At 72.9% G+C, this 56,128-nt stretch carries 52 protein-coding genes (1 of these 52 cut by a window edge); 29 read left to right on the top strand and 23 right to left on the bottom strand.

Annotated elements, in window-relative coordinates; all coding sequences use genetic code 11:
• Positions 1–1,290: the 3' portion of an MFS transporter gene (locus tag AB0I79_RS49115; RefSeq protein WP_357889280.1), read on the top strand. The gene continues 9 nt to the left of window position 1, outside the view; only the last 1,290 of its 1,299 coding nucleotides appear in the window; its start codon lies beyond the left edge, outside the window; its stop codon occupies positions 1,288–1,290.
• Here AB0I79_RS49115 and AB0I79_RS49110 read toward each other — a convergent pair.
• The 3 genes from AB0I79_RS49110 to AB0I79_RS49100 form a co-directional block, all read right to left on the bottom strand.
• A complete protein-coding gene (locus AB0I79_RS49110) occupies positions 1,280–2,908 on the bottom strand; it encodes a hydantoinase B/oxoprolinase family protein (RefSeq protein ID WP_357889277.1) in 1,629 nt (542 codons plus the stop codon). The two genes, AB0I79_RS49115 and AB0I79_RS49110, sit on opposite strands and share 11 nt — an antisense overlap.
• Complete coding sequence (locus AB0I79_RS49105; protein WP_357889274.1) at positions 2,905–4,956, bottom strand: hydantoinase/oxoprolinase family protein; 2,052 nt, start codon at positions 4,954–4,956, stop codon at positions 2,905–2,907. Before AB0I79_RS49105 ends, AB0I79_RS49110 begins: the two co-directional genes overlap by 4 nt.
• 83 nt (positions 4,957–5,039) lie before the next feature.
• A complete protein-coding gene (locus AB0I79_RS49100) occupies positions 5,040–5,426 on the bottom strand; it encodes a hypothetical protein (RefSeq protein WP_357889271.1) in 387 nt (128 codons plus the stop codon).
• 80 nt (positions 5,427–5,506) lie between these two features.
• On the opposite strand from AB0I79_RS49100, the gene AB0I79_RS49095 reads away from it, so the two are divergent.
• A complete protein-coding gene (locus AB0I79_RS49095) occupies positions 5,507–6,127 on the top strand; it encodes a YigZ family protein (protein WP_253742636.1) in 621 nt (206 codons plus the stop codon).
• An 11-nt stretch (positions 6,128–6,138) separates the two neighbouring features.
• Here AB0I79_RS49095 and AB0I79_RS49090 read toward each other — a convergent pair whose 3' ends face one another.
• Positions 6,139–7,368, bottom strand: a complete 1,230-nt coding sequence (locus tag AB0I79_RS49090; protein WP_357889268.1) for an isochorismate synthase — start codon at positions 7,366–7,368, stop codon at positions 6,139–6,141.
• A gap of 218 nt (positions 7,369–7,586) precedes the next feature.
• Between AB0I79_RS49090 and AB0I79_RS49085 the strand changes: the two genes are divergently transcribed.
• Positions 7,587–8,426, top strand: coding sequence for a GDSL-type esterase/lipase family protein (locus AB0I79_RS49085; protein WP_357889265.1), 840 nt, complete (start codon positions 7,587–7,589; stop codon positions 8,424–8,426).
• Here AB0I79_RS49085 and AB0I79_RS49080 read toward each other — a convergent pair.
• Positions 8,423–9,136: an HNH endonuclease family protein gene (locus tag AB0I79_RS49080; RefSeq protein WP_357889262.1), complete on the bottom strand. Its 714-nt coding sequence runs from the start codon at positions 9,134–9,136 to the stop codon at positions 8,423–8,425. The genes AB0I79_RS49085 and AB0I79_RS49080 overlap by 4 nt on opposite strands.
• Positions 9,137–9,208: 72 nt before the next feature.
• Between AB0I79_RS49080 and AB0I79_RS49075 the strand changes: the two genes are divergently transcribed.
• From AB0I79_RS49075 to AB0I79_RS49050, 6 genes are all read left to right on the top strand, one after another.
• Complete coding sequence (locus tag AB0I79_RS49075; protein ID WP_357889260.1) at positions 9,209–9,673, top strand: CrcB family protein; 465 nt, start codon at positions 9,209–9,211, stop codon at positions 9,671–9,673.
• The gene (gene crcB, locus AB0I79_RS49070; protein ID WP_357889258.1) at positions 9,670–10,026 is read left to right on the top strand and encodes a fluoride efflux transporter CrcB; all 357 of its coding nucleotides are present in this window, start codon (positions 9,670–9,672) and stop codon (positions 10,024–10,026) included. The genes AB0I79_RS49075 and crcB overlap by 4 nt, the downstream gene beginning before the upstream one ends.
• Positions 10,027–10,046: 20 nt before the next feature.
• Complete coding sequence (locus AB0I79_RS49065; RefSeq protein WP_357889255.1) at positions 10,047–10,685, top strand: hypothetical protein; 639 nt, start codon at positions 10,047–10,049, stop codon at positions 10,683–10,685.
• 249 nt (positions 10,686–10,934) lie between these two features.
• Positions 10,935–11,765: a class I SAM-dependent methyltransferase gene (locus AB0I79_RS49060; RefSeq protein WP_357889252.1), complete on the top strand. Its 831-nt coding sequence runs from the start codon at positions 10,935–10,937 to the stop codon at positions 11,763–11,765.
• Positions 11,762–12,805, top strand: coding sequence for a class I SAM-dependent methyltransferase (locus AB0I79_RS49055; RefSeq protein WP_357889249.1), 1,044 nt, complete (start codon positions 11,762–11,764; stop codon positions 12,803–12,805). The genes AB0I79_RS49060 and AB0I79_RS49055 overlap by 4 nt, the downstream gene beginning before the upstream one ends.
• 39 nt (positions 12,806–12,844) lie before the next feature.
• Positions 12,845–13,765 carry a trypsin-like peptidase domain-containing protein gene (locus tag AB0I79_RS49050; RefSeq protein WP_357889246.1) on the top strand — a complete coding sequence of 307 codons (921 nt, stop codon included), beginning with the start codon at positions 12,845–12,847 and terminating at the stop codon, positions 13,763–13,765.
• 142 nt (positions 13,766–13,907) lie between these two features.
• Here AB0I79_RS49050 and AB0I79_RS49045 read toward each other — a convergent pair whose 3' ends face one another.
• The 5 genes from AB0I79_RS49045 to AB0I79_RS49025 form a co-directional block, all read right to left on the bottom strand.
• On the bottom strand, positions 13,908–15,098 hold the full coding sequence (locus AB0I79_RS49045) for a glycosyltransferase family 4 protein (protein ID WP_357889243.1): 1,191 nt from the start codon (positions 15,096–15,098) through the stop codon (positions 13,908–13,910).
• A 264-nt stretch (positions 15,099–15,362) separates the two neighbouring features.
• The gene (locus AB0I79_RS49040) at positions 15,363–18,485 is read right to left on the bottom strand and encodes a PDZ domain-containing protein (protein WP_357889240.1); all 3,123 of its coding nucleotides are present in this window, start codon (positions 18,483–18,485) and stop codon (positions 15,363–15,365) included.
• Between the two features lie 84 nt (positions 18,486–18,569).
• On the bottom strand, positions 18,570–18,692 hold the full coding sequence (locus AB0I79_RS49035) for a hypothetical protein (protein ID WP_357889237.1): 123 nt from the start codon (positions 18,690–18,692) through the stop codon (positions 18,570–18,572).
• 128 nt (positions 18,693–18,820) lie between these two features.
• Positions 18,821–20,821: a GTP-binding protein gene (locus tag AB0I79_RS49030; protein WP_357889234.1), complete on the bottom strand. Its 2,001-nt coding sequence runs from the start codon at positions 20,819–20,821 to the stop codon at positions 18,821–18,823.
• A gap of 400 nt (positions 20,822–21,221) precedes the next feature.
• Complete coding sequence (locus tag AB0I79_RS49025; RefSeq protein ID WP_357889231.1) at positions 21,222–22,253, bottom strand: Rv2578c family radical SAM protein; 1,032 nt, start codon at positions 22,251–22,253, stop codon at positions 21,222–21,224.
• 132 nt (positions 22,254–22,385) lie between these two features.
• Here AB0I79_RS49025 and AB0I79_RS49020 point away from each other — a divergent pair, with 132 nt between their 5' ends.
• Entirely contained in the window at positions 22,386–22,667 is a 282-nt protein-coding gene (locus AB0I79_RS49020; RefSeq protein ID WP_357889229.1) for a DUF3040 domain-containing protein, read from the top strand.
• A gap of 117 nt (positions 22,668–22,784) precedes the next feature.
• On the opposite strand, the gene AB0I79_RS49015 is transcribed toward AB0I79_RS49020, so the two are convergent.
• Complete coding sequence (locus AB0I79_RS49015; protein ID WP_357889226.1) at positions 22,785–23,705, bottom strand: RNA polymerase sigma-70 factor; 921 nt, start codon at positions 23,703–23,705, stop codon at positions 22,785–22,787.
• Positions 23,706–23,916: 211 nt separating this feature from the next.
• Here AB0I79_RS49015 and AB0I79_RS49010 point away from each other — a divergent pair, with 211 nt between their 5' ends.
• A complete protein-coding gene (locus tag AB0I79_RS49010; protein ID WP_357889224.1) occupies positions 23,917–25,257 on the top strand; it encodes an FAD-binding oxidoreductase in 1,341 nt (446 codons plus the stop codon).
• Positions 25,258–25,260: 3 nt separating this feature from the next.
• Here AB0I79_RS49010 and AB0I79_RS49005 read toward each other — a convergent pair whose 3' ends face one another.
• The 3 genes from AB0I79_RS49005 to AB0I79_RS48995 form a co-directional block, all read right to left on the bottom strand.
• Positions 25,261–25,860, bottom strand: a complete 600-nt coding sequence (locus tag AB0I79_RS49005; RefSeq protein WP_357889222.1) for a dihydrofolate reductase family protein — start codon at positions 25,858–25,860, stop codon at positions 25,261–25,263.
• Positions 25,857–26,702, bottom strand: coding sequence for a metalloregulator ArsR/SmtB family transcription factor (locus AB0I79_RS49000; protein ID WP_357889220.1), 846 nt, complete (start codon positions 26,700–26,702; stop codon positions 25,857–25,859). Before AB0I79_RS49000 ends, AB0I79_RS49005 begins: the two co-directional genes overlap by 4 nt.
• Before the next feature lie 64 nt (positions 26,703–26,766).
• Entirely contained in the window at positions 26,767–27,513 is a 747-nt protein-coding gene (locus AB0I79_RS48995; protein ID WP_357889217.1) for a siderophore-interacting protein, read from the bottom strand.
• 90 nt (positions 27,514–27,603) lie between these two features.
• On the opposite strand from AB0I79_RS48995, the gene AB0I79_RS48990 reads away from it, so the two are divergent.
• On the top strand, positions 27,604–28,347 hold the full coding sequence (locus AB0I79_RS48990; RefSeq protein ID WP_357889215.1) for a TetR/AcrR family transcriptional regulator: 744 nt from the start codon (positions 27,604–27,606) through the stop codon (positions 28,345–28,347).
• A gap of 173 nt (positions 28,348–28,520) precedes the next feature.
• Here AB0I79_RS48990 and AB0I79_RS48985 read toward each other — a convergent pair whose 3' ends face one another.
• On the bottom strand, positions 28,521–28,991 hold the full coding sequence (locus tag AB0I79_RS48985; RefSeq protein ID WP_357889212.1) for an OsmC family protein: 471 nt from the start codon (positions 28,989–28,991) through the stop codon (positions 28,521–28,523).
• 192 nt (positions 28,992–29,183) lie between these two features.
• Here AB0I79_RS48985 and AB0I79_RS48980 point away from each other — a divergent pair, with 192 nt between their 5' ends.
• On the top strand, positions 29,184–29,831 hold the full coding sequence (locus AB0I79_RS48980) for a PadR family transcriptional regulator (protein ID WP_357889444.1): 648 nt from the start codon (positions 29,184–29,186) through the stop codon (positions 29,829–29,831).
• A gap of 21 nt (positions 29,832–29,852) precedes the next feature.
• Entirely contained in the window at positions 29,853–30,713 is an 861-nt protein-coding gene (locus AB0I79_RS48975; RefSeq protein ID WP_357889209.1) for an alpha/beta hydrolase, read from the top strand.
• On the opposite strand, the gene AB0I79_RS48970 is transcribed toward AB0I79_RS48975, so the two are convergent.
• The 5 genes from AB0I79_RS48970 to AB0I79_RS48950 form a co-directional block, all read right to left on the bottom strand.
• Entirely contained in the window at positions 30,710–32,284 is a 1,575-nt protein-coding gene (locus AB0I79_RS48970; RefSeq protein ID WP_357889206.1) for a penicillin-binding transpeptidase domain-containing protein, read from the bottom strand. The two genes, AB0I79_RS48975 and AB0I79_RS48970, sit on opposite strands and share 4 nt — an antisense overlap.
• Positions 32,285–32,361: 77 nt before the next feature.
• Complete coding sequence (locus AB0I79_RS48965; protein ID WP_357889203.1) at positions 32,362–33,021, bottom strand: lysophospholipid acyltransferase family protein; 660 nt, start codon at positions 33,019–33,021, stop codon at positions 32,362–32,364.
• 267 nt (positions 33,022–33,288) lie between these two features.
• Positions 33,289–33,885 (bottom strand): CoA pyrophosphatase, encoded by a 597-nt coding sequence (locus AB0I79_RS48960; protein ID WP_357889200.1) that lies wholly within the window; start codon positions 33,883–33,885, stop codon positions 33,289–33,291.
• Between the two features lie 89 nt (positions 33,886–33,974).
• On the bottom strand, positions 33,975–34,520 hold the full coding sequence (locus AB0I79_RS48955; protein ID WP_357889197.1) for a hypothetical protein: 546 nt from the start codon (positions 34,518–34,520) through the stop codon (positions 33,975–33,977).
• A gap of 72 nt (positions 34,521–34,592) precedes the next feature.
• Positions 34,593–36,575 (bottom strand): ATP-binding domain-containing protein, encoded by a 1,983-nt coding sequence (locus tag AB0I79_RS48950; RefSeq protein ID WP_357889194.1) that lies wholly within the window; start codon positions 36,573–36,575, stop codon positions 34,593–34,595.
• Between the two features lie 67 nt (positions 36,576–36,642).
• On the opposite strand from AB0I79_RS48950, the gene AB0I79_RS48945 reads away from it, so the two are divergent.
• Positions 36,643–37,245, top strand: a complete 603-nt coding sequence (locus tag AB0I79_RS48945) for a TetR family transcriptional regulator (RefSeq protein ID WP_357889191.1) — start codon at positions 36,643–36,645, stop codon at positions 37,243–37,245.
• Positions 37,246–37,482: 237 nt separating this feature from the next.
• Positions 37,483–39,174 carry a SulP family inorganic anion transporter gene (locus tag AB0I79_RS48940; RefSeq protein ID WP_357889441.1) on the top strand — a complete coding sequence of 564 codons (1,692 nt, stop codon included), beginning with the start codon at positions 37,483–37,485 and terminating at the stop codon, positions 39,172–39,174.
• Between the two features lie 301 nt (positions 39,175–39,475).
• Here the strand turns inward: AB0I79_RS48940 and AB0I79_RS48935 are convergent, their stop codons facing one another.
• Together AB0I79_RS48935 and AB0I79_RS48930 are read right to left on the bottom strand one after the other, a co-directional pair.
• Positions 39,476–40,447: a tyrosine-type recombinase/integrase gene (locus tag AB0I79_RS48935; RefSeq protein WP_357889189.1), complete on the bottom strand. Its 972-nt coding sequence runs from the start codon at positions 40,445–40,447 to the stop codon at positions 39,476–39,478.
• A gap of 70 nt (positions 40,448–40,517) precedes the next feature.
• Positions 40,518–42,173, bottom strand: a complete 1,656-nt coding sequence (locus AB0I79_RS48930; protein WP_357889186.1) for an acetolactate synthase large subunit — start codon at positions 42,171–42,173, stop codon at positions 40,518–40,520.
• A gap of 151 nt (positions 42,174–42,324) precedes the next feature.
• Between AB0I79_RS48930 and AB0I79_RS48925 the strand changes: the two genes are divergently transcribed.
• The 7 genes from AB0I79_RS48925 (at position 42,325) to AB0I79_RS48895 (ending at position 49,269) form a co-directional block, all read left to right on the top strand.
• Positions 42,325–44,055 (top strand): FAD-binding protein, encoded by a 1,731-nt coding sequence (locus AB0I79_RS48925; RefSeq protein WP_357889183.1) that lies wholly within the window; start codon positions 42,325–42,327, stop codon positions 44,053–44,055.
• A 39-nt stretch (positions 44,056–44,094) separates the two neighbouring features.
• Positions 44,095–44,949, top strand: coding sequence for a universal stress protein (locus AB0I79_RS48920; protein ID WP_357889180.1), 855 nt, complete (start codon positions 44,095–44,097; stop codon positions 44,947–44,949).
• A 105-nt stretch (positions 44,950–45,054) separates the two neighbouring features.
• A complete protein-coding gene (locus AB0I79_RS48915; RefSeq protein ID WP_357889177.1) occupies positions 45,055–45,813 on the top strand; it encodes an SDR family oxidoreductase in 759 nt (252 codons plus the stop codon).
• A 4-nt stretch (positions 45,814–45,817) separates the two neighbouring features.
• The gene (locus AB0I79_RS48910; RefSeq protein ID WP_357889174.1) at positions 45,818–46,600 is read left to right on the top strand and encodes a methyltransferase domain-containing protein; all 783 of its coding nucleotides are present in this window, start codon (positions 45,818–45,820) and stop codon (positions 46,598–46,600) included.
• A complete protein-coding gene (locus AB0I79_RS48905; protein ID WP_357889171.1) occupies positions 46,597–46,821 on the top strand; it encodes a hypothetical protein in 225 nt (74 codons plus the stop codon). Before AB0I79_RS48910 ends, AB0I79_RS48905 begins: the two co-directional genes overlap by 4 nt.
• Positions 46,811–48,556, top strand: coding sequence for a ferritin-like domain-containing protein (locus tag AB0I79_RS48900; RefSeq protein ID WP_357889168.1), 1,746 nt, complete (start codon positions 46,811–46,813; stop codon positions 48,554–48,556). The genes AB0I79_RS48905 and AB0I79_RS48900 overlap by 11 nt, the downstream gene beginning before the upstream one ends.
• Entirely contained in the window at positions 48,553–49,269 is a 717-nt protein-coding gene (locus AB0I79_RS48895; RefSeq protein WP_357889165.1) for an alpha/beta hydrolase, read from the top strand. The genes AB0I79_RS48900 and AB0I79_RS48895 overlap by 4 nt, the downstream gene beginning before the upstream one ends.
• 534 nt (positions 49,270–49,803) lie before the next feature.
• On the opposite strand, the gene AB0I79_RS48890 is transcribed toward AB0I79_RS48895, so the two are convergent.
• The gene (locus AB0I79_RS48890) at positions 49,804–50,463 is read right to left on the bottom strand and encodes a sigma-70 family RNA polymerase sigma factor (protein WP_357889439.1); all 660 of its coding nucleotides are present in this window, start codon (positions 50,461–50,463) and stop codon (positions 49,804–49,806) included.
• Positions 50,464–50,939: 476 nt separating this feature from the next.
• Here AB0I79_RS48890 and AB0I79_RS48885 point away from each other — a divergent pair, with 476 nt between their 5' ends.
• The 6 genes from AB0I79_RS48885 to AB0I79_RS48860 are packed head-to-tail and all read left to right on the top strand — an operon-like array spanning position 50,940 to position 55,995.
• On the top strand, positions 50,940–51,923 hold the full coding sequence (locus AB0I79_RS48885) for an alpha/beta hydrolase (protein WP_357889163.1): 984 nt from the start codon (positions 50,940–50,942) through the stop codon (positions 51,921–51,923).
• Positions 51,924–51,930: 7 nt separating this feature from the next.
• On the top strand, positions 51,931–52,701 hold the full coding sequence (locus AB0I79_RS48880; RefSeq protein WP_357889160.1) for an alpha/beta hydrolase: 771 nt from the start codon (positions 51,931–51,933) through the stop codon (positions 52,699–52,701).
• Positions 52,679–52,957 (top strand): WhiB family transcriptional regulator, encoded by a 279-nt coding sequence (locus AB0I79_RS48875; protein WP_357889157.1) that lies wholly within the window; start codon positions 52,679–52,681, stop codon positions 52,955–52,957. Before AB0I79_RS48880 ends, AB0I79_RS48875 begins: the two co-directional genes overlap by 23 nt.
• Positions 52,958–52,987: 30 nt before the next feature.
• A complete protein-coding gene (locus AB0I79_RS48870) occupies positions 52,988–54,043 on the top strand; it encodes a ferritin-like protein (protein ID WP_357889153.1) in 1,056 nt (351 codons plus the stop codon).
• A 24-nt stretch (positions 54,044–54,067) separates the two neighbouring features.
• The gene (locus AB0I79_RS48865; protein ID WP_357889150.1) at positions 54,068–55,741 is read left to right on the top strand and encodes a sodium:solute symporter family protein; all 1,674 of its coding nucleotides are present in this window, start codon (positions 54,068–54,070) and stop codon (positions 55,739–55,741) included.
• Positions 55,742–55,755: 14 nt separating this feature from the next.
• Positions 55,756–55,995: a hypothetical protein gene (locus tag AB0I79_RS48860; RefSeq protein WP_357889147.1), complete on the top strand. Its 240-nt coding sequence runs from the start codon at positions 55,756–55,758 to the stop codon at positions 55,993–55,995.
• The last annotated feature ends 133 nt before the right edge of the window (positions 55,996–56,128 follow it).

Raw genomic sequence — 56,128 nt, 5'->3', positions numbered from 1 at the left:
CGCTCCCTGGCCGGGGTGCTGGCGGCCATCACGGTGGCGCTGACCGGGACGCGGGTGTCGGCCATCGCGCTGCCCTGGTTCGTGTACGTGAGCACCGGGAGCGCGGTGCACACGGGGATGGTGGCGTTCGCCGAGATGGCGCCGTACGTGCTGGTCAAGGCGCTGGCCGGGCCGATGCTCGACCGGGTGGGGCCGCGGCGCGTCTCCTGGATCGCCGACGTGGTGAGCGCGGCGGCGGCCGGCACGGTCGTCCTGCTGCACGTGCTCGGCGTGCTGCCGCTGGGCGCGCTCGTCCCGCTCGTCGCGATGATCGGCGCGGCCCGCGGGCCGGGCGACCTGGCCAAGGAGATCATGATCCCGGAGGCGGCCGAGCGCGGGCGGGTGCCGCTGGAGCGGGCCACCGGTCTCATGGGCGTCACCGAACGGCTGGCCCAGACGGTGGGGCCCGCGGCCGGGGGCGTGATCGTCGTGGCGCTCGGGCCGATGACGAGCCTGGGGGTGAGCGCCGGATGCTTCGCGCTGGGCTCGCTGATCGTGGCCTGGGCGCTGCCGCGCGGCATGGGGCAGGGGGCGCCGGCGCGGGCGGAGGGGGAGCGGGAGGGGTACTGGCGGCGGTTCGGGAAGGGGGCGGCGTTCCTGCGCGGCCAGCCGCTGCTGCTCGCCCTGATCGTCGTGGTCGGCGTCACGAACCTGCTCGACGCGGCCTTCTCCCAGGTGCTCGCGCCCGTGTGGGCCAAGGAGTCCGGCCACGGGCCCGCCGTGGCCGGACTGAACAGCGGCGTGATGGGCCTGACGGCGGTCGGCGGGAGCCTGGTCGCGGCGGCGGTGGCGCACCGGATGCGGCGGCGGCCGGTGTTCTTCGTGGCGTTCCTGCTGGCCGGGCCGCCGCGGTTCCTGATTCTGGCCGCCGACCTGCCGGTGTGGGGGATCGTGGCCGTGTTCGCGGTGAGCGGGTTCGCCGGGGGGTTCTTGAACCCGATCCTGGGGGCGATCACGTACGAGCGGGTGCCGCGCGGGCTGCTGGGCCGGGTGGGCGCGCTGCAGACCTCGCTGGCCTGGGCCGGCATCCCCGTCGGTGGCCTGCTGGCCGGGGCGGCGGTGTCGCTGGCGGGCCTGGCGCCGGTCCTGCTGGCCTGCGGCGTCGCCTACGCCCTGGCCACGGGCGTGACCGGCCTGCGCCCGGAATGGCGGGAGATGGACCGGCGCCGCGGCCGCTCCGCCACCCCGGCGCCGGCGGAGAGCACCGGGGCGGCGCTCGGCCCGCAGCCGAGGGGCGGGGTCAGCGGGTGATCATGCCCTGGGCCAGGTCGGCCGCGGCCGCCTCCGGCGTGCGCAGCTCGGGCGGCCCGTAGCCGCCGCCACCGCCCGACTCGCACCGCAGCACGTCCCCCGCCCGCACCGGCAGCGCGTTGGCCTTGAGCATCTCCCGCTCCCCGTCGGTCCCCGGGTTGAGCGTGACGCGCGGGGGAGCGCCCGCCAGGCCGCCCGCCAGCCCCCACGCGGGGGTGACCGACCGCTCGAACCACAGCGACAACGACGTGTCCCCGCAGAACTCGTACTCCCGCACCACCCCGTTCCCGCCCCGCCACCGCCCGGCCCCGCCGGTGTCCGGCCGGACCTCGTAGCGGGTGACGCGGACCGGGAACAGCGTCTCCAGCACCTCGATCGGCATGTCCCGCAGCGACCCGTTGACGTTGTTGATCAGGCAGCTCTCGCCGTCGCCGCCCTCCCAGGCGCCCCAGCCGCCGACCGTGGCCTCCTGCGAGACGTACAGCTTGCCGGTGCGCGGGTCCGTCCCGGTGAACTGCACGATCATCGAGTCCCCGTACGAGGCCGCCGCCGCCTTGTCCGGCATCGCCCGCGCCAGGGCCTTGACCACGAGGTCGATGAGCAGCCCCAGGTGCGAGTAGTAGTACTGGCAGGCGGCCGGCGACTCGGCGGCCAGCATCGAGCCCGGCCTGGTCTCCACCGACAGCGGCCGGAACGAGCCCCCGTTCAGCGGCACGTCGCCGGAGACCAGCAGCTTGTAGCCGACCCGCACGGCCGCCACCGCCTGCGCCGCGCCGCAGTTGACCGGGCCGAGCGCCTGGTCGGCGCAGTCGGTGAGGTCCACGTGCATGCTCTCGCCGGACACCGTGACCGTCACGTTCACCGGCAGCGGCGTGGCCAGGTCGATGCCGTCGTTGTCGAGGAACCCCGACGCCTCGTACACCCCGTCGGGGACGGCCGCGATGGCCGCCCGCTCCATGCGCTCGGTCTGGGCGAAGATCTCGTCGCGGGCCGCCAGCACCGTCCGCAGCCCCCACCGGCCGACGATCTCCTTCAGCCGCCGCTGCCCGGTCATCGCGCAGCTCACCTGGGCCCGCAGGTCGCCGAGCGTGGCGGCCGGGAACCGTACGTTGCGGGAGATGACCTCGTGCAGGTCGCGGCAGGGCTCGCCGCCCGCGTACACCTTCACCGGGCCCAGCCGCAGGCCCTCCTGGAAGATCGAGGTGGAGTCCATGGAGCCGCCCGGGTCCTTGGAGCCGACGTCCAGCCAGTGCGCCCGCGACGCGGCGAACCCGGCCAGTTCCCCGTCGGCGAAGATCGGCCCGTAGACGGTGACGTCGTTGAGGTGGGTGCCGCCGATGTAGGAGTCGTTAAGCACCCACACGTCGCCCTCCTGCCAGACCTCCCGCCCGTACAGGCGCTCGGTCTCGCGGGTGCACACCTCCAGGTTGCCCAGGAAGATCGGCAGCCCGGACGACTGGCCGAGCACGTTGTGGTCGCGGTCGAGCAGCGCGACCGCGCAGTCCTTGGCCTCGTAGATGACGGGGGTGTAGGAGCTGCGGATGAGGGTGGTGTTCATGTCCTCCGCCGCCTGCAGCAGCGCGCAGCGGATGATCTCGGTGGTGACGGGGTCGATCACGTGTTCACTTTCAGGATGAGGAAGCCGTTGTCGTCCACGGTGGCCAGGCAGCCGGGCGGGATGACCGTGGTCGCGGTCTCCTCCACCACGATCGCGGGCCCGGCCAGCTCGCCGTCCAGGCAGGCGCGGCGCAGCACGGGGGTGCGGTGCACCTCGCCGTCGAAGATCACGTCCCGGACGTCCGGAGCGTGCTGCTCAGGGACGCCGGCGGCCGGGGCGGCGGTGCGCGGGAACGAGCCGAACCCGGTGCTGCGCAGCATGACGAACTCCACCGGCGCCTCCGGCGTGGCGTGCCCGTACCGCGCGGTGTGCGCCTCGGCGTAGCGGGCCGCGATCTCCGCCAGGAAGTCGGGCTCGGCCGGCTCGGCCGCGTCGCGCAGCGGGATGGTGAGCGTGTAGTCCTGGCCCTCGTACCGCATGTCCACGGCGTGCTCCACCCGCCGCCGCTCCTCCGGGACGCCCTGCCCGGCGAGCGCGTCGAGCGCATCCCGCTCCAAAGTCACAAGATTTCCGGACATGTCGGAGCCGTCGAGCGTGTCCTGCGGCCGGAAGTACGGATGCGTCAGATCCCTGCGCACCTCCGCCTCCAGCATCCCCCACGCCGAGAACGCCCCCGGGAAGCGCGGCACCACCACCTCGGAGATCCCCAGCTCGCGCGCGATGAACGCCGCGTGCATCGCCCCCGCGCCCCCGAACGCCACCAGCGCGAACTCCCGCGGCTCCACCCCGTGCTCCACGGTCAGCGTGCGGATCGCCTGCGCCATCTTGGCGTTGGCCACGTCGCAGATGCCCTCGGCCAGCGCCAGCGGATCGAGCCGCAGCTCCCCGGCCAGCTCCGCGACCGCGACCCCGGCGGCCTCCACGTCCAGCGTCATCAGCCCGCCGGCGAACCACGCCGGATCCACCCGCCCGAGCACCACGTTCGCGTCGGTGACGGTCGGCCGCGTGCCGCCCCTGCCGTAGCAGGCGGGCCCCGGCACCGCGCCGGCCGACTCCGGGCCGACCCGCAGCGCGCCCGCCTCGGCGTAGGCGAGGGAGCCGCCGCCCGCGCCGATCGTGTGCAGGTTCACGATGGGCATCAGCACCGGGTACCCCTCGATGCGCGCCTCGCTGTTGACGTCCGGACGCCCGTCCACGACCAGCGACACGTCGAACGACGTGCCGCCCATGTCCACGCAGATCACATTGCCCCGGCTCGCCCCGCCGACGCCGGGCCCGCGTCCGAGGAGCCGGGAGGCGGCCACGCCGCCCATCGTCCCGCCGACCGGCCCCGACAGCAGCGTCTGCAGCGGGCGGCGCATCGCGTACGAGGCGTTGACCAGCCCGCCCGACGACTGCATCACGTGCACCGGCACGGCCAGCCCGCGCTCGGAGAAGCGCCGCTCGATCCCGGCCAGGTACCGGCGCACCACCGGCCCGGTGTACGCCTCCAGCACCGCCGACGACGTGCGCTCGTACTCCCGCCACTCCCGCGCCACCTCGTGCGAGAGCACCACCAGCACGTCCTCGCCCAGCTCGGCCCGCAGGATCTCGCCAGCCCTGACCTCGTGCGCCGGGTTGACGTAGGAGAACAGCAGGCACACCGCCACCGCGTCGAACCCCTCGGCCCGCGCCCGCCGCGCCGCCGCCCGCACCGACTCCTCGTCCAGCGGCGCCAGCTCCCGCCCCCGGTAGTCGAGCCGGCCGCCCGCCTCCATGACGTCCTGGCGCGGCACCAGCGGCGCCGGCTTGCGGTAACGCAGGTCGAACATGCGGTCCCGGTTGCCCCTGGCGATCTGGTAGACGTCCCGGCCACCCCGGCTCGCCAGCAGCAGCACGCGGGCGCCCTTGCGCTCCAGCAGCGCGTTGAGCCCCTGGGTGGTGCCGTGCACGAAGAACGAGATGCCCGCCGGATCGTCGACGACCCGGCCGAGCGCGGCGAACACACCCTCGGCCAGATCCCCCGGCGTGGTGGGCGCCTTCGAGGCCGTGACGGCACCGGACAGCTCGTCGTAGCAGACGACGTCCGTGAAGGTGCCGCCGATGTCCATGGCGACGCGATAGCTCATGCGGTGAACCGTACGAGGCGGCGGCGCCCGCCCCGATGTGCGGGGCGCACATCCCGCGGCGAGCGGCAGTGCATCCCGCAGGGTCAGCCGATCCGGTTGCCGTCCCCGGTGACGATCACGCCGCTGGTGCGGCCCCTCATCGCCACCGGCCGGTCCCCGGAGGCGGTGACCGCCACCCGGGAGAGCATCGCGGCCACCTCCCGCCGCAACAGCGGGTCCGCCCGGAACTCCTCGATGATCGCGCTCCGCAACGCGGCCCGGCCTGACTCGTCGTCGGGCTTGGCGCCGGCCACGCGGCCGATCACCTGGTGGGCCTGCGCGTCTCCCCGTCCGAAGACCCGTTGCAGGATGCGCGAGCCGCGGGCCACCTCGGTGTCCGCGGCCAGCTCGCTGGTCTTGGCCAGCACGCCGGTGCCGTAGGCGTCGATCGCCGCCGTGACGAAGGGCATGATGTCGTCCGCAGTGTCCATGAGACCCTCCCATAGGTCCTTATGGAATGACGAGATCGTAGCTCCCATAGTTCCGGCGGCGAGGGCATACCCTTGCGACTGTGCCTGCCTCGTACCTGACATTGAAGACCGTCGTCGAGCACGAGACGGAGGCGCGGCGCTCGCGCTTCATCTGCGCCCTGGCCCCGGCGCGCACCGTCGAGGAGGCCGCGGCGTTCATCGCCGGGCGCCGCCGCGAGCATCCCGCGGCCACCCACAACTGCACCGCGTACGTGATCGGCGAGCGCATCCAGAAGGGCGACGACGACGGCGAGCCCGGCGGCACCGCGGGCACGCCCATGGTGCAGGCGCTGGTGGGCAGGGGGTTCAGCGACGTGGTGGCGGTGGTGACGCGGTACTTCGGCGGCACCCTGCTGGGGGCGGGCGGGCTGGTGCGCGCCTACGGCTCGGCGGTCACCGAGACGCTCGACCGGGCCGAGCCCGTGCGCATGGTCCCGGCCAAGCTGGTGCGCGTGGCGGTCGCGCACGACCAGGCCGGGCGGGTGGAGAACGACCTGCGGGCCTCCCGCCACGCGGTGCGGGAGGTGACGTACGCGGGCGAGGTCACGTTCGACGTCGCGGTGGGCGACGACGAGGTGCCCGCGTTCGCCGACTGGGTGGCCACGCTGACGGCCGGCCGGGCCCGCGTGGAGCTCGGCGACGACCTCCACGTGCCCGCCTGACCCGTTCGCGGTCAGCCCTCCAGGGCGTACTGCATGACGCGGAACTTCGCCTGCGCCTCGGCCAGCTCGGCCGCCGGGTCGGAGTCGCCCATGATCCCGCCGCCCGCGAACAGCCGCGCCCGCCGCCCCTGCACCAGCCCGGAACGCAGCGCGATGCCCCACTCGCCGTCGCCGTTGGCGTCGATCCAGCCCACGGGGCCGGCGTAGCCGGCGCGGTCCATGCCCTCCAGCTCGCGGATGACCTGGATCGCCGTCTTCGTCGGGGTGCCGCCGACGGCCGCCGTCGGATGCATGGCCGCCACCACGTCCAGCACCGACGCCCCGTCGGCCAGCCGCCCGGTGACGTGGCTGGCCAGGTGCTGCACGTTCGGCAGCACGAGCAGCTCAGGCTCGTCGGGCGTGGTCAGCGAGGAGCACAGCGGCGACAGCGTCTGGCGCACGGAGGCGATCGCGCACTCGTGCTCGTGCCGGTCCTTCGCCGAGGCGAACAGCGCCGCCCCGCGCGCCAGGTCGTCGGCCGGGCCCGTGCCCCGCGCGGTCGTGCCGGCCAGCACCAGCGACTCGATCTCCTGCCCCGTGCGCCGGATCAGCAGCTCCGGCGTCGCGCCGACCAGCCCCGCCACCGAGAACGTGTAGCACTCGGGGTAGCGGGCGGCCAGCCTGGACAGCAGCAGCCGCACGTCGATCGGCCGCTCCGCGGTGGCGACCAGGTCGCGCGCCAGCACCACCTTCTCCAGCTCGCCCTCGCGGATGCGCCGCGCCGCGCGCGCCACGACGTGCTCCCACTCGGGCGCGGTCAGGCTGCCGTCGCCGTAGCTGATCCGGCCCGGGTCGCGGACCGGGGTGAACGTCTCCAGCGGCGCGTCGCCGATCGTGGTCAGCCAGGCGTGGCCGTCGCGGCGGGCGAGCACGGCCCGCGGGACCACGAGGACGGAGCCGTGGGCGTCCTCGTCGAAGGTGAAGCTGCCGAAGGCGACCGCGCCGGAGCCGGGGGTGCGCACGTCGTCGTGCACCTGCGCGTCCCCGAGCACGGTGGCCAGCCACCGGCGGGCCCAGGCGAACCTGCCGGGCCCCGGCGGTACGGCCACACGGGCGGCCTCTCCCCAGCCGACTAGGCCCTCTCCGTTCCTGATCCACGCGTAAGGGGCCGTCCGGGGGAGGGAAGCCAGCAGGTCACCGGGGTCGCCGACAGGGGTGGTGCGAACCGGCAGCGGGCGGGTTGTTCCGAGCGCGACACTCACCCAAGACACTCTATGCGGGAACTGAACACGTTCGACTCGGACCCCCGTGAATGCGCGGTTACGGGCAAAGAACCCAGAAAAAACCGGATGCCAAGGAGTATTGGGACGGACCCTATCCGGTCCGGTCTGTCAAGCGGCGATATGAAGTCGGTCCTGAACTGGCAGACCTCGCCCCGAGGTCATGGTGGGCCGCTGATCGGCTCCCTAACTTGGAGCCCATGATCGCTCGCCTGGGGCCCGTCCTGGCCACCGCCGTCGTGCTCACCGCTTCGGGCACTCTCCCCGCCGCCGCCTCCTCCGCCCAGCCCGTCCCCAGCGTCATGGCCGCGCTCGGAGACTCCATCTCCACCGGCTTCAACGCCTGCGGCTGGTACGTCTCCTGCGCCGCCCGCTCCTGGTCCACCGGCGACAGCGGCGAGGTGAGCAGCCACTACGCCCGCCTCACCGAGCTGTCTGGAACGCTCCAGAAGCACAACCTCAACTTCGCCGTCCCCGGCGCCACCAGCGCCGACCTGCTCGGCCAGATGAGGAAGGCCGTCGCGGCCAAGGCCGACTACGTGACGATTCTCATAGGCGCCCAGGACGCCTGCACCCGTACCGAGCAGTCGATGACCCCCGTCGGCACCTACCGGCGGCGCCTGGACGCGGCGCTGGCCGAGCTGCGCTCCGGCGTGCCGGGGGCCAGGGTGCTCATCGCCAGCGTCCCCGACGTGCGGCGGTTGTGGCAGGTCGGCAAGGACAACGCGCTGGCCCGCACGTTCTGGGCGACCGGCCGCATCTGCCAGTCCATGCTGGCCGCCCCCACCTCGACCCGGCGCGCCGACGACCAGCGCCGGGCCAGGGTGCGGGCCCGCGTGATCGCCTACAACCGCGCCGCCGCCGGGGCCTGCGCCGCGTACGGCCGCAACTGCCGCACCGACGGGGGAGCGGTGTTCTCCTACCCGTTCACCCTCGACCACGTCAGCAAGTGGGACTACTTCCACCCCAACACGGCCGGGCAGCGGGTGCTGGCCGAGCGCACCTACGCGCGCGGCTTCACCTGGCTCGACCCGCGCTAGCGGCACTGCGCGAGCATGGTCCTCTTGTCGGCCGAGGTGACGGGGATGTCGTACTTGAGCGACACCTGGGCCCACCGGGTGACGTAGGCGCACCGCACGGCCCGCCGGGGCGGCAGCCAGCTCGCCGGCCCCGAGGCGTCCTTCTGCTCGTTGGCCTCGCCGTCCACGGGCAGGAGGTTCAGCGGGTCGTTGGCGAAGTCCAGCCGCTTGGACATCGGCCACCGCGGCGCGCCCATCCGCCACCCGTAGTTCAGCGGCACCACGTGGTCGACCTGCACCTCGTCGGCGTTGTCCTTGTGCCAGTGGATCAGCCGCCCGGTGTAGGGGTCGGTCAGCTCCATCGACACGACCTCGCAGCTCGACCCGGCCCTGAACTTCACGTTCTGCCCGTCGCGGGCCAGCAGGTCGTCACGGGTGCGGCAGCCGTTGCGCGCGTACGGCACCCCGGTCGCGCTGTCGGCCCAGTTCTCCCCGTACCGGGTGCGCGCGTAACCGGTGTTGGGGCCGAACCCCTTCACCCGCAGCCGCTTGATGAGCCCCCGCGCCTCGGACCTGTCGGCGTCGGAGATGATGGGTGCCAGACCCGGCAGGGTGCCGCTGATGTTGCCCAGAGGGCTGGCCGCCGTCGCAGGCGGGGTCTTGGCGCTGCCGATGAGGGAAACGACGATGATGGCTCCAGCGAGGACCGCGACCGCGTCCTTGGTGCTCAAGCACGCCTCCATGAGCTCCAGGTTGTCTAGAGAAATTCCCGGCATCGCCAGTTTTGACACGGGGAGGGTTGTGTGACTGATCGTCCCATCGATCCGGACGTCGATCTGCACGTGCCGGCGCAGCGGGCCGAGCTGCACTGGCCGGTGCTCGCCGCGATCGCGGCAGGCGGCGCGCTCGGCGCCCTGGCCCGGTACGGCGCGCAGACCGCGCTGCCGAGCGGCCCCGTCGACTTCCCGTGGGCGACGTTCCTGGTCAACGTGTCGGGCTGCCTGCTCATCGGGGTGCTCATGGTGGTGATCACCGAGGTGCGGACCGCCCACCGGCTGGTGCGGCCGTTCCTGGGGGTGGGGGTGCTGGGCGGGTACACGACGTTCTCTACGTACGTGGTGGACGTGCAGCGGGCGGTCGCCGCGGGCGCGCCGGTGACGGGGCTGGTCTACCTGGCCGCCACGATGCTCACGGCGCTCGCTGCGGTGGTGGCGGGCATGTGGCTGACCCGGCGTGCCGCCGCCGTGGCGGGGGCGGGCGCGCGGTGACGGTGCTGCTCATCGTGCTGGGGGCGGCGGTGGGGGCGCCGCTGCGCTACCTGGCGGACCGGGCCGTGCAGGCGCGCCACGACACCGTGTTCCCCTGGGGGACGCTGACGGTCAACGTCGCCGGGTCGGCGCTGCTGGGCTTCCTGGCCGCGCTGCCGGCCGGGAGCGCGGTGTGGGCGCTGGCGGGCACGGGGTTCTGCGGGGCGCTGACGACGTACTCGACGCTGGGGTACGAGACGGTGCGGCTGGTGGAGGAGGGCGCCCGCTTCCACGCGGCCGCCAACGCGGTGGCCAGCGTGGTGGCGGGCCTGGGAGCGGCCTACTGCGGGGCGGCGCTGGCCCAGGCAGTATGATCGCCGGGGAGGGACGACACGTGAGCCATGTGTTAGCGCGGCTGGCGGGGCACGGAGTGACCCTGGTGCCCTGGTGGCCCTACGGCTTCGAGCGCTCTCCCGACACCCCTGGCGTCGTCACCGTCATTCACGGGGCGGGCGAAGCGACGCGCACGGCGGCGGTCGACGTGACCGACGCCCGCACGGTCGAGCACGTCGTCGAGGTGCTCCCCGGCCCCGGCGAGAAGGTCTGGCGGATCGAGACGTCGCAGTACTCGGTGATCTGGCCGGACGCCTTCGCCATCGAGTCCCCGCCGACCGGCGACTCCACCCCGTTCTACCTGTGGGGCCCGGACGAGTCCCTCATCTATCCGCAGGGCCCGCTGGCCCGCGACCGCATCCCGCCGCTCGTCGAGCTGGCCGGCCCCGGCCAGACCATGGTGTCCCAGCAGCGGGACCCCGGGCTGGAGTCGGTGCACCTCGCCTACCGGCACGAGGGCGAGAGCTGGCGTCAATCCCACCATCTGGTGCCCTTCGGTGGGGGCCGCGCGCTCGTCATCACCGCCCAGGCGCTCGCCGCCCACGCCGACCTGACCTGGCAGGCCGCCCAGGCCGTCGCCCGCAGCGTGACGGCGCGCCCGCCCGGCTCCAGCGCGACGGCCGGCCCGCCCCGGCTCTAGAGGGACGGGGGCAACGGGTGGCCCGCCCCGCCTCTAGCGCGATGGCCTCGACGGTCGGCCCGCCCCGGCTCTAGCGCGACGGGCGCGACAGCTGCCCGCGGGCGTCCAGGGCGGCGGACCGCACTGAGCACCGCCGTGCAACACCCGACGGCCGGCCCCAGGGCGGCGTTCGTCGTGACGCTGTCACGGAATCAGGCGCCGAAACCCGCGATGGAACGGAATGTCACGCCTCCAGGGAAGGGAGGCGTGATGGTCGCTGAGGTCTGGTCCGCCGGGGACGCCTACGAGGCGTACGTCGGCCGGTGGAGCCGCCGTGTCGCGGAGGCCTTCGTGCGCTGGCTGGGAGTGCCCGGCGGCGCGCGCTGGCTGGACGCGGGGTGCGGCACGGGAGCGCTGACCGCGGCGATCCTCGCGGTGGCGGAGCCCGCCGAGGTCCTCGGCCTGGACACCTCCGAGGGGTTCCTGGCCGCTGCCCGGGCCCGGGTCACCGATTCCCGCGCCGGCTTCCGCGGCGGCGACATGCGGGCGCTGCCGCTGCCGGCGGGCCGGTTCGACGCCGTGGTCAGCGGGCTGGCGCTCAACTTCGTCCCCGATCCGGGACGCGCGGTGGCGGAGTCGGCCAGGGTCGCCGCGCCGGGCGGCACCGTCGCCGCCTACGTGTGGGACTACGCCGGCGGGATGGAAATGATCAGGCACTTCTGGGACGCCGCCATCGCCCTCGACCCGGCCGCGGCCGGGCTGGACGAGGCACGCCGGTTCCCGCTGTGCCGGCCCGGCGGCCTGCGCGCCCTGTGGACGCGGGCCGGCCTGGACGGCGTGACCGTCCGGGCCATCGGGACGGCCACCACGTTCGCCGGGTTCGACGACTACTGGGGGCCGTTCCTCGGCGGCCAGGGACCGGCGCCCGGTTACGTCACGTCCCTCACCGAGGAACGCCGGCGCGCCCTGCGGGAGTCGCTCCGCGCCCGCCTGCCCGCAGCTCCGGACGGCTCCATCCCGTTGACCGCCGGAGCGTGGGCCGTCCGCGGCACCGCCCATCACCGAACACACAGATCACGACAGGGGAGATCATCGCAATGAACGAAGCACGACTCATGGAGTTCCTCGGCAAGTTCGTCAGCGACGTCGGCGCCACCATGGCGGCGGGCGGAGTCGTGATCGGCGACAAGCTCGGCCTCTACCGGGCACTCGCCGACAAGCCGCAACTGCCGCAGGAGCTGGCAGACCGCACGGGCACGGCCCCGCGTTACGTCGAGGAGTGGCTGCGCGGGCAGGCCGCCGGCGGCTACGTCGAGTACGACGCCGCGACGGGACACTACTCCCTGAGCGAGGAGCAGGCGTACGCGCTCACCGACCCGGACGGCCCCGTGCTCGGCGGCTTCCAGCTCGCCATCGGCGCGCTGAAGGCGGAGCCGCGGATCACCGAGGCGTTCCGCACCGGCAAGGGGCTCGGCTGGCACGAGCACGACGACGACGTGTTCTCCGGCTGCGAGCGCTTCTTCCGGTTCGGGTACACCGCCAACCTCGTCAGCGCCTGGCTGCCCGCGCTCGACGGCGTGGAAGGCGGGCTGCGCGCCGGGATCCGGGTCGCCGACGTCGGATGCGGGCACGGCGCGTCCACCACGCTCATGGCGCGGGCCTTCCCCGCCTCGGCGTTCGTCGGCTGGGACTACCACGGCGCATCCGTCGAGCAGGCCCGCGAGCGGGCGAAGGCTCTCGGGCTCGGCGACCAGGTCGAGTTCCGGGTGGGCAGCGCGCAGAGTTTCGACGGCGGGCCGTACGACCTGGTGACCACGTTCGACGCGCTGCACGACATGGGCGACCCGCTCGGCGCCGCGCGTCAGGTGCGCGGCCGGCTCACCGACGACGGCACCTGGATGATCGTGGAGCCGGCGGCGGGCCGGTCGCTGAGCGAGAACCTCAACCCGGTGGGCCGCGCCTACTACGCGTTCTCGGCATTCCTGTGCGTGCCCAACGCGCTCTCGCAGGAGGGCGGCTACGCCCTCGGCGCCCAGGCGGGCGAGGAGCCGGTACGGCGGCTGGCGGCCGAGGCCGGGTTCAGCCGGTTCCGCCGGGTGGCGGAGACCCCGTTCAACATCGTCTACGAGGCGCGGCCATGAGGAGTTACTGTGTAAGCAAGTAATCATCTGGAGGCTTCCATGGCGGACCCCCTCGACGCCTACTCCCAGGTCGTGTCGTCCGTGGCGGCCGAGCTGCTGCCGAAGGTGGCGAGCGTGCGGACCCGCCAGGGCAGCGGGTCCGCGGTGGTGTTCACCGCAGACAGGTTCCTGCTGACGAACGCGCACGTGGTCGGCTCCGCCCGGTCGGGCACCGTGGCGTTCGCCGACGGGTCCTCCGGCGAGTTCCAGGTGATCGGGCGGGACCCGCTGTCGGATCTGGCCGTGATCAGGGCGCAGGCGGCCACGCCGCCGCCCGCCGAGCTGGGCGACAGCGACGGCCTCGTGGTCGGGCAGCTGGTCGTGGCCGTGGGCAACCCGCTCGGGCTGACCGGGTCGGTCACGGCCGGAGTGGTGTCCGGGCTCGGGCGGTCGCTGCCCGCGCGCAGCGGCTCCAGCATGCGGCTGATCGAGGACGTCATCCAGACCGACGCCGCGCTCAACCCCGGCAACTCCGGCGGGGCGCTGGCCGACTCCCGGGCGCGGGTGGTCGGGATCAGCACGGCGGTGGCGGGGATCGGGGTGGGGCTGGCCGTGCCGATGAACGGCACGACCCGCTCCATCATCGCGGCCCTGATCAGGGACGGCCGGGTCCGGCGGGCGTTCCTCGGGCTGGTGACCTCGCCGGCGCCGCTGCCCGAGGAGCTGCGGCGGCACACCGGGCAGAGCGGGGCGATGCGCGTGGTCGAGGTGGTCCCCGGATCGCCCGCGCACCGGGCCGGGCTGCGCGCCGGCGACCTGGTGCTCAGCGCCGGCCGCAACCCGGTGGCCGACGCGCAGAGCCTGCAGCGGCTGATGTTCGCCGAGGCGATCGGGCGGCCGCTGCCCATCACCGTCCACCGCAACGGCGCGCTCGTGGACGTCATCGCCGAGCCGGTGGAGCTCACCGGCACGGGCGTGTGACGACCCCCGCCCGCCCGCACGTGCAGGGGCGCGGGGCCGTGTCCGGAGGCGCGAGCCTGCGTTCAGGGACGCGGGCCCGCGTTCGGAGGCGCGGGCCCGTGATCAGGGACGCCGGCCCGTGATCAGGGGCACGGTTCTGCGTTCAGGGGCACGGGGGCGGGAGCTCGGTCGCGTCGGCCGGGCGGGACCTGGCGTCGCGGCGGGCCAGCAGGTCGGCCAGCAGCGCGTCCCACTGCTGCCCGATGACGTCCACGTCGTACGTGCGGGCCGTCTCCAGCGCCCGCGCGGCCAGGCCGCGGCGCAGCGGCTCGTCCTCGATGACCCGGATGATCGACTCGGCGAGGTTGGCGTTGGTACGCGGCTTGACCAGCAGCCCGTCCACCTCGTGTGTGATCATCTCCTTGGGCCCGTGCGGGCTGTTGAAGCTGACGATGGCCAGCCCCTTGGCCATGGCCTCCAGGATCGTCATGGGGAAGCCCTCGTGCCGCGAGCTGAGCACGTAGATCGACGCCTTCTCCAGCTCCGCGCCCACGTCGGTGGTGGGTCCCGGCAGCTCGACCTTGCCCTCCAGGCCCGCCTCCGCGATCTGCTGGCGGAGATTGCCCTCCTGCGGCCCGGCCCCGAAGATGCGCAGCTTCCAGTCGGGGTGCGCGGCGGCGACCGTCTCCCAGGCGGTGATCAGCCGGTGGAAGCCCTTGATCCGGGTCATCCTGCCGACCGCCACGGCCACCTTGGTGTCGAGCTTGGACACGTCGCCCGACATCGGTGGCACGGCGTTGGGGATGCGCGCCAGCTTGCGCGGCTTCTTCGGCAGCGTCTCGCGGTAGTCGCGCAGGTCGGCCTTGGTGAGCGTGACCAGCGCGTCGAGGCGGCGGTAACGCCACTTGATCAGCTCCTGGACGGGCTCCGGCTGCGTGCGCAGGGCCACGTGCTCCTGCCCGATCGTGATCACGCCGGGCGGTGCTAACTGGGCCATCGCGAGGTTGAGCCCCGGCCGGGTGGCCATCAGCACGCCGGTGTCGAGCGAGCGGATGAAGCGGGCCAGCTTGAGGTCGGTCCAGAGGTTGAAGCGGTGGTAGGCCGACTCCTCCTTCGGGATGAGCTTGCTCGGCATCTTCGACAACATCGCGCGTACGGGGTCGTGGCCCGGGTTGAGCCGGTCGTCCAGGAAACGGAACTTCACGCGCGGATCGATGGGGAAGAACGGCTCCTCCGCCTCCTTCAAGATGCTGACGATCTCCACGTCGTGCTGCTCGGCCAGGTAACTGGCCAGGTTGAACACGGTCCTGATCGTCCCGCCCATCCCGTGGGCGTGCAGCAGCAGGATGCTCACCCGCTGAGTCGAGGGCGGTGGCGCGCTGCTCGCCTTGCGCCGGTTGTATCCCCGATAGAGCCGTCGCATCGCCGATTTGCCCTTGCGTGCCAGTGCGCGCACCTGACAGATCCCCCTTAGTCGCGGAAGCAGTCTCAACACACGTGGCCGGTGGTGAGAACGGTTGCCTCACCACCGGCCGATCATCTCTCCGTCGGCGGAGTGCACTCTGTTCATCCCCGATGCACTTTCCCCACCTATGATCTTTAGACGCCATAAAGGTCATTAAGGTTGCATGCGCGGCCTGTGCCGGGGATCGGGAGTGTGCGGCGGCTGGTCGGCCAGCAGCTCCAGCGCGACGTCGATGGCCCGCTCCAGCTGCGTGTCCACGCCTCTGGCGTAATCCTGCGGGGTGATGTCCACCTCGATGTCGGGATCGGTGCCGTAGTTCTCCACCTGCCAGCCCACGTCGTCGAAGGCGAAGGAGAACTCCGGCTGCGTGGTCACCGTCCCGTCGGCCAGCGTGTGCCGCGGCCAGATGCCGATCACGCCGCCCCACGTGCGCCGGCCGACCAGCGGGCCCAGCTTCAGCAGCTTGAAGGTGTGGCTGAAGATGTCGCCGTCGGAGCCCGCCCACTCGTTCGTGATCGCCACCAGCGGGCCGCGCGGCGACTCCGGCGGGTACGGCTCAGGGTCGCCCCACCGCGGGTAGTCGTAGCCGAGCCGCCGCCTGGCCAGCTTCTGCAGCAGCAGCGACGACACGTGCCCGCCGCCGTTGAAGCGCACGTCCACGACGAGCGCGTGCCGGTCGTACTCGGCCAGGAACCCCCGGTGGAACTCCCCGAACCCGTCGGGCCCCATGTCCGGCACGTGCAGGTAGCCGATCCGGCCGCCGGAGCGCTGGTGGCACTGGGCGCGGTTGAGGTTCACCCAGTCGCGGTAGCGGGCGGGCTGCTCGTCGGCCAGGGCCCGCACGGTGACGGTGAAGACGCGCTCCTCGCGCCGCAGCGTCAGCTCGACCTCCTCGCCGGCCTGGTTGACCAGGCGCTCGTTCGGGGTGGCCGTCGCCGCTCCGATGGGCGCGCCGTTGATGGCGAGCACGGCGTCGCCCGTACGCACGTCCAGCCCCACCCGGTTGAGCGGCGAGGTGGCCTGCGGGTCCCACGGGTCGCCCGTCACGACGGCGGCGATGTGGTAGACGCCGTCACGCAGCCGCCAGTCCACGCCCAGCTTGCCCTGGCTGTAGTCCGGGCCGGGGCGGTACTCGCCGCCGCTCTCGTAGGCGTGGCTGGTGGCCAGCTCGCCGTGCAGCTCCCACAGCAGGTCGGAGAACTCGCCCCGGGTCGTCACCCGCTCCACCAGCGGCCGGTACCGGTCGTACACGGCCGGCCAGTCGACGCCCGCCATGTCCTCGGTCCAGAAGTTCTCCCGCTGCAGCCGCCAGGCCTCCTTGAACATCTGCCGCCACTCGGCCTCCGGGCAGACCGACACCTTGATGCGCGACAGGTCGACCCAGCCGCTCTGCCGCCCGGGCGCCTCCTCGTCGCCCGGCACCTCGCCCGCCTTCACCACGCGCAGCCGGCCGCCCGCCCGGTACAGCAGCGTCCTGTGGTCGCGCCCCAGCTCGAACCCGCTCACCCCGTCGGCGAACGTCTCGCTCTCGCCCTTGGCGAAGTCGAACAGGTGCAGCGTGTCGTCCCCGTGCAGCGGGCTGGTCAGGATCAGCGCCTTGCCCTTCAGCCCCGCCACCCGCTCGTAGCGCCCCTCCGGCAGCGGGAACGCGGTGACCCTGCGAACCAGGCCGTCCACGTCCACGCGCAGCGGCTGGTCGTCCTCGTCGTCCCCGTCGTCCTCGTCGTCGTCCTTCTCCTCCAGCGGGCGCGGGCGGGGCACGAACGGGTCCGGCACGTCCGCGCGCAGCGCCACCGCGTACGGGCGCGTGCCCAGCGGGAAACCCAGGTCGAACTGGAGCTGGTCGTAGACGGGGGAGAAGGCGCGCTGGCCGATGAAGTACAGGTACCTGCCGAGGGGGTCGAAGGCCGGCATCGAGTCCTTGAGCACCGGCTCGCTGGCCTGCGCCGTCCGGCCCGTCTCCGGATGGTGGAGCTTGATCGCGGTGGTCTGGGCGTTGAGCGGGCTCGCGTACGCCAGCCACAGGCCGTCGTGCGACCAGGCGGGGTCCTCGGGCGGCCCGTGCGGGTTCGCCTCCACCAGCTCCGAGCGCCCAGACTCCAGGTCGAGCAGGTGCAGCTCGTGGCGGTGGTTGACGACCGCTACCCGGTCGTGGGCGGGGTCGGGCACCAGCTCGTTGATCCGGCCCAGCCGGGCCACCTCCGTGCCGGGGCCGCCCTCGCCGCCCTCCAGCACGACCAGCGTCTCCTCGTCGCCGTCGTCGCTGGCGGCCGCGATGAGCCGTACGCCGTCGTTCAGCCAGGTCAGGAAGCGGTAGCGGACGCCGTCGGGGGAGCCGTGCTGCCGTACCGGGCCCTCCCAGTTCGCCATCGCGTACGCCTTGCCGCGCGCCGTGATCGCCAGCGCGCTGCCGTCGGGGCTGAGCGTGGCGCTGTCGAGGTAGTCGGCGGCCTCGACGAACCTGCGGTTGCGCTGCGTCCTGGAGCTGGCCAGGTGCACCTCCAGCCGGTGCGGCCGCTCGCCCGGCTCCAGCAGGTAGAGGTCCGCGCCCGCGTGGTAGACCAGCCGGTGGCCGTCGCCGGACAGGTTGCGCGCGTAGTAGTCGTCGTGGTGGGTGTGCTTGCGCAGGTCCTGGCCGTCAGGGGTGCACGAGTAGACGTTGCCGACGCCCTCGTGGTCGGAGATGAAGCACACCCGGTCGCCGCTCCAGCACGGCGAGGCCAGGTTGCCGGGCAGCCTGATCAGCCGCCTGAACTCGCCGTCGCCGCTCGGGTCGATCCACAGGTCGCCGACGGTGCCGCCGCGGTAACGCTTCCACCGCGCCGGGTCGGCGGTGTTGCGGCCCAGCACGATCATGTTCTCCGGTCCGTACGCGATCGAGTTCGCCGGCCCGTACGGCAGCCGCTCCGGCACCCCGCCGGGCGCCACCCGGTGCAGCCACTTGCGGCCCTCGAACGGCTGGGACTGGTCGCTGGCGTACAGGATGCGGCCCTCCGGGTCCCACCCGGTCACCGTGCAGCGGGCGCCGTGGAAGGTCACCCTGCGGGCCGCGCCGCCGCCGGACGGCATCACGTACACCTCTTCCGGGCCCTCCTCGCGCCCGACGAACGCGAGCTGGTCGCCACGCGGGGAGATGCGTGGATAACCGGCCTCGGCCTGCCCGGCGGTCAGCCGGAAGGCCCGGCCGCCGCGGGCGGAGACCATCCACAGGTCGTCCTCGGCGGCGAAGACCACCACGTCCTGGAAGACGGCGGGGAAGCGCAGGTATGCCGACATGGCAGCTCCACTGGTCGATCGGACAGCCGGGGCACTTGGCGGGCCGCGGCCGTCCGATCACATCACCGTCGGGCGGCCGATGCCTCAGCCTTCGTCGGTGGTCTTCCGGCTCTCCCGCTTCGTCTCCTTGGCCTGCCTGCTGGTCTTGATGGCCTGCTTCTTGGACTTGCCGGACTTGGACGTGGGTTTCTTCTTCGTGTCAGCCATCGGAGATTCCCCCCTGTAACGGACGAGATGCACCTGATTGGTACACCAAGCCACTTAATACCCATCTAGCGCCGAAACCCGACATACCGCCAAGCCGGGCCGTCGGCCTGGCTGTCGGCTCGTGCCGGTTACCTGAGTCGGCGGTCGCCCGCCGGCTCCGACCACCACACACCCTCGCCGTGCGACAGCCCGGGCAGGCGCCGCTCGACCTCGTGCACCACCGCCGCCGGGATCTCGCCCTCCAGCACCCAGCCCTCTCCATGCCTGCGCGCCTCGCGCAGCTCCCCGCCGAGTCCGGCCAGCTGCGCCGTGACCGGGCCGAACGCCTCCAGCGGCACCTCCGCCTCGAAGCGGTGGCACGGCTCGTACACGGCCGTGCCCGCCCGGCGCAGCGCCCGCGCCAGCACGACCTGCGCACGCCCGCGGAAGTCGGCCGCCACGGTGACGGGCGAGGAGTAACCGGTCCTGGTCAGCGTCACCAGAACGTCGGTCACCGGCCAGCCGTGCGGCCCCTTGCGCAGGGCCAGGCGCACGCTCTCCTCGATCGCCCGGTGGAAGGCCAGCGGCAACGACCCGAGACCGACCTCCAGCCGGTAACCGACCCCGGATCCCCTGGGGGCGGGCTCGACCCGCAGCCCGACGGTGGCCATGAAGTCGTTGCGGCCCTGGCGCTGGATCTCCTCGACCGCCTCGCCGGTGCCCGCCGGGCGTTCGAAGTACACCGGGCGGCTCGGCTCGAAGTCGGCCTCCACGCCGAAGTCCCTGGCCAGGGTCTCGCCTATGACCTCCTTCTGCACCTCGCCGTAGAGCAGGACCGAGGTGTCGCCGCCGGCCAGCGTACGGGTGCCGATCAGCGGGTCCTGCTCGGCCAGCGCGAGGAGCGCGGCGTGCAGGCGGGGCTCCTGGCCGGGGACGCGAGGGCGGACCACGGTCTCGAGGCTGGGCGGGGTGAAGTGCGCCTGGCCCGCCGGCCCCGGCGCGCCGAGATGATCGCCGACCCGGATCTCCGGCACGCCCCACACCCTGACGATGTCACCGGCCACGGCCTGGCTCTCGCCGGGAGCGCCGGCGACGGCCAGCGCGGTCAGCCGGGCCTCGTACCCATGGCCGGCATCCACCTGCCCGCCGCTGTGCGTGCTCGTGCCGGCGCTGCCGGGCCTGCTCGCGCCGCCGCTGTGTGTGCGCGTGCCGGCGCTGCCGTGCTTGGTGGCGCCGCTGGTCGGGCGGAGACCGTCATCGCCGCTCCGCCCCTGCCCGCGATAGAAGATCAGTGGTTCCCGCACCCGCAGGACCCCGGCCCGAATCCGTACATAGGCCACCTTCTCCCCGGAGGCGGCCCGCTCGATCGCGAACACCGTGCCCGTCGCCGTGCCCTCCTCCGCGACCCGCGGCACGGCGGGGAAGAACTCGCAGATGCCGTCGAGCAGCTCGGGCAGCCCCTGCCCGGTGATCGCCGAGCCGAACAGCACCGGATACGCCACACCGTCGCCGCACTGCCGCGCCAGCGCCGCGCGTACCGTCCCGTGATCGGGTGTCTTGCCGTCGACGAGCAGCTCCAGCAGCTCGTCGTCCCGCTCGGCCAGCACCTCGGCGGCCTCGTCCGGGCCGGCGACGGGCCGGGTGACGGCGGCCGGGGTGCCGAGGCCGTCGACGGTGTTGAGCGGGACGCACGAGGGAGAGAGCCGGCGCCGGATGTCGGCGAGCAGCCCTTGCTCCCGCGCCCCCGCTCGATCGATCTTGTTGACGAACAGCAGGGTGGGCAGGCGCAACTTGCGCAGGGTCCTCATCAGGACCCGGGTGTGCGGCTGCACCCCTTCGACGGCCGACAGCACCAGCACGGCGCCGTCCAGCACGCCGAGCGCGCGCTCGACCTCGGCCACGAAGTCGGCGTGGCCGGGTGTGTCCACCAGGTTGACCCGCAGGTCGCCCAGGACGAAGGAGGCCACGGCGGCCCGGATGGTGATGCCGCGGCGGCGTTCGATCTCACCGCTGTCGGTCTGGGTGCTGCCCTCGTTCACGCTACCGAGCCGGTCGATGACACCGGTCTCGAACAGGAGCCGCTCAGTGAGGCTGGTCTTTCCCGCGTCTACATGCGCGAGGATGCCGATGTTCAGGACGTGCTTGATCAAGGAGCCCTCGGGAAACTCTCGTGCCGATGCTGTGCTGGGAGATTCCGAGGCGGCGCCGCATCCCAAGCTCCTTGATCGTGGTCCGGCAAATGCCCGGCCATCCTGCCACCGCCCTCGCGGCCCCGCCAGCGAATTTCCGCTCAGCAGGATGCCGCGGACCACACGCGCCCGCCTGGTGTCGGCCTCACCTGGTGCCGACCTCCTCGGGTGCCGGCGGCGTGGCGCCGAGCCCGCCTGGTGGGCGGTGCGCCCGCTGTCAGGGGCGGTGGCCGTTCGCGACGTCGGGCCCGTGCGCCGGCCGGCTCACGCTGAAGCCGCGCGCAGCTCCGGCCCCCGAGCGCACCGGGACGGCACGTCATGTCCCGCCGTGCGACAGCACCCAGGGCGGAACCCCCGCGCGTCAGAGGAGGCGGAGTTGCTCGGGCCGGGGCGGTGGTGACGGGCGGCGGGGTGGGATGCGGCGGGCCATGGCCGGGGTGGCGCGGCCGACGCCGTGGCGTTCGGCGAGCTCCTTGACCAGGGCGGTCACCCGCTGCTGGTACGACTTCGGCGCGTACGCCCCCCGCCCGTACAGCTCCAGGTAGCGCGGCACCAGGCGCGGGTGCTCGCGCGACAGCCAGCTCAGCCACCACTCCCGGGCTCCCGGCCGCAGGTGCAGCACGATGGGGGAGATGTGGGTGGCGCGCGACTCGGCGATCTGCTTGACCGTGCGGTCGAGCTGCTCGGGGGAGTCGGTGAGGTAGGGGAGGATGGGCGCCATCAGGACGCCGCAGGCGATGCCGTTGTCGTTGAGGGTCGCGCACGTCTCCAGGCGGCGGCGCGGGTTGGGCGTGCCGGGCTCGACGGCGCGCCACAGCTCCTCGTCCACGAAACCCACCGAGACGTTGGCGCCGACGTCCGTCACGTCGGCGGCCTCGGTGAGCAGGTCGAGGTCGCGCAGGATCAGGGTGCCCTTGGTGAGGACGGAGAACGGGTTGGCGGCGTCGCGCAGCGCGGCCAGGATGCCGCGCATCAGCTTGTAGCGGCCCTCCGCGCGCTGGTAGCAGTCGACGTTCGTGCCCATGGCCACGTGGTGGCCGCCCCAGCGGGGCGAGGCGAGCTCCTTGCGGGCCAGCTCGGCGGCGTTGACCTTGACGACGATCTTGGAGTCGAAGTCCGCACCGGCATCCAGGTCCAGATATTCGTGTGTTTTCCTGGCGAAACAGTAAACGCAGCGGTGGCCGCAGCCCCGGTAGGGGTTGATCGTGAAGTCGAACGGGACTCGGCTGGCGCCGGGGACCCGGTTGATGATGGATCTGGCCCGGATCTCGTAGAAGGTCATCCCCTTGAACTCGGGCGTGTCGAACGTGCGGGTGACCGCGCCGCGGGCGAAGAGCGGCTCGGTCGGATCGGCCCGCCCTGGCGCGGTCAGGCGGAGGTTGTCCCAGCGCATGGCATGATTAGAACAGTCGTTCGAGCTTGATCGCAAACCGAAAAGAGGTGGCAATTAAGTGGTCAGGCGGGGGCTAATGATCTTCATGGTTGGGCAGGAAGACGCCGTAGAGCTTGCGTGCGGGAGGTGCCTATGGCCTGGTCGCAGGACGAGGAGCGGATGCTGGCCCAGATCGAGCAGCACCTCGTCGATGACGACCCGCGACTCGTCGCCCGGCTCGAGTCGTTCAACGAACGGGTTCGTCGCAGCGAGGCGAAGTCGAACGGGGAGCGCGTGCCCCGGCGCCGGCCGCGCCGCACGACGGTCATCATCCTGATCAGCTGGCTTCTCATCGCCACCTTGGTCGCCACGCTCCTGATCATGCTCCTCCGCCACGAGGCCGCCGCCGCGATGGCCCTGGCCGTGGCCTTCTGACACCTCGTACGCACTCCCGACCCTGCGCCACTGCTCCCGGCTGTGCGCAGGGTTGCTTCATGTCGTCGGCGGAGCCGGCCGGACGGCTGCGCGCGTGCGGCGCGCCGGACACCGGGGTCAGCGGCGCAGGGTGGTCTCCCGTTCCATGTGCGACAGCTTCTCGGGATTGCGTACGGCGTACAGCCCGGTGATGAGCCCCCCGTCGAGGTGCACCGCCATGACGGTGTCGATCTCGCCGTCGAGCCGGACGATCAGCGCCGGGCAGCCGTTGACCTGCGCCGGCAGCAGCGGCGCCGAGCCGCGGATCCTGCCCAGCACGGCCGCCACGTTGCCGGCCCCCACGATGGGCGCCAGGGCGGCCTGCTTGACCCCGCCGCCGTCGGTCAGCAGGACGACGTCCGGCGCGAGGATGTCGAGCAGGCCCTGCAGGTCGCCCGTCTGGACCGCCCGCTGGAACGCCGCCAGCGCGTCGCGCGACTCGGCGGGGGAGACCGCCTCGCGCGGCCGGCGCGCCGCGACGTGGGCCCGCGCCCGGTGGGCGATCTGCCGGACGGCGGCCTGGCTCTTGTCCACGGCCTCGGCGATCTCGCTGTAGTCCAGGTCGAACACCTCGCGCAGCACGAACACCGCCCGCTCGGTCGGCGTGAGCGTCTCCAGCACCAGCAGCATCGCCATCGACACGCTCTCGGCCAGCTCGACGTCCTCGGCCACGTCGGGGGAGGTCAGCAGCGGCTCCGGCAGCCAGGGGCCCACGTAGGACTCCTTGCGCCGGCCGAGCGCCCGCAGCCGGCCCAGGGCCTGCCGGGTGGTGATCCGCACCAGGTACGCCCGCTGGTCCCGCACCTCGCCGAGCTCGACGCCCGTCCACCGCAGCCAGGTCTCCTGCAGCACGTCCTCGGCGTCGGCGGCCGAGCCGAGCATCTCGTAGGCGACGGTGAACAGCAGGTTGCGGTGGGTGACGAACGCCTCGGTGGCGGGGTCCGGGTGGCTCGTGCCCCCCGGACGATCTCCGGGGGCGGGCTCCGGCGTGTCGGCCATGGACGGCTCCTGTTCATTGTCGACTGTCACGTCCACCAGATGCCGGGTCGCGCCGTTTTGTGACAGCGCGCCGGCTGCTCGCCCATGCTGCCCGAGCGGCGATCCGCCTGTATGTGGCCCACGTCACGTGCTCCGCGCTGTCACAAGGGCGGGCTCGCCGGCATCTCGTGGTCGTCCGGCACCGGCCGGGCACGTCGAGATGAGGAACGTGATGAGTTCAGCGCTTGAGATCCTCCGCCGCGACTTCGGCGGCACCGTCATCGAGCCGGGTGGAGCAGAGTACGACTCGGCCGCCCGTTCGGTCGTGGCCTCGGGCAGCCCGGCCTACGTGCTGCGGCCCGAGAGCGTCGCCGACGTGCGGGCGGCGGTCAGGTTCGCCGCCGCCGCGCGGCTGGTGCTGTCCGTACGGGGCGGCGGCCACGGCTTCGCCGGGTTCGGCACCAACGACGGCGGCGTCGTGATCGACCTCGGCAGGCTCGCGAACGTGGAGGTCGTCGACAAGGAGCGTCACCTCGTCAGGATCGGCGGCGGTGCCACCTGGGGCGAGGTCGCGACCGCCCTGGCCCCGCACGGCCTGGCGATCTCCTCGGGTGACACGAGGAGCGTGGGCGTCGGCGGGCTGACGTTGAGCGGCGGCATCGGCTGGAAGGTGCGCAAGCACGGCCTGGCCCTGGACAATCTGGTCGCCGCGGAGCTGGTCACGGCCGGCGGCGAGGTCGTGCGGGCGAGTGCCGGGGAGGACCCGGAGCTGTTCTGGGCGATTCGCGGCGGCGGCGGCAACTTCGGGATCGTGACCGCCTTCGAGTTCGCGGCGCATCCGACGACGGACGTCTTCCACGGCCGGATCACCTTCCCGCCGCAGGAGGCGGCCACCGTGCTCCAGGGCTGGGCGGACCACCTGCGCACCGCGCCCGAGGAGCTCACCTCCATCGCGAACGTCGCCAACCCCTTCGCCGGCGGTCCGGAGGGGCCGGTCGAGATCCTCGTCACCTTCGACGGCGACGACCCGGAGCTCGCCGCCCGAGCCATCGACCCGATCCGCCGCCTCGGCACGGTGATCGACGACGACGTCGCGCCGATCCCGTACGCCGACACGCTCGTGGAGGGTGTGACCCCGCCGCCGGGCATCCGGTTCGCGACCCGGAGCGCGTTCGCCGGCGAGGAGTCGGTGCCCGCGGTCCTGGCCGTCCTGGCGGAGGCCAGGGCGGCGCAGGGAGCGCCGTTCATCTCCGTCCGCAGTGTGGGCGGCGCGGTGTCCCGGGTCCCCGACGACGCCACCGCCTACGCGCACCGCAGGGCGGAGCTGATGGTCGTGACCACCGCCGTGGGGCCGGAGCCGGCCCTCGAAGCCGCCCGGCCGGCCCTGGACGCGATCTGGGACAGGCTGGCGCCCCACGTCGAGGGCGCGTACGCGAACTTCCTCGCCTCCGCCACCGAGGAGGACGTCGCCGCGATCTACCCGCCGCGGACCTACCGGCGGCTCGCGGCGGTCAAGCGCCGGTACGACCCCGGCAACCTGTTCGCGCGCAACCACAACGTCCGGCCTCGGTAGGGCTCAGCGGACCCGGTCGTAGACGAGGGACAGCGTGCCGTGCTCGCCCGCGGCCTGCCTGGCCAGCGCCCACCGGCCCGCGGGCAGGCCGTCGTCGAACAGCCGCGGCCCGCCGCCGAGGAAGACCGGGAAGATCGTGATCGCCAGCCGGTCGACCTTGTCGGCGGCCAGCAGCGCCTTGATGACGCTCGCGCTGGAGAGCACGAGGATGTCGCCGCCCTCGGCCGCCTTGAGGTCCTCGACCACGTCGGCCGCCGGACTGTCGGCGATCGTCGTGCGCTCCCAGGGCGCCTCGCGGAGGGTGGAGGAGAGCACCACCTTGTCGGCGTCCACGAGCCACTTCGCGAACCCCTCGTCACGCGGGTCGGCGCCCTCCATGCCGATCACGGTGGGCCAGAAACCGAGGAACCCCTCGGCGTTCACCCGCCCGAGCAGCGCCGTCGTCGCGGGCTCCCAGAGGCTGGTCAGGTGGTCGCGGGCGACGTCGGTGACCGCGTACGGCATCACCCAGCCCATGTCCAGCGGGTCGTCCGGCCGGGCGTAGTGGCCGTCCAGGGAGAGGCTCATGTTGGTGACGACCCTGCGGCCGGTCTGCTGCGTCATGTCGTGCTCCTCATGTCAGTGGGGGTGGAGGCCGTGGCGAGGGTGGCCACGAGCTTGTCGAGGCTCTGGCCGAAGCCGAGCTCGATGCCTGCGATGAAGTCGGCGGAGCCGACGGTGCTGCCGGTGACCCGGAAGCCGACGTCGAGGTCGGTGCCGGCGCCGGTGGGCCGGAGGACGTAGTCGACGTGGGCGGTGAAGGCGAGCCCGCCGCCGGGAAGCTGCGGGGAGAGCCGGTAGGACAGGCGCTCGCCGGGGCGTACGTCGTCGACGACTCCCTCCGCGCGCCCGGCGACCACGTCGGAGCCGTCGGCGTCCTCGGCGTCGCGGTACTCGTGGACGATCCGCCCGCCCGGCCGCGCCTCGAACACGAGCTCGGAGACGCGCAGGTCGTCGGGCGTCCACCAGCGGGCGAGCAGCGAGGTCTCGGTCAGGTGGCGCCAGGCCAGCCCGGGGTCTGCCGCCAGCGACCGCTGGAACCTGAACGCCCGGCCGTCGGCCCACCCCGGCTCCCGCGCCTCCAGCCGTGCGGCGTCGAGGCTGAGCCCGTGGCGGTCGAACGCCTCGCGCGGGCCGCCAGGCTGCTCGGCGAGGTCGGCGAGCCGGTTGAGCTCCGCCGCCAGGTCACGCAGGGCGGCGGACCTGAGCGCGTAGATGCGGCGCTGGCCGGTGCGCTGGGAGATGACGAGACCGGCGCGCTCCAGGGCCTGCAGGTGCTTGGTCGTCTGCGGCTGGCGCGCCCCGGCGAGCTGGGCGAGCACACCGACCGGGCGGGGCCGCTCGGCCAGCAGGCTCACGAGCCGCCAGCGGGCCGGGTCGGCCAGTGCGGTGAGGAGTGCCTCCATGGAAAGAAGTATTCTTCATGGAGAATATTCGTGTCAAGGAATAAGTTCTGCCGGTTTCACGGGTTCAGTGCAGGCCGCGCTTGCCCGGCGTCCAGAACGGCTTGACCTTGATGGCCTTGCGGGGCCAGTTGCGCTCGCGGACGAGATAGTCGCGGATCATCTGGCACGTACGCGCCTCTCCCGCCAGGTAGGCGGCGCCGGTGTTGCCGGGCAGCTCCAGGCCGGCCACTGCGGCGAGCAGCGTCTTCGAGGACGCGGCCGGCGCGCCCCGGCGGTGCGCGCGGCGCAGCTCGTGCGGGCCGGGCATGGGCAGGTCGTGCTCGGCGGACTCGCTCTCCAGCACCCCGTGCACCCGCGCGCCCTCCCCGAGCGCGCGCAGCATCGGGCCGAACGCCGCGCTCGCCGTCTCGTCCCCGGCGAACAGGTGGAACGGCGCGTCGTCACGGGTGAAGAAGTCGCCCTGCGGCCACCAGAACGTCACCGTGTCCCCCGGCGCCGCCTCCTGCGCCCAGCGCAGCCCGATGCCGTCGCCGCCGTAAAGGTGCGCGCGCAGCTCCAGCGCCCGCCGGTCGGGGTCGAGCTCCCAGATCGTGTACGTCCGCAGCGTCTCGGCCGGGCGCAGGATCCCGTAGACGGACAGCGGGTCGTTGATCTGGACGCGGATGTGCTGACCCGGCCGGTACGGGAACGCGATGGGCGTCCGCGTCGCCAGGCGGATGCGCCGCATGGTGGGCGTGACCAGGCCGGTCTCGGTGACCCGGGCCTCCATGACGTACTTGGCGAAGGCGCTCGCCAGGGGATTGGGCGCCACGACATCTCCTTATTGAGGGTAAATTTGCTTAGAGGCATTAAGGAAAAATAGATGCCCTAGGATGTCAACGGAGCCAGGGAGGGTGAGCGGATGACCGCACAGGGCGTCAGCAGGCGCGAACGGGTACGGCAGGCGACGCTGGCGGAGATCCGCGCGGCGGCGCGCAGGCTGCTGATCGAGCAGGGGTCGCAGGCCGTCACGATCAACGCCGTGGCCAGGGAGATGGGCATGAGCGGCCCGGCGCTCTACCACTACTTCGCCGGGCACGACGAGCTGGTCGGGGCGGTGACGGCCGACTTCTTCCGCGAGCTGACGGAGGCCATGGAGACGGCTCGCGACGCCTGCCCGCCGGGGGAGCACGGCGCGCGGCTGCTGGCGGCCTGCCGGGCGATGCGGAGCTGGTCCGTGTCGCACCGGGCGGAGTTCGGCTGGGTGTTCGCCAGCCCGATCACGGCCGAGCGGCGCCCGGACTCGCCGCGCGAGCTGGCCGGGCGCGACTTCGAGCAGATCTTCCTGGAGGAGATCGCAGAGCTGTGGAAGAGCCGGCGCTTCCCGGTGCCCGCTCCCGAGGAACTGCCCGCCTCCATCAGGGAGCAGTTGCGGGCGTACGCGGACTCCACCGGCGTGGGGCTGCCCGTGGAGGCGATCCACGTGTTCATGTCGTGCTGGATCAGGCTGTACGGCCTGCTCTGCATGGAGGTGCTGAACCAGCTCGACTTCGTCTACTCGGACATGGAGCCGGTGTTCGAGGAGTGCCTGCGCGAGATCGCGCCCAAGCTCGGCCTCGACTACGAGACCGAGACCACGGCCAAGGCCGTACCCGGCCGGTCATGAGGCCGGCGGCCGGGCGGCGGGTGTTGTGACCAGCCGGGCCCCCGCGGCGAGTGTCGAGGCCGGGTTTGGGCGCGCGGCGGGTCTTGAGGTCACCCGGCCGTGCGGCGCGTCTTGAGATCAGCCGACCGCGCGGCGCGTCTTGAGGTCAGCCGACCATGCGGTGGGGTTTGTGGTCAGCCGGCCACGTGGATGGTCGGCTCGTGGCGGACCGGGAAGTTGACCGAGCTGGCGATGAAGCACGACTTGTGGGCGTCGGCGTGCAGGGCCAGGGCGGTCTCGGCCATCTCCTGCGCGGCCACGGTGACCGACGGGTGCAGCACCACCTCGGTGAAGTGACCGCCGTCCGCCGTCTCGGCCATCATGCCGGTCGCGGTGTCGGTGTACTCGGTGACGACCACGCCGGCCACGGCGCACTTGTGCAGGTACCACAGCATATGACATTGCGCCAGGGAGCCGACCAGGAGTTGCTCGGGGTTCCAGCGTGCCGGGTCGCCGCGGAAGGCGGGATCGGAGCTGCCGCCGATGACCGGAGGGCCCTCGGCGGACAGCTCGTGCTCGCGCCCGAAGTCGCGGTAGCCGCTGGTGCCGGTGCCCTTGTTCCCGGTCCAGGTCACGACGGTCTGGTAGTGGTGCTCGCGGCTCATCGGTGGCCGTCCTCGCTGTCCGTGGCTCCACCGGCGGGGTGGGCCCGGCCGGTCCTTCCGTTCGAACGCTATCGAACCCGCCCGGAAGTGGCTGTCGCGCCCACCCCGCAGGGACTCGGATGGCCCTTGTGGGCGAATACTCGTCTGCGTATACTCGCCTACGAGTAAACGTGGAGAAGGCGGTGGGTGGCGATGGCCCGACGGCGTCCCGTGAGCAACCTGCTGGCGCTGGCCGTGCTCACAGTCGTCGTCCAGCGCCCGATGCACCCGTACGAGATGGCCTCCGTCCTGCGCTCCCGCGGCAAGGACCAGGACATGCCGATCAAATGGGGGTCCCTCTACACCGTCGTGCGCAACCTGGAGAAACACGGCCTGCTGGAGGCGGTGGAGAGCGGCCGCCAGGGCGCCCGCCCCGAGCGCACCGTCTACCGCATCACCGACGCGGGCCGCCGGGAGGCCGACGACTGGACCAGGGAGCTGCTGCGCGAGCCGCGCCGGGAGCCGTCGGCGTTCGAGGCGGGCCTGTCGGTCATGGCCGGCCTCGGCCCCGACGAGGTCGCGCCGCTGCTGCGACGGCGGCTGGAGCTGCTGGAGGAGCAGATCGAGGCCGGCCGGGCGGCGCTGGAGGAGGAGCGGGCCGAGCTGCCCCGGCTGTTCCTCGTCGAGTCGGAGTACGCGCTGGCGATGCGGCGGGCCCAGGCCGGCTGGGTGCGATCGCTGCTGGCGGAGCTGGACGGGGGCACGTTCCCCGGCCTGGCGGAATGGCAGGCACATCACCGCACGGGCGAGATGTCGCCCGACGTGGCGGACCTCGCGAACAGGGGCCGCCCGGCCGACTGACCGGCCAGAAGGGGAGCCATCATGACCACGACCACCACCGGCACCGTGACGTCCGCCGACGGCACCACGATCAGCTACCGCGAGGCCGGGCAGGGGCCCGGCTTGGTGATCGTGCACGGCGCCATGCAGACCGGGCACAGCCAGATCGAGCTGGCCGGCGCCTTGGCCGGCGACTTCACCTGCTACCTGCCCGACCGCCGGGGCCGGGGCGGCAGCGGCCCCGCAGGCGCGGATTACGGGCTCGCGCGCGAGGTCGACGACCTCGACGCGGTGCTGCGGGCCACCGGCGCCCGGTACGCCGTCGGCGTCAGCTCGGGCGCGGTCATCACCCTGCACACCGCGCTCACCCGGCCGGCGGCCCTGCGCAAGGCCGTGCTCTTCGAGCCCCCGCTGGGCCTCGACGCCGCTGACGTGCGCGGCAGCCTGGAACGCTTCGACCGCGAGATCGCCGAGGGCAGGATCCCCGCGGCGCTCGTCACCGGCATGCGGGCCGCCCGGCTCGGCCCGCCGCTGTTCAACGCGCTGCCCCGCCGCGTGCAGGAGTGGCTGACGGGCCTGATGCTGAAGAGCCAGGACGGGGCGGCGGGGCAGGAGCCGACGTTCAGGGAGCTGGCCCCGACCCAGCGCCAGGACATCCAGCTCGTGGCCGAGGCCTCCGGGGACTTCGCGGCGTACCGGTCGGTCGAGGTGGAGACGCTGCTGCTCGGCGGCACCAGGAGCCGGGACTACCTCAGGACCGCGCTCGTCGAGCTGGAGCGCGCCATGCCGCGGGCCCGGCGCGTGGTCATGGAGGGCCTCGACCACGGCGCCACGCAGAACGCCGCCCAGCGCGGGCGCCCCGAGCGGGTGGCCGAGGAGATCCGCCGTTTCCTGAAGGGCTAGAGGTTCTTGAGGAACGTGGCCGCGACGGGGGCGGCCACCGCGCCGCCGCCGCCTCCGCCCTCGACGACCACGGCGAACGCGACGTCCCCCTTGAAGCCCATGAACCAGGCATGGGAGTTCAGCTTCTCGCCCGTGCCGTACTCGGCCGTGCCGGTCTTGCCGTGGGTGCCCGACGGCAGCCCCGCCGACTTGGCGGTGCCCTTGGTCACCACGGCCGCCATCATCGTGTGCAGCGCGGACTTCACCCCGTCGGGCAGCTCCCGCTCCTTGGCCTTCTGCTTGATCGACGGCACCAGCGTCGGCGGGCGCCACGTGCCGTCGGCGATGGCCGCGGCCACCGAGGCCATCGACAGCGGGCTGGCCGTGATCCTGGCCTGGCCGAACGACTCGGCGGCCAGCTCGGCGTCGGACTCGGCCCTGGGGAAGCTGGCCTTCGTGGCCGGCACCCCGATGTTCAGCGGCTGGTTGAAGCCCACCTCCTCGGCCACGTCCAGCAGCTTGTCCGCGCCCAGCTTCGACTCCGCCAGCGGCGCGAACGTCGTGTTGCACGAGTGGGCGAAGGAGTCGAGGAACGAGATGGACCCGAACGACTCCTCGTCGGAGTTGCGGATCGGCAGCCCGCCGACGTTGACGTTCTTCGGGCAGGTCACCGTGTCCTGCGGCGAAACCCCGGCCTCCAGCAGCCCGATCGCGGTGACCGCCTTGAACGTCGAGCCGGGCGGGTAGCGGCCGTCGAGCGCCCGGTTGAACCCGCCCACGTTGTTGACCACGGCCAGGATCTCGCCGCTGGAAGGCTTGATCGCGACCAGGGAGGTGGGCTTCTTCATGTCCTTGACCGCGGCCACCGCGGCGGCCTGCGTCTGCGGGTCGAGCGAGGTCTGGACGGGCTCGCCCTCGGCGCCCTCGATGGTCTCCAGCGTCTCGTCACCGAGCTTGATCTCGGTCGCGGGGGTGCCGGCGAGCTGCTCCTGGAAGGTCTCCTGCAACCCGCCGCGGCCGACGGCCTGCCCGACCTTGTAGGACGAGCCCAGCTTGGCGACGTCCTTCTTGGTGGCCTTGTCGAGGTAGCCGACGAGCTGCTGCACCGACCCGCCGACCGTGCCGGTGTCGATGCGCTCGCCGTCGGCGTCGGTGATCTCGGCGCGCTGCGGCCACTTGGTCTTGAGCGAGAACGCGGCCCCCTCGGTCATCGACGGGTGCAGCGTCGCGGGCTTCCAGTCCACCTTCCAGGTGCGGTCGGCCACCACCAGGTCGATCTTGCCCTGGTAGGTCCACGCGCCGATGTTCTTCAGGTTGAGCGTGGCGGTGTACGGGACGCTGGCGCGGTCGTCGCCCTCGGCGACCTGGCCCAGTTTGACGGCGGCCGACTCGACGGCGAGCGCGGTGCGCTGCTGGTCGTAGGCGGTGAGCTGCTCCGGCGTGGCCAGCTCGGCCGCCATCGCGGTCTTGTCACCGGCCTGCCACGCCACGGCGAAACGCTGTGCGGTCTCGGCCGGGGTGCCCCTCGTGTGCAGCACGTAGTACGCGCCACCGGCCGCGGCCCCCACCACGAGCACGGTGGCTCCGGACACGATCGCGATCGTACGACCCCGCGCCACTGATCAGCCCCCTGCTTCTCGACGACAGGTGTCCGAGCCTAGCGTCCGAATCAGGGCATTCCATTCGAAGCCTTGTAACTGGCCGCGTACGTCGGCACGTACTCCTGGCCGGACAGCTTCTGGATCGCCGCCATGATCTCGTCGGTCACCCGCCGCCGGTCACGCGCGTTGGCGTGGTCGCCCTCGAACCGCATCGGCGCCCCGATGGAGATGCCGATCCGTGCCGGCCTGGGCACCTTCGCCCCGTAAGGCAGGACCTTGTCGGTGCCGCTCAGCGCCACCGGCAGCACCGGGGCGCCGGTCTTGAGCGCCAGCCAGGCCACCCCGATCTTGCCGCGGTACAGGCGGCCGTCGGGGGAGCGGGTGCCCTCGGGGTGGATGCCGAACAGCTCGCCCCGCTCCAGCAGCGCGGCGGCGTCGTCGAGCATGGCCTGCGCGGCGTGCGCGCTCTCCCGGTCGATCGGCAGGCTCCCGCCCAGCCGCATGAAGAACCCGGAGACGGGGTTGCCGTCGAAGTACTCGTTCTTGGCGGTGAACGTCACGTGCCTGGGCAGCAGCGCCGGGAGCAGGAACGAGTCGAGCACCGACAGGTGGTTGACGGCCAGGATCGCGGGCCCGCTCCTCGGAACGTGGGCCGCGCCCGAGATGTGCGGCCTGCACATCGCGTTCGTCAGCGGCGCGGCGGCGAACTTGACCACTTCGTACAGCAACGAGCTCTCCTGATCATCGGGCCAGCGGCCACCCCACCATAGAGCAGGCGCCCCGCCGGTGCGGCGGGGCGCCTGGGAAAAGCTGTTAGGCCGATGTGGCGGTCGCCTCCTCGGCGAGGTGCACAACACGGCTCCAGCCGAACGGTATTCCGTGAAGGCGGTAATTTGCGGCCCGGGGGACACTAACCACATCGGCAATCTTGAGTTAAGCACACCGTCCGCCCCTGAAGGTAATCGCGCCTACCTCATGGGCCCGGCTTTACCGGCTCATGTCCTGGTCCAGTGCGGCTGCGCCACGTCGAAGACCCGCTGCTCCCGCCCCCGCAGCGCCACCTCGGCGAACTGCCACAGGATGGCCCCCGTCGGCGCGTGGATCACGATGGACGGCCCCAGCGGCATCTGCAGCAGCTCGCCCCGCCAGCGCGGCACCCCCGGCGCCAGGAAACGCTCCAGCGGCACCGCGTGCACCGAGGCCACCTCCCGCGGGTCCGGCACCGGCTCCTGACGGCCGCCGAACGCCACCACCGGCGTGATCACGAACCCCGAGTCGGTGACGAAGTCGTCGAGCAGGCCGGCCACCTCGACCCCCGTGACGCCGGTCTCCTCGGCCAGCTCGCGCAGCGCCGCCTCCTCCGGCCGCTCCCCGTCGTCGGCACGCCCGCCGGGCAGCGCCCACTGCCCCGGGTTGCGGCCGCGCGCGGCCCGCCTGATCACGACCACGTACGGGCTGGCCTCGGCATCCTCCAGCACGCACACGGTGACGCCGGCCCTGCGCACCCCACCGGCCGGCGGGACCTGTCTGCGCTCGAAGGCGGCCAGCCGGGCGGTGACCTGCTCGCGCAGCGTGTCGATCGGCGTCAGCATCGTTCCAGGATCTCACGCCGTGGTGCGCGGCAGCCGTACCTCCCCGCGCGGCCCGCCCCCCGGCCCAGGGCCGGCCACCACCTGAGGGCTCACCTCGGGGTGAGCAGGATGCTGAGCAGCGTGCCGAGCAACATCCCCGTGCCCGCGGTGATGGCGGCCCACCGGCCCAGGGGCTCGCCGCGGGCGTGACCCACGACTCCCAGCACGACCCCCGCCAGGCCGAACAGGACCGGCAGGTAGAGCACGGCCACCACGCCGCAGACGAACCCGATGACCGACGGGACCTGATCCAGCACCCGCGGCGCCCTCGGCACCCGCGACATCGGCGTCGTGGTCCGATGCGGCCGGTCACCCGCGTCCTCGGGCTCGGCGGCGTCGCCGCGTCGGGCCGCGTCGCCGGCACCGGTCCGGTTGCTCCGGTCGGGCGCGCCGCCCACGGTGAGCGGCTCGCTCCGGTCGCGCGTACTGCCTGCGGCGGCCGGCTCGCTCCGGCCAGGCGCGCCGCTCACGGTGAGCGGGTCGTTCCGGTCGGGTGCGCTGTCTGCGGCGGCCGGGTCGTTCCGGTCGGGCGTGCCGCCTGCGGGGGTCGGCTTGCTCCCGTCGGACGGGTCGACGGAGTCGGGTGAGGAGGACACGCGCGGGCTCCTCTCGGAGGGTGCACACATCACACACCGGACGAGAGGCCCGTGTCGAGGCGTGTGCCCATCTCAGGATGGGCGGGCGAGCTGCGGCGGAAGGGGCCGGGCGTGCACGACGTCGAGACGGGAGACGGCGCGGGTCAGGGCGACGTACAGGCGGTTGAGCCCACGCCGCTCGGCCTCGGCGATGGCCGCCGGCTCGGCCACGACGACGTGGTCGTACTCCAGGCCCTTGCACATCGAGGCCGGCATGACACTGAGCCGGCCGCTCACGTCGAGGCCCTCGTTCCACAGCGCGGCGGTGATCGCCTCCACGCCGGCGTCCGCCGTGATCACCCCGATCGAGCCCTCGAACCCGAACGCCTCGCGCACAGCCTCCACCACCCCCTTCTCGAGCACGGGCACCTCCGTCACCCGCAGCCGCCCGTCGGAGCGGTACGAGCGCGTCGCGGGCACCTCCACCTCCAGCGCCGCCAGCAGCGTGTTGGCCAGCTCCACCACGGCCGCCGGGACGCGGAACCCGGTGGTGAGCGCGATGACCTCGCCGCCGGGCTTGCCGAGCAGCCCCAGGCGCTCCGGCCAGGACGTGGCCGCCCACGACGTGGTGCCCTGCGCCAGGTCGCCGAGCACGGTCAGCGAGCCGTGCTCGCTGCGCCTGGCCACCGCGCGGCACTCCATCGGCGACAGGTCCTGGGCCTCGTCCACGATCACGTGCCCGTAGCCGCGCGGGCGCTCGATCAGCGAGCCGAGCTCGTCCAGCAGCACCAGGTCGGCCGCCGACCACTTCGCGCTCTTGGCGCTGCGCGGCGGCTTGCTCCAGGTCAGGGCCGCCCTCTCGGCGTCCGTCAGCAGGCCGCGCGCCGGGTCGCGGCCGTCCGGCGCGGGGCCGCGCAGCAGCTCGTACAGGACCTCCTCCGGCTTGACGGCCGGCCAGACCTGGTCGAGCCACGGGGTGACGCCGCGGCCGATCTTGCGCAGCCAGGCCGCGTCGGCCGTCTGCCTGCGGGCCTCTGCCTGGCGGCGGATGGACTCGACCACCCGTGCCCTGACGCGTTCGCGGCCGGTGCCGTAGGGGAGGGACTCGCGCCGGGTGTCGTCCACGACGCGGCGCAGCTCGTCCTCCCGCACCCGCCACCGGTAGGAGCCGTCGGGCACCGCGACCGGCTCGACCGGCTTGGCGATCCGCCCGTACAGGGCCGCGCGCAGCACCTGCGCCATGCGGGCGTCGTGCTTGATCACGGCCGTCGCCTCGTCGTCCGCCGCCGTGACGGGGACGGTGGCCAGCAGCCGCTCCAGTGTCGTCTGCTCGACGTCCACCTCGCCGAGCGCCGGCAGCACCGCCGAGATGTAGTCCAGGAAGGCCCGGTTGGGGCCGAGCACGAGCACGCCGGCGCGCTGGAGGCGCTGGCGGTGGGCGTAGAGCAGGTACGCGGCCCGGTGCAGGCCGACCGCCGTCTTGCCGGTGCCGGGGGCGCCCTGCACGCAGATCGAGGTGTCCAGCTCGGCGCGGACGAGGTCGTCCTGCTCGGGCTGGATGGTGGCGACGATGTCGCGCATGGGGCCGACGCGGGGGCGCTCGATCTCGGCGGCGAGGATCCTGCTCTCGCCCTCCTCGCCGCGCGAGAGCCGCTCGTCCTCGAAGCCGGTGAGGGTGGTGCCCGACCAGCCGAAACGGCGGCGCACGTCGACGCCCTGCGGATCGCGGGCGCCGGCCCGGTAGAAGGCCCGTGAGACCGGCGCGCGCCAGTCGATCACCACGGGCGGGCCGCCGTGCTCGCCGCTGATGTGCCGGCGGCCGATGTGGTACGCCCGTCCCGCGTGCTCGGCGGAGCCCGGGCCGAAGTCCAGCCGCCCGAAGAACGGCGGGCCCTCGGGCTCCTCGCTCAGCTCCTTGGCCAGGCTCTTGAGGTGCCGGCCCAGGCGTTCGGCGCTGTAGCGGTCGCCGGCCACGGTCTCACCGACGATGACGTTGTCCCGCGCGCCCTCCAGCATCCTGCGCAGGCCGGCCCTGCAGCGTTCGACGTACTCCCGCTCGTCGTCGAGCGTGGCCATCACACCTCCCAGAAGTGTTAACTCGGTTAAGAACTTAACTAGGTTAACACTTTGCTAGAGTGTGCTCATGACGGGACTGCGGGAGCTGCAACGGCGGCGCGTACACGAGGCCATCTCCACCGCGGCCATCACGCTCTTCCTGGAGCGCGGCTTCGACGAGGTGTCCGTCGCGGAGGTCGCGGCGGCGGCCGGGGTGTCCAAGCCGACACTGTTCAAGTACTTCGCGACCAAGGAGGACCTCGTCCTGCACCGGATCGCCGACCACCTCGGCGAGTCGGCCCGGGTGGTGCGGGAGCGGGCCGCGGGGGAGCGGCCGGTGCGGGCGCTGCGCCGCCACTTCCTCGACGGCCTGGCCCGGCACGACCCGGTCACCGGGCTCAACGACGACCCCGAGGTGGTGGCCTACCACCGCATGGTGTTCTCCGGCGCGTCCAGCCTGCTGGCGCGGCTGCACCAGCACATGGCGCGGGACGAGGAGGCCCTGGCCGAGGCGCTCGCGGAGACGGCCGACGAGCTCACGGCACGGCTGCTGGCCGGGCAGGTGGTGGCCACGCAGCGGGTGCTGGCCCGGCGCAACTGGCGACTGCTGGCGGACGGGCGGCCGATCGCCGAGGTCGAGGCGGAGGCTGTGCGCGCGGCGGAGCAGGGCTTCGCCATGCTGCCCGCCTGATTCCATCGCGCTTTTCAAGCATTGGCCCGATTTCACGCGTGGCGAATATCGCGTGATCAAGGGAGTTTAAGCAGGTGGGAGGGGGTGAAGTTGTTATCCTGACAACCCCTTAACGAATTGCAAATTTATGCAATTTGGGACAAGACGGGGTTGTCTTTACCTAGAAGGAGTGGTGGTGAACGGACCTTTCATGAGTATGCACGGTCACCGTACCGATTCGATCGGTGACACAACGTGATGGGCGTGATCGCCGCGGGCTGGGGCCACATCCGGTCGGTGCTGCCCGAACGGGCCGCGCTGGCCGCCATGCGCCACCAGCCCCGCAACAACCTCCTGGCCGGCCTGACGGTGGCGATCGTCGCGCTGCCGCTGGCACTCGGATTCGGCGTCTCCTCCGGCCTCGGCGCCGCCGCCGGCCTGGCCACCGCGGTGGTCGCCGGATCGCTGGCCGCGCTGTTCGGCGGCTCGGCGCTGCAGGTGTCGGGCACCAGCGGCGCGATGACCGTCGTGCTCATGCCCATCATGAGCGAGCACGGCGCCACCGGCGTGCTCACCGTCGGGCTGCTGGCCGGAACGCTGCTCGTCATGCTCGCCCTGGCGCGGGCCGGACGTTACATGTCCCTGGTCCCCGCGCCCGTCGTCGCCGGCTTCACCGTCGGCATGGCCGGCGTGATCGGAATGCAGCAGATCCCGCACGCGCTCGGCGTCCCCCCGCACGACAGCGACAAGGTCGCGGTCGTGGCCTGGCACGCCGTCATCGACTTCCTCGCCAGGCCGCACTGGTGGGCCATGTCGGTCACCTTCATCGTGGCGGCGGCGCTGCTGGTGGGCGCGACCCTGCGGCCGAACGTGCCGTTCTCGCTGCTGGCCGTGGTCGTCGCCACCGTCGTCGCGGAGCTGGCCGAGCTGCCGCTGGCCAGGATCGGCCACCTGCCGCAGGGGCTGCCCGCACCGTCGCTGGCCTTCCTCGACCTCGACGTGCTGCCGTCCCTCATCGCCCCCGCCATCGCGGTGGCCGCGCTGGCCTCGCTGGAATCGCTGCTGTCGGCCACCGTGGCCGACAACATGACCGGACGGCACCGGCACGACCCCGACAGGGAGCTGTTCGGCCAGGGCATCGCCAACCTCGTCACCCCGATGTTCGGCGGCATGCCCGGCACCGGTGCCATCGTCAGGACCGCCGTCAACGTCCGCTCCGGGGCGACCTCCCGGCTCGCGGCGCTGTCCCACGCGCTGATCCTGGGCGCCATCGTCTACACCGCCGCCGGGCTGGTGTCCAAGATCCCGCTCGCGGCCCTGGCCGGGGTGCTGCTGGCGACCTCCATCCGCATGGTCGAGCGCGACTCCGTACGCGCCATGTGGCGCTCGACCAGGAGCGACGCGGCGGTGCTCGTGCTGACCGCCGTCGCCACGCTGACGCTCGACACCGTTGTGGCCGTCATCCTCGGCCTGGTCGTCGCGGGGGCGCTGGCGCTGCGGGCGATCGCGCGGAACGTGCGCTTCTACCGGGAGCCGCTCCGCCACGACCTGCAGCCGCAGCACACCGAGGACGAGCACGCCCTGCTCGCCGAGCACATCGTCACCTACCGGCTGGACGGGCCGCTGTTCTTCGCCGCCGCCCACCGGCTCCTGATGGATCTGTCAGAGGTGACCGGCGTGTCCGTGGTGGTGCTGCGCATGCGCCTGGTCACCACCATCGACGCCAGCGGGGCCAAGGTGCTCGCCGACACCATCGAACGGCTCGAAGGGCGAGGAATCATGGTGTACGTGTCGGGCATCCCCGACGGGCACCACCAGCCGCTGGAGGCGCTCGGAGTGATCGCCCGGCTGGACCAGGCCGGTCAGGTGTTCGCCACGACCGACGAGGCCATCGCGGCCGCCCGCGAGCGCCTGCACAGCTCCGGCATCGTGCCCCGCCTGGCGGGCTGACCCCCGCAGGCGAACCGCTCCGGCCCGGCCACCCGCCCGCGCCGGAGCGGCACCACCCGCCGGACGCGCCACCGCACGGCCCCCTCCCACCGCCCTTCGGCGAGGACGCCCAGGGCCCCACCGCAGTGCGGCGAGAGGTCTGGAAGGGCGCACCATCGTGCGGCGAGGGGCCAGGTGGGATGCGCGCCACGGTGTGGAGCAGGGCTGGAGGGACGCGGCGAGGTGCCGCCGACGCGACGGCCTCGCAGTTCAGGCGACCGGACGAGGGGCGCCTGGTGAGGCGGTGTCGCCGGCCGGACGGTCAGGCGAGAGGACGGGCGGCCGGGAGGCGGAGGCGGTCGACGGCCTCGCGGCGGGTGCGCTCCGGGCGGCGGTCGTAGCGGGCCGTGGTGGCCGGCGAGGCGTGCCCCACGAGGGCCTGCGCCGTCGCCAGGTCCACCCCGGCGTCCAGCAGCTCGCCGATGAACGTACGGCGGAAGTCGTGCGCCGTGCGCCGCGCCGCCCCCGCCTCCCCGAAGCGCCGGGTCAGGATGTCGGCGATGCCCTGCCCGGTCAGCCCCACCGGCCGCCCGTCACGCGTACGCAGCCGCCCCGCCTTGCTGATCGGGCTGAACAGCGCACCCGGCACGCCGCCGCGCACCGCCAGCCACCGCTCCACCAGCCCGATCGCGTCCGTCGTCAGGTAGACCAGCCGCTCCTTGTCACGCTTGCCGCGCACCCGCAGCGAGCGCGACCCCGGATCGTAGTCGGCCAGCGTCAGCCCGCCGAGCTCGGCACGGCGGCAGCCGGTCGAGTACAGAACGGCGATCAGCGCCGCGTCGCGCACCCCGGCGGGCGAGTCGTCGCACGCCGACAGCGCCGCACCCACCACCTCGGGCGGCACGTGATGCCCGGCGGGCAGGCGGCTCTGCCGCACCGGGGCCAGGTCGGAGGCGCGGGCGAGGTCCTCGGCGCTGGTCTGCCCCAGCCGCCACGCCTCCTTCAGCACCCGGCGCAGCGCCACCAGGTGCTTGTTCACGTACGCCGCCGACCAGCCCTGGTCGGTGAGCATCGTACGGATCCGCACGGTGTGCTCGTACCGCAGCAGGTGCCACGGCTGCCCCGCCCCCGTCGCGCTGTCGTCACCGGTCAGCAGGCGGGCCAGCCGATCGAGGCAGCCGCGCATCGTGCGCCGTGACTCGGGGCTGGTCAGGGAGTCGAGGTAGACGTGGTACGGGTCGCGCGCCGGCTCGACCGGCAGCGCTCCCGGCATGGACACGGCAGGCAGGCTCACCCCCACGATCTTAGAAGGACCGGGCGAGCCCGCCCAGGCCGCCGCTCGGACAGGTCGCGTCGAGGGCCGCTCAGAAGGGCCCGGTCAGCTCGCCCAGCTTGTCGGTCAGCTCCAGGTTCGCGGAGTAGTCCACCGGCACCGCGATCACCGACACCACGTCCTCGGCCAGCGCCTTGCGCAGCGTCGGCAGCAACTCCTGCGCGCTGCCGATCCGGTAGCCGCGCGCCCCGAAGCTCTCCGCGTACTTGACGAAGTCGGGGTTGCCGAACGCCACGTTGGAGTTTCGTCCCAGCTCCAGGTCCATCTTCCACTCGATCAGCCCGTACGCGCCGTCCACCCACACCAGCACCACGAACGGGATGCGCTCCCGCACGGCCGTCTCCAGCTCCTGCGAGTTCATCAGGAACGCCCCGTCGCCCGTGGCGGCCAGCACCCGCCGCCGCGGATGGGCGAGCTTGGCCGCCAGCGCGCCCGGCACGGAGAACCCCATCGACGACAGCCCGTTGGAGACCAGCATCGTGTTCGGCTCGTACGTCGGATACATGCGGGCCATCCACATCTTCACCGCGCCCGTGTCGGCCAGCACGATGTCCTCGCGCCCCATGGCCGCGCGGATGTCGGCCACCACCCGCCGCGGCGACAGCGGGAACCCGTCCTCGGCCCGGCCCTGCTCCAGCTCCTCCCGGAGCATGCGGCGGATCTTCTCGCCGGTGCCGTTGATCTCGAACCGCCGGTGCACGGAGTCCGCCAGCACGTGCAGCGACCGCGAGATGTCCCCGTGCACGCCGACCGCCACCGGGTAGTGGTCGTCCACCTCGGCGGGGAACCGGTGAATGTGGATGATCTTCTTGTCCCGCTCCGGATTGATCTTGACCGGGTCGAACTCCTGCAGCTCGTACCCGACGCTGATCAGCACGTCGGCCTCGTCGAAGCCGAAGTTCACGTAGTCGTGCCGCATGAAACCCACCGCGCCCAGCGCGTGCCGGTGGTCGTCGGGGAAGACCCCCTTGCCGTTGAACGTGGTCGCCACCGGCAGTCCCAGCCGCTCGGAGAACCGGACGAGCGCCTGCGCGGCCCCCGCCCGGGTCGCGCCGTGACCGGCCAGCACGATCGGCCTGCGCGCGGTGGCCAGGATGTCGGCGGCGCGGGCGATCTGGGCGGGGGAGGGGTCCTGGGGGCGGACCACGTTCACCGGCAGCGGGCGCAGGTCGCCGGGGACGGGCGCGGACTCGACGTCCTCGGGGATGGCCAGGTAGACGGCGCCCGGCCGTTCGGTCTGGGCGGTCTTGAACGCCTTGCGGATCAGCTCGGGCAGCGCCCGCGCCGAGGGGGCCAGCTCCGACCACTTGGTGATCGGACGGAACAGCGACACCAGGTCCACCACCTGGTGCGACTCCTTGTAGATGCGGTCGAGCCCGACCTGCGCCGTGATCGCCACCACCGGCGTGCTGTTGGTGGTGGCGTCGGCCACGCCGAGCTGCAGGTTGATCGCCCCTGGCCCGAGCGTGGCCGACGCCACGCCCGCCTTGCCGGTCAGCCTGCCGTAGATCTCCGCCATGAACGCCGCGCCCTGCTCGTGGCGGACGAGCACGTAACGGATCGAGGAGTCCTTGAGCGCGTCGACGAAGTGGATGTTCTCCTCGCCCGGGATGCCGAAGACGTACTCGACGCCCTCCGCCTCCAGAGCCTGCACGATGAGCCGGGCCGCGTCGGCCTGCGCTGCCATGCGAAACGCCTTCTTCCATGAACGACTGCACTCGGTGGAGCACGGAAGGGGTGACATTCATTCCAGGACGGCGAAGCCGTCACGAATCGCGCCGCCATCCGGTCTTGCTTCCCGAAGTGCTATCGCCGACGCGGGTCAGAAGGAACACGAGATGCATGCGCTGGAGAACCGGATCGCCACGCCAGTCCTGGTGATCGGCACGGGAGGGGCCGGACTGCGGGCCGCGATCGAGCTCGCCGAGCGTGGGGTCGGCGTGCTGGCCGTGGGCAAGCGGCCGAAGGCGGACGCGCACACGACGCTCGCGGCAGGCGGCATCAACGCGGCGCTGGCCACGATGGATCCCGAGGACAGCTGGCAGCAGCACGCGGCGGACACCCTCAAGGAGAGCTACCTGCTCGCCCATCCGGAGACCGTGCGCATCGTCACCGAGGGGGCGGCGCGCGGGATCGAGGACCTGGAGCGGTACGGGATGCCGTTCGCGCGCGAGGCGGACGGGCGGATCTCCCTGCGCTTCTTCGGCGCCCACAGCTACCGGCGCACCGCCTACGCCGGCGACTACACCGGGCTGGAGATCCAGCGCACCCTGATCAACCGGGCGGCCCAGCTCGAGATCCCCGTCCTCGACACCGTGTACGTCACGCGCCTGCTGGTCCGCGACGGCGCGGTCTTCGGCGCGTACGGTTTCGACCTGACCGACGGCAGCCGGTACGTCATCCACGCCGACGCGGTGATCCTGGCCACCGGCGGGCACACCCGGATCTGGCGGCGCACCTCCTCGCGGCGCGACGAGAACACCGGCGACTCCTTCCGCCTGGCGGTCCTGGCCGGCTGCCGCATCAGGGACGCCGAGCTCGTGCAGTTCCACCCGTCGGGCCTCATCGCGCCCGAGAGCGCGGCCGGCACACTCGTCTCGGAAGCGGCCAGAGGCGAGGGCGGGCACCTGCGCAACGGGCTCGGAGAGCGCTTCATGGCGCGGTACGACCCGGAGCGGATGGAGCTGTCCACGCGGGATCGCGTCGCGCTGGCCGCGTACACCGAGATCAAGGAGGGGCGCGGCACCCCGGCCGGCGGCGTCTGGCTGGACGTGTCGCACCTGCCACGCGAGACGATCATGACGCGGTTGCCCCGCGTCTACCAGACGCTGCTGGAGCTGCAGATGCTCGACATCACCAGGCAGCCGATCGAGATCGCGCCGACCGCGCACTACTCGATGGGCGGCGTCTGGGTGCGGCCCGAGGACCACGGCACCGGGGTCGACGGCCTGTACGCGATCGGGGAGGCGGCCAGCGGCCTGCACGGCGCCAACCGGCTCGGCGGCAACTCGCTCATCGAGTTGCTGGTCTACGGCCGTATCGCCGGGCAGGCGGCGGCCGAGCACTCCGCGGGCCTGGAGGCCCAGCGCCGCTCGGCCGAGGCGGTCGGGGCGGCACGGGCGGAGATGGACGAGCTCCTGGCCGCCGACGGCCCCGAGAACGTGCGGGCGCTGCAACGCGCCCTGCGCGACATCATGACCGAGCACGCCGGCGTCGTACGCGACGAGAGCGGCCTGCTGAAGGGCCTGGACGAGCTGGCCGCCGTGGAGGCGCGCATCGCCGACGTGGGCGTGCACCCGGACCTGGCCGGCTTCCAGGACCTGGCGCACGCCTTCGACCTGAAGTCGGCGGCGCTCGCCGCGCGCGCCACGATCGAGACCGCGCTGGAGCGGCGCGAGACCCGCGGCTGCCACAACCGCTCCGACCACCCGAGGCTCGACCCCGCGCTGCGGGTCAACCTCGTGTGGTCCGGCCCGGGAGCGGTGGAACGCGAGGCGATCCCGCCGGTTCCCGCCGAGATCGCGGCGCTGATGCGCGAGGTCTCGACCGCCGGGAAGCTCGTCGAGTAGCCGGTGACCGACAACGCAACTGGGAAAGGAACGACCGAGATGACCCCTGTGACCGTAGGCGTGGACGACTCCGAGGACGGCCTGCGGGCCGTGGAGTGGGCCGCCGCCGAGGCCGCACGCCGGCGGCGGCCGCTGCAGATCGTGCACGCCTTCATCTGGCCCCTGCTCAACGTGCCCCTGGGGCCCGCCCCGGGAGCGCCGCCGGAAGGCGGCCTCCAGCACGCCGCCGAACGCGTCCTGGAAACGGCGCGGGCCCGCGCCCGGGCGGTCGCCCCCGAGGCCGAGGTGACGACCGCGCTGCCGGAGGGCGAGCCGGTGGCCGCGCTGCTGCACCACTCGCGGCAGGCGGAGCTGCTCGTCGTGGGCAGCCGCGGGCTCGGCGAGGTCGGCGGCCTGCTGCTGGGCTCGGTGGGCGCCCGGCTCGCGGCCGAGGCCGCCTGCCCCCTCGTCGTCGTACGCGGCTCCGCCCGGCCGGGCGGGCCCGTGGTGGTGGGCATCGCCGAGCCCGGCGAGAGCGAGGACCTGCTCGCCTTCGCCTGCGCGCACGCCGCCAGGACCGCCGACCCCCTGATGCTGGTGCGCGCCGGCACGCGAGGACCGGCGGACCGGAACCGTCCGCCCCTGCCGGAGGAGGACCTGGCCCGGTGGCGGGAGCGCTTCCCCACGGTCACGATCGACCAGGAGACCCTGGCCGGGCGCCCGGGCAAGGCGCTGACGCACGCCGCCGAGCAGGCGTCCCTGCTCGTGGTCGGCTCACACCACCGCCACGAGCTCAGCGCGCTGCTGCACGGCTCGGTCAGCCAGAACGTCCTGCACCACGCCGGCTGCCCGGTGGCGATCATCCGGGTCGGCGCGCCGGCCGCCGGGCCCGCGCCGGCCGGTGGAGGCGAATAGGCCCCGAGAAATTTCCCGGCAGCCGTCACGAGCGCGCGGGGCTGTCCGGTCTTAGCTGGCGACCGGGTGGCAACGAGGTGACCCGGCGGACAGAGAGGAATCCGCATGAAGATCGTGGTGATCGGCGGGACCGGCCTGATCGGGTCGAAGCTGGTGGCGAAGCTGGGCGAGCACGGTCACGAGGCGGTCGCGGCCTCGCCGAACACCGGCGTGAACACCCTGACCGGGGAGGGCCTGGCCGAGGCGCTGGCGGGCGCGCAGGTGGTCGTCGACGTGTCGAACTCGCCGTCGTTCGAGCGGGCCGCGGTGCTGAAGTTCTTCGAGACCTCCACGGGCAACCTGCTGGAGGCCGAGAAGGCGGCGGGCGTGGGCCACCACGTCGCGGTGTCGATCGTGGGCACGGAGCGGATGCCCGACAACGGCTACTTCGCGGCGAAGATCGCCCAGGAGCAGCTGATCGAGAAGTCGGGGGTCCCGTTCTCGCTGGTGCACTCGACCCAGTTCTTCGAGTTCGCCCGCGGCATCGCCGACGAGGCCACCGTGGACGGCAAGGTGCACATCGCGCCGGTGCTCTTCCAGCCGATCGCGGGCGACGACGTGGCCCAGGCGGTCGGCAGGACCGCGGTCGGCACGCCGCTGAACGGCAGGGTCGAGATCGCCGGGCCCCAGCAGTACCGGATGGACGAGTTCTTCCGCAAGGCGCTGGCCGCCTGGGGCGACCCCCGCGAGGTCGTCACCGACCCGCACGCGCGCTACTTCGGCAGCGAGGTGAGCGAGCGGTCGCTGGTCCCGCTCGACGACAGCGCCGTGCTGGGCACGATCACCTACCGCGACTGGCTCGACCGCTCCGGCACGGGCAAGTAGGTCCGTGACCGCACCGGCGATGGTGGCCGAGTTCGACGAGGTCGCCGGGTGGACCGCCGAGGCCGTCGAGCAACTCGGACGGCGGCACGCCATCCCGGCCACCTGCCGCGGCAGCGCGAGCCCGGCCGCGCTGGCCTGGCTGGCCGAGGCGTGCGAGCTGTCCCCGGGCATGACGCTGCTGGACGTGGGCGCCGGCGCGGGCGGGCCGGCGGCCTGGGCCGCCGAACGGTTCGGGGTACGGCCGATCCTGCTGGAGCCGATGCCGGCCGCGGGCCGTGCCGCCGCCCGGCTGTTCGGGCTGCCGGTCATCGCGGGGGACGGCCGGCGGATCCCGCTGCGTACGGGATCGGCCGACGCCGCCTGGTGCCTGGGGATGTTGTGCACCGTGCGGGACAAGGCCGCGGTGCTCAGGGAGATCCACCGGGTGCTGAGGCCCGGCGCCTCGCTGGGGCTGCTGGTGGTCGTCGCCCGGGGCCGGCGCACGCTGCCCGCTCCGGACGGCAACCACTTCCCGACCCAGCCCGAGCTGCGCACGCTGCTCGCCGGCGCCGGGTTCGAGCTCGTCGAGCAGGCCGGCCGGCCCGGCCGGGCGCCGCTGTCGTGGTCGCGACGGGCCGAGCAGGTGGCGGCGGTCGTCGCGACCCGGCACCGGGCCGACCCGGCCTACGCGCTGGCGGCCCACCAGGGTGAGCGCTTCACCCACCTGTTCGCGTCCGGCCAGATCAGCGTGCGACTGATCCACGCGGTCAGCCGGACATCCACCCGAGCCCGTATGGAGGAACGATGAACACCGGCGAGGACGACTTCCTGCACGAGCTGGAGGTCGAGGTCGAGGCGGAGGTGGCCCTGGTCGAGGCCAGCCGCCCGGAGGAGGTCGCCGGCCTGCCGGTCACCGAGTGGCTGTTCGACCCGACGGACGCCGAACGCGAGGAGATCGGCCTGCGGGGCCTGCTCGACGCGGTCGAGGTGCTGGAGGACGGCGCGCGGCCGGACGACCATGTCGCGTGAGGCGCGCATCGGCACGCTCGACAGCCTGCGCGAGCATCTGCAGTGGGCGATCGAGCTGGAGCACGCGACGCTGCCGCCGTACCTGTGCGCGCTGTACTCGCTGGACCGGGAACGCAACCCGGAGGCCGCCGAGATCGTGGGCAGCGTCTTCGTCGAGGAGATGCTGCACCTGGCGCTGGCCGCGAACCTGCTGAACGCCGTCGGCGGCCGGCCGCTCCTGGACTCGCCGCGGATGCTCCCGCCCCATCCGCGGCGACTGCCTCACGGCGACAGATCCCTGGAGCTGTCGCTGGTCCCCTTCGGCGCGGACGCGCTGGAGATGTTCCTGCGCCTCGAACGGCCCGCACCGCCGGGCGCCGCGCCGGAGGGCGACGACTACGAGACGATCGGCCAGTTCTACGCCGCGATCGAGCAGGGGCTGCGCCACCTGTGCGACCGGCTCGGCGAGCGGGAGGTCTTCTCCGGCGACCCGGCCCGCCAGGTGCACGCCGGCCACTTCCGGCACACCGCCGGCCGGCTCGTCGCGGTCCACGACCTGAAGTCGGCGCTCGCGGCGCTGGAGGAGATCGTCGAGCAGGGCGAGGGCAACTCCCACGGCGAGGTCTGGGACGGCGACAAGGACGTCTTCCACCCGGAACGGGATGAGGTCGCCCACTACTACCGGTTCCAGGAGCTGAGGTCCGGCCGGCGCTACCAGCGCGGCGACACCCCGGAGACCGGCCCCACCGGCGAGCCGATCCTGGTCGATCCGGCCGGTGTGCGCCCGATGCCGCCCAACCCGCGGCCGGCCGAGCCCGGCAGCGCGACCCGCAGGGCCCAGGAGGAGTTCGACCACACCTACTGCGCCGTCCTGCACCTGCTGGAGCGGGCGTTCAACGGCAACCCGAGGCTGCTCGCGGTCGCCACCGGCACCATGTACGCGCTCAAGGCCCAGGCCCTGGCGCTGATGGAGGCGGGCGCCGGCCCCACCTTCGGCTACGTGGCGCCGGAACGCCGCCGGTGGAGCGTCGGCGACGAGCGGCGCATCGTCGTCCTGCGCGACGGCCCGTACGTCGTGTACGGCGGCGTCCCGCTGCGGCGCAAGCGGAAGATCGTCTCCTCCGGGAACGACGCGCTCACCTGGCAGACCGGCGAGCCGCTGGAGACCGAGGAGACCTACGCGCTGTGCCGGTGCGGCCACTCGGGCGCCAAGCCGTTCTGCGACGGGACGCACGCTCTGATCGGGTTCGACGGCACGGAGAGCCCGGTCATGCGCCCGTACCAGGAGTTGCAGCACGTGCACGACGGGGTCGGCATCTCGGCGCAACGGGTGGGCGAGCTGTGCATCCACGCCGCCTTCTGCATCGGCCGCACCAGGCCGATCGCCGCCATGCTGGCCGACACCGGCGACAGCGACGTGCGCTCGAACGTCATGGGCCGCATCGACCACTGCCCGTCGGGCTCCTACAGCTACGCGCTCGAACGCGGCGGCGAGACGATCGAGCCCGACCTCCCGCAGGCCGTCTCGGTCCTGGAGGAGGAGGACGGGCTGGCCAGCGCGCTCTGGGTCACCGGCAAGGTGCCGGTCATGCGGTCGGACGGACGTCCGCTGGAGACCCGCAACCGGATGACGCTGTGCCGCTGCGGCCATTCCGGCAACAAGCCGCTGTGCGACGGCACCCACCGGGAGATCGGCTTCCGTGAGGAGCCCTCCCCGATCACCAACCCCACCACGAGAGAAGGAACGATCTCATGACCGAGCAGCCCGTCGTCGTGCTGGTGCACGGCGCCTTCGCGGAATCGGCATCCTGGAACCGGGTCATCGAACGCCTGCACGGCCATGGGCTGGAGGCGGTCGCCGTGGCCAACCCGCTGCGCGACGTCGAGGGCGACGCCGCGTACGTGCGCGACGTGATCGCCGGCCTCGGGCGGCCCGTCGTCCTGGCCGGCCACTCCTACGGCGGCATGGTGATCAGCCGGGCGGCGGCCGGCGACCCCGCCGTGCGGGCCCTGGTCTACGTCGCCGCCTTCGCTCCCGAGCAGGGCGAGAGCGCCTTCCTGCTGTCGGCGAAGTTCGAGGGCGGCACCCTGGGCGACGCGCTGGTCGCCTACCCGCTCGCGTCCGGCGGCAACGAGTTCCGCATCGACCCCGGCAAGTTCCACCACCAGTTCTGCGCCGACCTGGACGCCGGCGAGGCCGCGCTGATGGCCGCGACCCAGCGGCCGGTGACCGAGCGGGCGCTGCGGGACGAGCCGGCGGAGGAGCCCGCCTGGCGCACCATCCCGTCCTGGTTCGTGCACGGCGAGCGCGACCTCAACATCCCGGCGGAGGCGCTGCGCTTCATGGCCGAGCGTGCCGGCTCGCGTGGCACCCGGGAGATCCCCGGCGCCTCCCACGCGCTCGCCGCCTCCCAGCCCGGCGCCGTGACGGAGACCATCCTGGAAGCCGTCCGCCACGCGGGCGGCTGATCCGGCGGTACGCGGCCCGCGGCGGGACAGAGCCGCGGGCCGCGTGCCGCTGTGCGCGGGCAGCGCTGTCCCGGATCGCAAGCGCCGGCCTGGTGGGTGGGTGGCCGTACTTCCTCGGACCGGCGGCAGAGGGTTTCCATGACCGCGCCGTCATCGGTCCTGCCAGTGGGGGTACGGCCACTTCGGCGTTTCCGGGCCCAGGCGGCTCCCGGCGCCGGGCACGCGGTCGCGGTGTCGTCAGTGGCCCTGGGCCGCGCTGCTGTAGGGGTGCATGCGCTGGGCCGGGCCGGGGGGCGCTGCTGTGGGGGGTGTATGCGCCGGCCTGGGCCGCGCTGCTGTGGGGGCGTCTGTGCTGGTCGTCCCGGAGCCTGTCGTCTCCCCGTCGCGGCTCTGGGACGTCGTGCCGTCGTGGTCCTGACGCTGCCGCTCGCGAGGCCCTGGGCGGGCGTGGCAGCCGTGGTCGCGGCCGATCGGGGCCGCGTGCGTGTCGCCGGCCGCCGCCACGAGGCGGGCGGCCGCCAGGCGTCGGCGCCGCTAGCGGGCGACGTCGGCGGCGAGCAGCCCTTCCAGGTCGGCGAGGCTGCCGGTCTGCGAGGCGGTGAGGAACGTCCGTACGAGGCGCTGGTGCGCGGTGGCGCTCACCGGGTGGCTGCGCCCGGTGTCGAGGTGCTGGCGGGCGCGCCGCAGGAGCTGCCGCGTGTGGTCCTCGGTCAGGTGGAGGATCTCGCCGATCTGGCGGTAGGGGTAGTCGAAGGCGATCCGCAGGAGGTAGACCGCTCGCTCGGCGGGCGTCAGCCTCTCCAGCAGCAGCCTGATCGCGCTGTCGACCGCCTCGTGCCGCTCGGCCGCCGTCTCGGGGCTGACCGAGTGGTCCGGCGTCTCGGGAAGCCAGGGCCCGGCGGAGGTCTCACGGCGCTTGCGGGCCGACTGGGTGACGTTGATGGCCAGCCTCGTGGTGGTCAGCGCGAGGAACGCGGCCGGGCTGACGACGATCGAGCGGTTGGCGCGGGACCAGCGCAGCCACGTCTCCTGCACCACGTCCTCGGCCTCGCCCACGTCCTGCAGGACGCGCAGACCGATCGCGTAGAGCCGGGGTGCGGCGCTGACGAACGTGGCGGCGGCTCCGTCCCACCCGCCGACCGGCCGGTCGCCGATCTGCTCGCCGTGGTCTCTGCACGACTCCAACAGGTTCATGGTCACGGTCTCAACTCCGTTCACAGCCGGCATCCGGCGGATGCCACTGCGATCACGGTCGCTGTCCGGACCCCTCCATCGCGCCCTGGGAACCCCGTGGTCCGGCACCCTGGCCCGGGTACCCCGGGGCCCCTAGGGGGCCCGGGGGGAGCGCGGGGCCACCGGCTGGTGACCGAGGAATCGCCTGGTCAGGACGCCTGCCGGGCCAGGGGAGGAACCCCTGGGGCCCCGGTCTCGCGCGGCGGGCCTGGTGCGGGAGCCCGGGCCGGCCCGTGGCGGCGGTGCGGGGCGGCCACGAGCTCGGTGCTCATCCTGGGCGCTGAGGCGGGAATCGGCAAGACCGCGCCGCCGGAGCAGTCCCAGAGCTGTCGCCTGGCCGTTTCCTTCCCCCGGCCCGGTGTCACGAACCGTGGCCGCCGTCCGGTCCAAGGTGGCGAGGACCGGCCGAGGGGCCGGTCACCAGCGAGAGGAAGACCATGAGCGACTACGTTCTGGAGCCGGCGGCGCAGGAGTTCGCGGAGGCGGCGGCCAAGCCCCCGTTCGTGTACGAGCTCGGCACGGAAGGCGCCCGCAGGCTGCTGGACGGCGTGCAGTCCGGCCCGGTGGCCATGCCGGACGTGGACGAGAAGTGGATCATCGTGCCCGCCGGGGTCGGTGACGTGCGGGTCCGGATCGTCAGGCCCCACGGCGCCGCGGGCGTGCTGCCTGCCGTGCTCTACGTGCACGGTGGCGGCTGGGTGCTGGGCAACGCGGGCACCCATGACCGGCTGGTGCGGGAGCTGGCCGTCGGGACGGGCGCGGCGGTGGTGTTCGTGGAGTACGACCGCTCGCCCGAGGCGCGCTACCCGGTGGCGATCGAGCAGGCGTACGCGACCGCCCAGTGGATCACCAAGGAGGGCGCGGGGGAGGGCCTGGACGCGACCAGGCTGGCCGTGGCGGGCGACTCCGTCGGCGGGAACATGACCGCGGCGCTGACGATCATGGCGAAGCAGCGGGGCGACGTGCGTTTCGTGCACCAGTCGCTGTACTACCCGGTCACCGACGCCGGCCAGGACACCGGCAGCTACCGCCAGTTCGCCGACGGCCCCCACCTGACCGCCAGGGCGATGGCCTGGTTCTGGGACGCCTACACCACCGACCCCGCCCAGCGCGCCGAGATCACCGCCTCCCCGCTGCGCGCCACGCTGGAGGACCTGGCGGGGCTGCCGCCCGCGTTCGTCGTCGTCGACGAGAACGACGTGCTGCGCGACGAGGGCGAGGCCTACGCCCGCCGCCTCACGGCCGCCGGCGTGCCGACCACCAGCGTCCGGTACAACGGCACGCTGCACGACTTCATGATGCTCAACCCCGTGCGCGACACCTGCGCCGCGCGCGCCGCCACCGCCCAGGCCATCGAGGTGCTCAAGGCCGCGCTGCGCGCCGGGGACGACCTCGACGACGCCGGCCGCGCGCGGAAGTGACGCCGCCGTGCCCGCGATCCTCATCCACGGCGTCCCCGACACCCACCGCGTCTGGGCGGGCGTGCGCCGGTACCTGGAGCGTACCGACGTGGAGGCGTGGGACCTGCCAGGCTTCGGCGCCCCCCGCCCTGACGGCTTCGGCAGCACCAAGGAGGAGTACGCCGACTGGCTGATCGACCGCCTGGAGGGGGTCGGGGAGCCGGTCGACCTGGTCGGCCACGACTGGGGCTGCATCCTCACCGCCCGGGTCGCGTCCCTGCGCCCCGACCTGGTACGCACCTGGGCGGGCGGCAACGGCCCGATCAGCGCCCGCTACGCGTGGCACCCGCTGGCCAAAATCTGGCAGGACCAGGTCGAGGGCGACCGCTTCATGGCCGAGCTGACCCCGCAAGGCTTCGCGGCCGACCTGGTCACCGGTTTCGAGGTCCCGGCCGGCCTGGCCGAGGAGATGGTGCGGCAGGTGGACGCGCCGATGAAGGACAGCATCCTCAGGCTCTACCGCTCCGCGTTGCGGATGGGCGCCGAGTGGGAGCCCGAGCTGGCGAAGGTGACCGCGCCCAGCCTGGTGATCTGGGGCTCGCGCGATCCCGCCTGCCCGGTCGAGTTCGCCGACGAGCTGGGCCGGGCCGTCCGGGCGGAACGCGTGATCAAGTTCGTCGACTGCAACCACTGGCCGCTGCTGCAGCGACCGCAGCAGGTCGCGATCGCCCTCGAGGAGCACTGGCAGCGCCACCCGTCATTACGAGGCGGAGACCATGACCGTCCAGCAGATTCATGAGCCCCGATCACCTCTGCGCTGGACCGCCCGCGCCGCCTGCCAGGACGCGGACCCCGGCCTGTTCTTCCCGATCACCTGGGACGACCATGCCGGACAGGACCAGGAGCAGGCACGGCGCATCTGCCGGAGCTGCCCCGTCCAGGCGATCTGCCTCGACTGGGCGCTGCGCACCGGCGAACCGGACGGCATGTGGGGCGGCACCACCCCCGAGGAGCGCCGCCGGATCCGGACCCGCCAGGGGCCGGCCACGGCCTGACCCATCCCGTTGACAAGGAACAGGACACCGATGAAGAACCTGGAAAGCGTCGCCGCCCCCGGGCCCGCCCGGATCGACACCCTCGACAGCCTCCGCGAGCACCTGCAGTGGGCGATCGAGCTGGAACAGGCGACGCTGCCGCCGTACCTGTGCGCGCTGTACTCGCTGGACCCGGAGCGCAACCCCGAGGCGGTGGAGGTGGTGGGCAGCGTCTTCGCCGAGGAGATGCTGCACCTGGCGCTGGCCGCGAACCTGCTCAACGCCGTCGGCGGCCGGCCGCGCCTGGACTTCCCGGGGATGCTGCCGCCCCATCCCCGGCGGCTGCCGCACAGCTCCCTGGAGCTGTCGCTGCTCCCGTTCGGGCCCGCGGCGCTGGAGATGTTCCTGCGCCTGGAACAGCCGGCGCCGCCCGGCGCACCGGCGGAAGGCGACGGCTACGAGACGATCGGGCAGTTCTACGACGCGATCGAGCAGGGGCTGCGCCACCTGTGCGAGCAGCTCGGCGAGCGGGAGGTCTTCTGCGGCGACCCTGCCCGCCAGGTGGCCGGCACCCACTTCCGGCACACCGCGGGCAATCTGTTCGCGGTGGACGACCTGGAGTCGGCCCTGGGAGCGCTGGAGGAGATCGTCGAGCAGGGCGAGGGCACGGCCAGGGGCCAGGTCTGGGACGGCGACCAGGACATCTTCCACCCCGAACGGGACGAGGTCGCCCACTACTACCGCCTCCAGGAGCTCAAGCTGGGGCGCCGCTACCAGCGCGGAGACACCCCGCGGTCCGGCCCCACCGGCGAGCGGATCTCGGTGAACCTGTCCGCCGTCCGCCCGATGCGGCCCAACCCGCGGCTGTCCGACCACGCCCCCGGCAGCGCCGTCCGCACGGCGCAGGAGGAGTTCAACCGCACCTACTGCGCCCTGCTGAACCAGCTGGAGCAGGCCTTCGACGGCGACCCGAAACTGCTCGGCACCGCCGTCGGCACCATGTTCGCGCTCAAGGGCCAGGCCGCCGCCCTGATGTCGCTGCCCGACGAGGACGGCACCGTGGCCGGCCCCACCTTCGACTACGTGCCGCCGGAGTCGCGCCCGTAAGCGTCCGGAAAGGAAGAAACCCCCGTGGACAACCCCTTGAGGATCGGCGCAGGACTCGTCGACTACGCGCTGATCTTCGTCTACTTCGCCGTCGTCCTGCTGGTCGGGGTGGCCGCGCGCCGGCGGGTCTCCAGCAGCCTCGACTTCCTGCTGTCGGGGCGGTCGCTGCCGGCCTGGATCACCGGGCTGGCCTTCATCTCGGCCAACCTGGGCGCCGTCGAGGTCATCGGGATGTCGGCCAACGGCGCCGAGTACGGCATGCCGACCATGCACTACTACTGGATCGGCGCCGTCCCGGCCATGTTGTTCCTCGGCATCGTCATGATGCCCTTCTACTACGGGTCGAAGGTGCGCAGCGTCCCGGAGTTCATGCGCCGCCGCTTCGGCCCGGGCGCGCACCTGGTGAACGCGATCACCTTCGCGCTCGCCCAGGTGCTGATCGCGGGGATCAACCTGTTCCTGCTGGCCACCGTGGTCAACGGGTTGCTCGGCTGGCCGCTGTGGGTGGCCCTGATCCTCGCCGCCGTGATCGTGCTCAGCTACATCACCCTGGGCGGGCTGTCGGCCGCCATCTACAACGAGGTGCTGCAGTTCTTCGTCATCGTCGCCGCGCTGCTGCCGCTCACCCTCATCGGGCTGCACCGCGTCGGCGGTGTCGGCGGCCTGATCGACCGGGTGCGCAACGCCACGGGCGGCGGTGCCCAGGAGCTCAGCTCCTGGCCGGGCACCGAGCTGGCCGGGTTCGCCAACCCGGTCCTGTCCGTGGTCGGCATCGTGTTCGGGCTGGGTTTCGTGCTCTCCTTCGGCTACTGGACCACCAACTTCGTCGAGGTCCAGCGGGCCATGGCCACCAGCTCGATGACGGCCGCGCGCAGCACCCCGATCATCGCCTCGTTCCCGAAGATGTTCATCCCGTTCATCGTCGTCATCCCCGGCATGATCGCCGGGGTGCTGGTGCCCGAGGTGATGCGGCTCAAGGCCGGCGACCCGGGCGCCGGGGTCACCTACAACGACTCGATCCTGCTGCTCATCCGCGACACGCTGCCCACGGGGCTGCTCGGCCTCGCGCTGACCGGGCTGCTGGCCGCGTTCATGGCCGGCATGGCGGCCAACATCTCCGCCTTCAACACCGTCTTCAGCTACGACCTGTGGCAGCAGTACGTGGTCAAGGACCGCTCCGACGGCTACTACCTGAAGGTCGGCCGGTGGGCCACGGTCGGCGCGACGGTGCTGGCCATCGGCACCGCGTTCATCGCCGCCGGCTACGGCAACCTGATGACCTACCTGCAGACCCTGTTCGGCTTCTTCAACGCCCCGCTGTTCGCCACGTTCATCCTCGGCATCTTCTGGAAGCGCATGACCGCGACGGCCGGCTGGGTCGGCCTGGTGTCCGGCACGCTGGGCGCGATCGCCGTGTGGCTGGCCAACGAGACCGGCCTGATCGAGCTGCCCGGGCAGGGGGCCGCCTTCGTCTCCGCGGGCGTCGCGTTCGTCACCGACATCACGGTCAGCATCCTGGTCAGCCTGGTCACCGCGCCGAAACCGGCCGGCGAGCTGAGCGGGCTCGTCTACGCCGAGACGCCCAAGGCCCGGCGCACCGACCCGGCCGCCACCCGGCTGCCCTGGTACCGGGCGCCGGCCAAGCTGGCGGGCATCTCCCTGGTGCTCGTCACCGCCCTCAACGTGATCTTCCGATGAAAGGGAACCGGCACATGACCGACGACCAGCCCGCACCCCGCAAGCCCGGCGCGTTCGACATCCGCGTCGTCATCGCCGGGCTCATCGGCTTCTACGGCGTCGTCCTGACCGTCATGGGGCTCGTCGTGGACACCGCCGCGGACCGGGCCAAGACCGGCGACGTGAACGCCAACCTGTGGGCCGGCGTCGGCATGCTGGTCGTCGCCGCCGCCTTCGCGATCTCGGCACGCCTGCGCCCCGTCCTCGTCGAATGACGCTCGGGCGAACGCGACGGCTCGGACGTGGGGGGGGGGCCCCCCCCCGCGGCGCCCGCGCCCCCCCAAACACCCCCCCGGGGCCGCCCCCCCGCCCGCCGCGGGGGGGGGCGCGGGCGAAGGCGAGGGGAGG

The sequence above is a fragment of the Nonomuraea sp. NPDC050202 genome (genome assembly GCF_040656115.1).
Classification (GTDB): domain Bacteria; phylum Actinomycetota; class Actinomycetes; order Streptosporangiales; family Streptosporangiaceae; genus Nonomuraea.
Note: the sequence above shows the minus strand (reverse complement) of the source record. Positions and strands in the feature narration are given on the sequence as shown.

Bases quoted from the DNA above. Each gene is read 5' to 3' on its own strand.
- AB0I79_RS49105 (WP_357889274.1), bottom strand. From the start codon at position 4,956: ATGAGCTATCGCGTCGCCATGGACATCGGCGGCACCTTCACGGACGTC.
- AB0I79_RS49100 (WP_357889271.1), bottom strand. From the start codon at position 5,426: ATGGACACTGCGGACGACATCATGCCCTTCGTCACGGCGGCGATCGAC.
- AB0I79_RS49085 (WP_357889265.1), top strand. From the start codon at position 7,587: ATGATCGCTCGCCTGGGGCCCGTCCTGGCCACCGCCGTCGTGCTCACC.
- AB0I79_RS49060 (WP_357889252.1), top strand. From the start codon at position 10,935: ATGGTCGCTGAGGTCTGGTCCGCCGGGGACGCCTACGAGGCGTACGTC.
- AB0I79_RS49055 (WP_357889249.1), top strand. From the start codon at position 11,762: ATGAACGAAGCACGACTCATGGAGTTCCTCGGCAAGTTCGTCAGCGAC.
- AB0I79_RS49050 (WP_357889246.1), top strand. From the start codon at position 12,845: ATGGCGGACCCCCTCGACGCCTACTCCCAGGTCGTGTCGTCCGTGGCG.
- AB0I79_RS49040 (WP_357889240.1), bottom strand. From the start codon at position 18,485: ATGTCGGCATACCTGCGCTTCCCCGCCGTCTTCCAGGACGTGGTGGTC.
- AB0I79_RS49035 (WP_357889237.1), bottom strand. From the start codon at position 18,692: ATGGCTGACACGAAGAAGAAACCCACGTCCAAGTCCGGCAAGTCCAAG.
- AB0I79_RS49025 (WP_357889231.1), bottom strand. From the start codon at position 22,253: ATGCGCTGGGACAACCTCCGCCTGACCGCGCCAGGGCGGGCCGATCCG.
- AB0I79_RS49020 (WP_357889229.1), top strand. From the start codon at position 22,386: ATGGCCTGGTCGCAGGACGAGGAGCGGATGCTGGCCCAGATCGAGCAG.
- AB0I79_RS49015 (WP_357889226.1), bottom strand. From the start codon at position 23,705: ATGGCCGACACGCCGGAGCCCGCCCCCGGAGATCGTCCGGGGGGCACG.
- AB0I79_RS49010 (WP_357889224.1), top strand. From the start codon at position 23,917: ATGAGTTCAGCGCTTGAGATCCTCCGCCGCGACTTCGGCGGCACCGTC.
- AB0I79_RS49005 (WP_357889222.1), bottom strand. From the start codon at position 25,860: ATGACGCAGCAGACCGGCCGCAGGGTCGTCACCAACATGAGCCTCTCC.
- AB0I79_RS49000 (WP_357889220.1), bottom strand. From the start codon at position 26,702: ATGGAGGCACTCCTCACCGCACTGGCCGACCCGGCCCGCTGGCGGCTC.
- AB0I79_RS48990 (WP_357889215.1), top strand. From the start codon at position 27,604: ATGACCGCACAGGGCGTCAGCAGGCGCGAACGGGTACGGCAGGCGACG.
- AB0I79_RS48985 (WP_357889212.1), bottom strand. From the start codon at position 28,991: ATGAGCCGCGAGCACCACTACCAGACCGTCGTGACCTGGACCGGGAAC.
- AB0I79_RS48980 (WP_357889444.1), top strand. From the start codon at position 29,184: ATGGCCCGACGGCGTCCCGTGAGCAACCTGCTGGCGCTGGCCGTGCTC.
- AB0I79_RS48975 (WP_357889209.1), top strand. From the start codon at position 29,853: ATGACCACGACCACCACCGGCACCGTGACGTCCGCCGACGGCACCACG.
- AB0I79_RS48960 (WP_357889200.1), bottom strand. From the start codon at position 33,885: ATGCTGACGCCGATCGACACGCTGCGCGAGCAGGTCACCGCCCGGCTG.
- AB0I79_RS48950 (WP_357889194.1), bottom strand. From the start codon at position 36,575: ATGGCCACGCTCGACGACGAGCGGGAGTACGTCGAACGCTGCAGGGCC.
- AB0I79_RS48945 (WP_357889191.1), top strand. From the start codon at position 36,643: ATGACGGGACTGCGGGAGCTGCAACGGCGGCGCGTACACGAGGCCATC.
- AB0I79_RS48940 (WP_357889441.1), top strand. From the start codon at position 37,483: ATGGGCGTGATCGCCGCGGGCTGGGGCCACATCCGGTCGGTGCTGCCC.
- AB0I79_RS48930 (WP_357889186.1), bottom strand. From the start codon at position 42,173: ATGGCAGCGCAGGCCGACGCGGCCCGGCTCATCGTGCAGGCTCTGGAG.
- AB0I79_RS48925 (WP_357889183.1), top strand. From the start codon at position 42,325: ATGCATGCGCTGGAGAACCGGATCGCCACGCCAGTCCTGGTGATCGGC.
- AB0I79_RS48920 (WP_357889180.1), top strand. From the start codon at position 44,095: ATGACCCCTGTGACCGTAGGCGTGGACGACTCCGAGGACGGCCTGCGG.
- AB0I79_RS48915 (WP_357889177.1), top strand. From the start codon at position 45,055: ATGAAGATCGTGGTGATCGGCGGGACCGGCCTGATCGGGTCGAAGCTG.
- AB0I79_RS48905 (WP_357889171.1), top strand. From the start codon at position 46,597: ATGAACACCGGCGAGGACGACTTCCTGCACGAGCTGGAGGTCGAGGTC.
- AB0I79_RS48900 (WP_357889168.1), top strand. From the start codon at position 46,811: ATGTCGCGTGAGGCGCGCATCGGCACGCTCGACAGCCTGCGCGAGCAT.
- AB0I79_RS48895 (WP_357889165.1), top strand. From the start codon at position 48,553: ATGACCGAGCAGCCCGTCGTCGTGCTGGTGCACGGCGCCTTCGCGGAA.
- AB0I79_RS48890 (WP_357889439.1), bottom strand. From the start codon at position 50,463: ATGAACCTGTTGGAGTCGTGCAGAGACCACGGCGAGCAGATCGGCGAC.
- AB0I79_RS48885 (WP_357889163.1), top strand. From the start codon at position 50,940: ATGAGCGACTACGTTCTGGAGCCGGCGGCGCAGGAGTTCGCGGAGGCG.
- AB0I79_RS48875 (WP_357889157.1), top strand. From the start codon at position 52,679: ATGACCGTCCAGCAGATTCATGAGCCCCGATCACCTCTGCGCTGGACC.
- AB0I79_RS48870 (WP_357889153.1), top strand. From the start codon at position 52,988: ATGAAGAACCTGGAAAGCGTCGCCGCCCCCGGGCCCGCCCGGATCGAC.
- AB0I79_RS48860 (WP_357889147.1), top strand. From the start codon at position 55,756: ATGACCGACGACCAGCCCGCACCCCGCAAGCCCGGCGCGTTCGACATC.